At 72.2% G+C, this 57671-nt stretch carries 10 protein-coding genes and 1 pseudogene (1 of these 11 running past the window's edge); 5 read left to right on the top strand and 6 right to left on the bottom strand.

From position 1 onward, the window contains the following. The 5 genes and pseudogenes from ACFWAR_RS09960 to ACFWAR_RS09940 all read right to left on the bottom strand — a co-directional run. Positions 1-4827 carry the 5' portion of a type I polyketide synthase gene (locus ACFWAR_RS09960; RefSeq protein WP_385775006.1) on the bottom strand. Its footprint begins 96 nt before the window's first position, so only the first 4827 of its 4923 coding nucleotides appear in the window; the start codon lies at positions 4825-4827; its stop codon lies off the left edge, out of view. A 75-nt stretch (positions 4828-4902) separates the two neighbouring features. Beyond that, on the bottom strand, positions 4903-10662 hold the full coding sequence (locus ACFWAR_RS09955) for an SDR family NAD(P)-dependent oxidoreductase (RefSeq protein ID WP_385775003.1): 5760 nt from the start codon (positions 10660-10662) through the stop codon (positions 4903-4905). Next, positions 10659-27395: a type I polyketide synthase gene (locus ACFWAR_RS09950; protein WP_385775121.1), complete on the bottom strand. Its 16737-nt coding sequence runs from the start codon at positions 27393-27395 to the stop codon at positions 10659-10661. Before ACFWAR_RS09950 ends, ACFWAR_RS09955 begins: the two co-directional genes overlap by 4 nt. Before the next feature lie 49 nt (positions 27396-27444). Beyond that, the gene (locus tag ACFWAR_RS09945; protein ID WP_385775000.1) at positions 27445-37689 is read right to left on the bottom strand and encodes a type I polyketide synthase; all 10245 of its coding nucleotides are present in this window, start codon (positions 37687-37689) and stop codon (positions 27445-27447) included. Between the two features lie 77 nt (positions 37690-37766). After that, positions 37767-51176: pseudogene (locus ACFWAR_RS09940) on the bottom strand (type I polyketide synthase); the annotation flags it as partial. A 706-nt stretch (positions 51177-51882) separates the two neighbouring features. Here ACFWAR_RS09940 and ACFWAR_RS09935 point away from each other — a divergent pair. Genes ACFWAR_RS09935 through ACFWAR_RS09920 form a run of 4 tightly spaced genes read left to right on the top strand, consistent with a single transcriptional unit; the run spans position 51883 to position 55226 of the window. After that, positions 51883-52683 (top strand): 3-hydroxyacyl-CoA dehydrogenase family protein, encoded by an 801-nt coding sequence (locus ACFWAR_RS09935; protein WP_385775119.1) that lies wholly within the window; start codon positions 51883-51885, stop codon positions 52681-52683. Between the two features lie 11 nt (positions 52684-52694). After that, on the top strand, positions 52695-52991 hold the full coding sequence (locus tag ACFWAR_RS09930) for an acyl carrier protein (protein ID WP_385774997.1): 297 nt from the start codon (positions 52695-52697) through the stop codon (positions 52989-52991). Then, positions 52984-54093, top strand: a complete 1110-nt coding sequence (locus ACFWAR_RS09925; RefSeq protein ID WP_385774995.1) for an acyl-CoA dehydrogenase family protein — start codon at positions 52984-52986, stop codon at positions 54091-54093. The genes ACFWAR_RS09930 and ACFWAR_RS09925 overlap by 8 nt, the downstream gene beginning before the upstream one ends. 17 nt (positions 54094-54110) lie before the next feature. Next, positions 54111-55226, top strand: coding sequence for an HAD-IIIC family phosphatase (locus tag ACFWAR_RS09920; protein WP_385774994.1), 1116 nt, complete (start codon positions 54111-54113; stop codon positions 55224-55226). A gap of 4 nt (positions 55227-55230) precedes the next feature. Here ACFWAR_RS09920 and ACFWAR_RS09915 read toward each other — a convergent pair whose 3' ends face one another. After that, complete coding sequence (locus tag ACFWAR_RS09915; RefSeq protein ID WP_385774992.1) at positions 55231-55899, bottom strand: O-methyltransferase; 669 nt, start codon at positions 55897-55899, stop codon at positions 55231-55233. A 166-nt stretch (positions 55900-56065) separates the two neighbouring features. Between ACFWAR_RS09915 and ACFWAR_RS09910 the strand changes: the two genes are divergently transcribed. Beyond that, entirely contained in the window at positions 56066-57586 is a 1521-nt protein-coding gene (locus ACFWAR_RS09910; RefSeq protein WP_385774990.1) for a DUF4246 domain-containing protein, read from the top strand. Positions 57587-57671: the final 85 nt, after the last annotated feature.

Here is a 57671-nt window from a genome sequence, read left to right as displayed (position 1 = left end):
TCCGGAAAGGGCTTCATTGCTCTCGAACTCCGCCAGCCGCAGCAGGATGTCCATGAGTCCCGCGTCCCGGATCCGGGCGAGCGGAATGGACGCCAGGGCTGCGCGCACCCGGGAGTCGTTGGGCTGTTCCCCGGCGTCCCCTTCGGCCTCCGGGACCAGACGGGTGCGCAGGTTGTCCGCCAGCGCGGCCGGACTCGGGTAGTCGAAGACGAGCGTCGCGGGCAGCGACAGACCGGTGGCGGCCTTCAACCTGTTGCGCAGCTCGACCGCGGTGAGCGAGTCGAACCCCAGCTCCTTGAACGCCCGGTCGGGATCCACCGCGTCGGCGTTCGGGTGCGCCAACACCCGTGCCACGTGGGTCCGTACGAGCACGAGCAGCTCGTGCGCCCGATCGGCGGGGGACAGTCCCGCCAGTCGCTCGCCCAACGAAACGGAGGAGGACCCGCCCGCACCCGATCCGGTCGGATCGGACGCCTCGCCGGAAGTCTCCAGGAGGCGCACGACCTCGGGAAGGTCCGAGATCAGCGGCGAGCGGCGGACGGTGGTGAACGACGACGCGAACCGCGCCCAGTCCACGTCCGCGACCATGGCGAACTCGTCGCCCCGGTCGAGGACCTGGTCCAGTGCGGCGAGGGCGTCCTCGGGTGCCATCGCCTCGAACCCGCTGCGATGGGCCCACTTGCCCCGCGTCTCCCCCGCCGCGAGGCCGTCTCCTGCCCAGCCTCCCCAGGCGATGGAGGTGCCGGGAAGTCCGAGCCCGCGACGCTGTTCCACCAACGCGTCCAAGAACGCGTTCGCCGCCGCGTAGTTGCCCTGACCCGCGCCACCCACAGCCCCCGCCATCGACGAGAACATCACGAACAACGACAGATCCAGACCCCGCGTCAACTCATCCAGATACCGCGCAGCATCCGCCTTCGACCTCAAAACGAACGCCAAACGCTCCGGCGTCAACGACCCGATCACACCATCATCGAGAACACCCGCCGTATGCACCACACCGGTCAGGGACGGCAGTTCACCGGTCGCCGACCGCTCACCCAACGAGGCGAGCAACCCGGCCACCTCACCATGATCACCCACATCACACGCAACCACCGAGACCCCGACACCCAAATCCGTCAGCTCCGCCCCCAGGACATCAGCCCCCGGCGCCAACGGCCCACGACGCGAAGCCAACACCACATGCTCCACCCCACGAGCAGCAAGCCAACGCGCCACATGCCCACCCAACGCACCCGTACCACCCGTCACCAAGACCGTGCCACGCCCCGACCAACCAACCGACGCCCCCGACACCCGCCCCGCACGCACCACACGCCGCACACGCACACCAGACGCCCGCACCGCAACCTGATCCTCACCCTCCACACCCGACAACACCCCACACAAACGCTCCACCACACGCCCATCCACCACCGACGGCAGATCGACGAGGCCACCCCACAACTCCGGATGCTCCAACGCCACCACCCGACCCAAACCCCACACCTGCGCCTGCACCGGAGCCGAAACCACCTCACCCGCCCCCACAGCACCACGCGTCACACACCACAAACGCCCCTCAACACCCACACCCACCAACGCCTGCACCAAAGCCAACGAACCCGCCAACCCACCACCGGACGACGACTCCCCCAACGCCAACAACGACAACACACCGCTGACGGCGCCGGATTCGGCCTCCAGGGCGCCGGCCACCGCCCCGGCCAAAGCGGCCGGGTCCGCCGGAGCCACCAGCCGGACGGGACGTGCGCCCCTCGCCGCCAGCCCCTGGATCAGGTCAGCCGTCCACGCGTCCTCGGCGAGACCTTCCGGAACCACGTAGAGCCACGTTCCGCTCAGCACCGGATCCGAGGCCGTGGACACCGGCTTCCACGCCACGTCGTATCGGCGGCCATCCGTCTCGGCCCCCCGACGGCGCTCGGTCCGCCACGCCGACAGCGCCGGCAGGACCTCGCTGAACGGCACGTCTGCCGACACGTCCAGCGTCGTGAGGAGCGAGGTCAGGTCCTCGCCCTCGACCGCCTCCCAGAACGCGGCCTCCGCCGGGTCGATGACCACCTCAGCAGCTACCGGGGCGTCGAGCCAGTACCGGCGCCGCTGGAACGCGTACGTCGGCAACTCGACCCGCGCCGCACCCGTCCCCTCGAACACCCGCGACCAGTCCACCTCGACACCCTGGACCCATACCTCGGCCAGCGAGGCGTAGAACCGGTCCAGGCCACCGTCATTACGACGCAGCGTGCCCGCCACCACGGCGGAATCGGCCTGATCCTGGACGCTCATCGTCAGTACCGGGTGCGCGCTGACCTCGACGAACGCCTCGAAGCCCTGCTCCCCCAACGCCTCCACCGCGCCCTGGAAACCGACCGTCTGGCGCAGGTTCCGATACCAATACCCCGCATCCAGACCCGACGTGTCCAGCCAATCCCCCTCCACCGTGGAGAAGAACGGCACCCGCGCGGCCACCGGCCGCACCGCCGCCAACACCTCGGCCAGCTCACCCTCGATCCGCTCCACGTGCGAGGTGTGCGACGCGTAGTCCACCGCAACCCGGCGCGCCCGAACACCCTCCGCCTCGCACTCGGCCTGGAGCTCGTCCAACGCCTCCGGGTCACCGGCCACCACGACCGAGGTCGGACCGTTCAGCGCCGCAACCTCCAACCGACCAGCCCAACGCACCAGACGGGACTCCACCTCCGCCAGCGGCAACGCCACCGACATCATCCCGCCCAGACCAGCCAGACTGCCCGCAATGGCCTGCGACCGCAGCGCCACCACACGAGCACCATCCACCAGCGACAAACCACCCACGACACACGCAGCAGCGATCTCACCCTGCGAATGACCCACCACAGCAGACGGCTTCACACCGAACGACTGCCACAACGCGGCCAGCGAGACCATCACCGCCCACGAAACCGGCTGGACCACATCCACCCGATCCAACGACGGCGCACCCTCACGCCCGCGCACCACCGCCTCCAGGTCCCAATCCACGAACTCAGCCAGCGCACGGCCGCACTCGGCCATCCGCTCGGCAAAGACGGGCGAGGAATCCAGCAGATCCACCGCCATCCCCACCCACTGCGAACCCTGACCCGGGAACACGAACACCACCCGGTCACGGACCCCATGAGCGGTGCCGGTGACCACTCCGGCCGGGGCGTCCTCGCCGCGCGCCAGCGCGGCCGTCGCGGCGGTCAGGCCGTTCCGGTCGCCGGAGACGAGCACCGCGCGGTGGTCGAAGGCGGCGCGGCCCGTGGCGAGCGAGAGGCCCACGTCGACCGGTGACAGGTCCGCACCGCCGGACTCGACGAGCGACGACAGGCGCGCGGCCTGACCGCGCAGCGCCTCGACGCCCCGGCCCGACAGCACCCACGGCACGGCCGACGGCGCCACGGGCTCCGACCCTTCGGCCGACTCCTCGCGCTCCGGGGCCTGTTCGAGGATGACGTGGGCGTTCGTACCGCTCACGCCGAACGACGACACGCCCGCACGACGGACCTGGTCAGCGGCGCCGGGCACCCACTCGCGCGCCTGGGTCAGCAGCTCGACCGCACCCGCGGACCAGTCCACCTTCGACGACCGCTCACCCACGTGCAGGGTCTGCGGCAGCACCCCGTTCTGCATCGCCTGCACCATCTTGATCACGCCGCCCACACCGGCCGCGGCCTGCGTGTGACCGATGTTCGACTTCAACGAACCCAGGTACAGCGGCCGCTGCGCCGGACGGTCCTGACCGTAGGTCGCGATCAGCGCCTGCGCCTCGATCGGGTCGCCCAGCGTCGTACCGGTGCCGTGCGCCTCCACCGCGTCCACGTCCGCCGCGGAGACCTCCGCGTTGGCCAGCGCGGCCCGGATCACCCGCTGCTGCGAGGGTCCGTTCGGGGCCGTGAGCCCGCTGCTCGCGCCGTCCTGGTTGACGGCGGAGCCCCGTACGACGGCCAGTACGGGGTGTCCGTGGCGCCGCGCGTCCGAGAGGCGCTCCAGGAGCAGCATCCCGACGCCCTCGGCCCAGCCCGCACCGTCGGCCGCGTCCGAGAAGGACTTGCAGCGGCCGTCCGGTGACATGGCCCGCTGGCGGCTGAACTCCACGAAGATGGTGGGGGACGACATGATGGCCACGCCGCCGGCCAGGGCCATCGTGCACTCGCCGCTCCGCAGGGACTGCACCGCCAGGTGCAGCGCGACCAGCGACGACGAGCACGCCGTGTCCACGGTCACGGCGGGGCCTTCGAGGCCCAGCGTGTAGGAGATCCGTCCGGAGGCGACGCTGCCCGCGCTGCCGTTGCCTATGTGGCCCTCAAAGCCTTCGGGAGCCGACTGCATCCGGGCGGCGTAGTCGTTGTACATCACGCCGGCGAAGACGCCGGTCCGGCTGCCGCGCAGCGTCTTCGGTTCGATGCCCGCCCGCTCCAGCGCCTCCCAGGAGGTCTCCAGGAGCAGTCGCTGCTGGGGGTCGGTGGCCAGGGCCTCGCGGGGCGACATGCCGAAGAACTCGGGGTCGAACTCCGCCGCTCCGTAGAGGAAGCCGCCCTCGCGGGTGTAGCTCTTCCCCTGCTGGTCCGGATCCGGGTCGTAGAGGTTCTCCACGTCCCATCCCCGGTCGGTGGGGAAGACCGAGACGGCGTCGGAGCCGTTCGCGACCAGGTCCCACATCTCGTCGGGCGAGGTGACGCCGCCGGGGTAGCGGCAGCTCATCGCCACGATCGCGATGGGGTCGTGGTTCTTGGCCTCCAGCTCCTCGAGTCGACGGCGTGCCTGCCGGAGGTCCGTGGTCGCCAGTTTGAGATAGGTGCGGAGTTTGTCCTCATTGGACATTCGAATTCAGCTCCCCGTGCATGTCGCGAAAAGAAGACGCGAAAAGAAAAACGGCCAGGTCCTACGTGCCTCGTTTCAGGATTTCCCCAGCTCGTTCTCGAGGGCGCTGAACAGTTCGTCGTCCGAAGCCGAATCGATGTCGCTGTCCGCGTGGTCGTCGTGCTCCGACCGCGCTCCGGCGGCGTCGCCGAGCCTGGCGAGGAAGGACTTCATCCGCACCATGACCTCGAGCCGCTTGATCTCGTCCCCGGCGAGGGCTTCGAGCAGGCCCTCCATCCGGTCCAGGTCCGCGGCGATGGCGGCCGCCGCCGGGCCCGCGCTCCCGCTGCCGTCCTCGTCGAGCTCGATCTCCGCACGGAGGTAGGTCGCGAGCGCGGCGGGGGTGGGGTAGTCGAAGATGAGGGTGACGGGCAGTCGCAGCCCGGTGGCCGCGTTCAGGCGGTTGCGGAATTCGACGGCCATGAGCGAGTCGAAGCCGAGCTCCATGAATCCGCGGTCCGGTTCGACGGTGGACGTGGTGGGGTGGCCGAGGATGGCCGCCGCGTCCTTGCGCACGAGCGACAGGAGCGTGTGCCTGCGGCCGGGCTCGTCGAGGGCGGTCAGTCGCTGCTTCAGCTCGGCCTCCCCCTCCGGCGCCGACGTCGTGGCCGCCCCCGTGCCCGCCGCGGCGGTGCGCCGCGCGGGCAGGCGCACCAGGCCGCGCATGACCGGCGGAACCGCGTCCGGGTCGGCCGGGCGGTTCAGCGCGGCGCGGTCGAACTGGATCGGCAGGACCGCGCTCCCGCCCGACCGCTGGGCGGCGTCGAGGAGTTCCAACGCCCGATCGGTCGCCAGCGCGGTCATGCCGCCGCGCGACAGTCGGCGGACGTCGGTTTCGGTGAGGCTCTCGGTCAGACCGGTGGTCTGGGCCCAGAACCCCCAGCCGAGGGCCAGGGCCGGACGGCCCTGCGCGCGCCGCTGCTGGGCCAGCGCGTCGAGGAAGGCGTTGGCGGCGGCGTAGTTGGCCTGCCCGGGGCTGCCGAAGGTCGCGGAGGCGGAGGAGAACAGCACGAACGCCGAGAGGTCCAGGTCGCGGGTCAGCTCGTCCAGGTGGATCGCCGCGTCGAGCTTGGGACGCAGCACCGTGTCGAGGCGCTCCGGCGTGAGGGAGGAGACGACGCCGTCGTCGAGGGTGCCCGCGGCGTGCACGACCGCGGTCAGCGGGTGCTCGGTCGGAACTCCGGCCAGTACCCCGGCCAGGGCGTCCCGGTCGGCCGCGTCGCACGCGGCCACCGTCACCCGCGCGCCCAGCGCTTCCAGCTCCGCCACCAGTTCGGCGGCGCCCGGGGCGCCCGCGCCGCTGCGGCTCACCAGGAGCAGGCTCCGTACACCGTGCGCGACCACCAGGTGCCGGGAGACCACACCGCCCAGGGTCCCGGTCGCGCCGGTGACGAGGACGGTGCCGGTCCCGAAGGCGGGCGCGGCGTCCGCCGTGCCCGGGTCGGCCGCGCTCACGCGGGCCAGCCTCGGGACGCGCACGTCGCCCGCCCGCAGGGCGAGCTGCGGCTCGTTCTGGTCGGCCGACCAGGCGAGCGCGCCCGGCAGGGCGTCCCACGAGGCCTGCGCGCCGTCGGTGTCCACCAGGACGAAGCGGCCCGGGTTCTCGGTCTGCGCCGAGCGCAGCAGGCCCCAGACCGGGGCCGCCGCGAGGTCCGTCAGCTCCGCGTCCGCTCCGGTGGCCACCGCTCCGCGCGTGAGGAGCACCAGGCGCGATCCGGCCGCCGCGAACCGCTCGTCGGACAACCAGGCCCGGGTCAGTGCGAGCGCCCTGCGCAGCTCGGTGCGGACGGCCGCGGCCGTGTCGTCGTCGGTCCGGCCGGTGTCGGTGGAGCAGTCGACGAGCACGACGGGCGGGAGCGCGTCGCCGGTGGCGAACGCGCCGCCGAGCGAGTCGAGGTCCTCGAAGGGCTTGACGTCCGTACGGCCGTCGCCGAGCGCGGAGGCCGCGCCGAGCGCGTCGCCGCCCACGATGGCCCACGGGACGGTGCCCGAACCGGCCCGCTCGTGCGGGACGGGGCGGTCCTGCCACTCGATGCGGAAGAGCGCGTCGTGGAGCCGCCCCGGGTCACCGGCGTTCCCGAGCCGCTCGGTGTCCACCGGTCGCATGACCAGGGAGTCCACCGAGGCGACCGGACGGCCGGTGTCGTCCGTCAGGGTCAGGGACACGGCGTCCGTGCCCGGCGTGGGCTTCATGGCCACCCGCAGGGCCGTGGCCCCGGCCGCGTGCAGCGCTACGCCGCGCCAGGCGAAGGGCAGCCGCGCCTGCGGTGCGGGGGCGTCGCCTTCGGCGTGCGCGGTCACCGCGGTCAGTCCCGCGGCGTGCAGCGCGGCGTCGAGCAGGGCCGGGTGGATGCCGAAGCGCTGGGCCTCGGCCTGCCGTTCCTCGGGCACCGCGATCTCGGCGAAGGTCTCCTCGCCGCGCCGCCAGGCCGCGCGCAGCCCCTGGAAGAGGGGGCCGTAGTGGTAGCCGAGCCCGGCGAACTTCTCGTACACGTCGGCGCACTCGACCGGGGTCGCCCCGGTGGGCGGCCACACGGTGAGGTCCTGGGCGGACGCCCGGGGAGCGGGGGCCCCGGGGGCCAGCACGCCGGTGGCGTGGCAGGTCCAGGTCTCGTCGTACTCGGTGTCCTGCGGCTTCGAGTGGACGCTCACCTCGCGCCGACCGGAGTCGTCCGCGCCGGTGACGCCCACGCGCAGCTGGAGGCCGCCCGTGTCGGGCAGCAGCAGCGGGGCCTGGAGCGTGAGCTCCTCGACCAGGTCGCAGCCGACCTCGTCACCCGCGCGGAGCGCCAGCTCCACGAACCCGGTGCCCGGCAGCAGGGTCGTGCCCGCGACCGCGTGGTCCGCCAACCACGGGTGCGTGCGCAGCGACAGCAGACCCGTGAACACCACGCCCGCGGACTCGGGCAGTTCGACCGCCGCTCCGAGCAGCGGATGTCCCGCCACGGACAGGCCCAGGCCCGACAGCCCGCCCTCCGCGACGCCTCCGGCGTCCAGCCAGTAGCGGCGGCGCTGGAAGGCGTACGTCGGCAGCTCGACGCGAGCGGCGTACGTCCCCTCGAACAGGGCGGCCCAGTCCACGTCCACGCCCTGGACCCACACCTCGGCCAGCGAGGTGAGGAAGCGGTCCAGGCCGCCGTCGTCGCGGCGCAGCGTGCTGGTCACGACGGCGGACGCGGCCTGCTCGCGGCTCTCCAGGGTCTCCAGGACGCCCATCGTCAGGACGGGGTGCGGGCTGATCTCGACGAACACGTGGTGTCCGTCGTCCGCCAGCGCGCGCACGCTCTCCTCGAAGCGGACCGGCTCGCGCAGGTTGCGGTACCAGTAGCCGGCGTCCAGCTGCGCGGTGTCGAGGACCCCCGCCGTCACGGCCGAGTAGTAGGGCACCTCGGCGGCGCGCAGCTCGACGCCGCGCAGCAGCTGCGCCAACTCCTGTTCCAGTACCTCGACATGGGCCGAGTGGGCGGAGAAGTCCACGCCGGGGACGATCCACCGCATGACGCCGGCCTTGGCCAGGACGGTCCCGAAGCGGGTCAGCGCGTCGGCGTCGCCGGAGATCACCACGGCCTTCGGGCCGTTCACGGCGGCGATGGAGATCGCGTCGCCGAAGGGCTCGATCTGCTCGCGCACCCATTCCTCGGAGGCCACGATCGACAGCATTCCGCCGCGTCCCGCGATGGCCAGCAGAGCGCGGCTGCGCAGGGCGACGACGCGGAGCGCGTCCTCCAGGGACAGCACGCCGGCCACGTAGGCGGCGGCGACCTCGCCCTGCGAGTGGCCCACGACGGCGGAGGGCCGCACACCGGCGGCGCGCCACATCGCCGCCAGCGACACCATCATCGAGAAGAGCGCGGGCTGCACGACGTCGACGCGCGCCAACGCGGTCTGGTCTTCGAGCACTTCGCGCAGCGACCAGTCGACCAGACCGCCCAGCAGCCGCTCGCACTCGTCCATCTGCGCGGCGAAGGCCGGCGAGGACTCCCACAGTTCGCGGGCCATTCCGACCCATTGCGAGCCCTGCCCGGGGAAGACGAAGGCGACCCGGCGGCCGGGGCCGGAGGTGGCCGGACCGGCCACCACGCCCGGGGCGGTCGTCCCGCCCTCGGCCAGCGCGCCCAGCCCCGCGACGAGGTCGTCGCGCGAGCCCGCGATGACCACGGCGCGGTTCTCCAGGGCCGCCCGCCCGGACGCCAGCGACCAGCCGACGTCCAGGGCGGAGGGCTGCGCGCCGTCGCGCACCCGGTCCAGCAGGCGCGCCGCCTGGTCGCGCAGCGCGGCGGCGCCGCGGCCCGACAGCACCCACGGGAGCGCGGGCGGTGCGACCTGGCGGGCCGCGGGCGCGGCGCCGGACGCGCGGTCCGGGTCCGGCGCCGCGGCCGGGTCGGCCGGGGCCTCGTACGCCGGGGCCTCTTCCAGGATCACGTGCGCGTTCGTACCGCTCACGCCGAAGGAGGAGACACCGGCGAGCCGGGGGCGTCCTTCGGTCCGCGGCCAGGCGCGCCGCTCGGTCAGCAGCTCGACCGCGCCCGCCGACCAGTCCACCTTCGTCGAGCGCTCGGCGGCGTGGAGCGTCTGCGGCAGTACGCCGTGCCCCATCGCCAGCACCATCTTGATCACGCCGGCCACACCGGCGGCGGCCTGCGTGTGGCCGATGTTCGACTTCATCGAGCCCAGCCACAGGGGCCGGTCGGCCGGTCGGACCTGCCCGTAGGTGGCGAGCAGCGCGTCGGCTTCGATCGGGTCGCCCAGCGAGGTGCCCGTGCCGTGCGCCTCCACGACGTCGACGTCCGAGGCCGAGGCCCGCGCGTTGGCCAGTGCCGCCCGGATCACGCGCTGTTGGGAGGGGCCGTTCGGCGCCGTGAGGCCGTTGCTCGCGCCGTCCTGGTTGACCGCCGAGCCGCGCACCACGGCGAGCACCGGGTGCCCGTTGCGGCGCGCGTCGGAGAGCCGCTCCAGCAGCAGCACGCCCGCGCCCTCGCCCCAGCCCATGCCGTCGGCCGAGTCGGCGAACGCCTTGGAGCGCCCGTCCGCCGCCAGCCCGCGCTGGCGGGCGAACTCCACGAAGGCGACCGGGGTGGACATCACGGAGACGCCACCGGCCACGGCCAGGGAGCACTCCCGGCGGCGCAGCGAGTGCACCGCCTCGTGCAGGGCGACCAGGGAGGACGAGCAGGCCGTGTCCACGGTCACCGCGGGGCCCTCGAGGCCGAGGAAGTAGGAGAGGCGTCCCGAGAGCACCGCGCCGGAACCGCCGGTGACCACGTAGCCGGCGACGTCCTCGGTCACCGCTCCGGCGCCCGGGCCGTAGTGGGAGGGCGTGCCGCCCACGAAGACGCCCGTCTGGCTGCCCTTGAGCGATGTCGGGTCGATCCCGGCGCGCTCGATCAGCTCCCACGAGGCTTCGAGGAACAACCGCTGCTGCGGGTCCATCGCCAGCGCCTCGCGGGGGGCGATCGCGAAGAAGCCCGCGTCGAACTCGGCCGCGTCGCGCACGAAGCTGCCTTCGTTCACGTACGTGGTGCCCGTCCGCCCCGATGCCCCGTCGGGGTCGTAGAGCGCCTCGATGTCCCAGCCCCGGTCACGCGGGAGCGGGCCGGTGGCGTCGGTGCCCTGGGCGAGCAACTCCCACAGCTCTTCGGGGGAGTTCGCGCCTCCGGGGAACCGGCAGCTCACCGAGACGATCGCGATGGGCTCCTGCTCGCGCCCCTCCTGCTCCTGCAGTCGCGCCCTCGTCTTCTGCAGGTCGGTGGTGACCCACTTGAGGTACTCCCGGAGCTTGTCCTCGTTCTCCGTCATGACTTACCGAACTCCTGGTTGATGAAGTCGAATAGTTCGTTGTCCGTGACCGCGTCGAGCTGGTTCTCCGCGGGCCGGCCTTGCGCTGTGTCGGGGAGTCCCGCCGTCGATCCGTCGAGCCTCGACAGGAGGACGTGCAGGCGGGAGGAGAGCGTGGACCGCAGGTCCTCGTCCTCCGCGGGGATGGAGAAGAGCGCCGCTTCCAGCTTGTCCAGCTCGGCGATCGCGGAGCCGGGCGCACCGGCCGCGGTGCCCGCGAGCTGGGCCCGCAGGTGGGCGGCGAGGGCCTGCGGCGTCGGGTGGTCGAAGACCAGCGCCGTGGGCAGCCGCAGTCCGGTGGCGTTCTGCAGCCTGTTGCGGAGTTCGACGGCGGTCAGCGAGTCGAATCCGAGCTCCTTGAACGCCCGGTCCTCGCCCACCGCGTCGGGTCCCTCGTAGCGCAGTACGGCCGCGGCGGCCGAGCGCACCAGGTCGAGCAGCGTGCGGTCGAGCTCGGGTCCGCTCATCGCGGCGAACCGGTCGGCGGGCGAGGTCGACTCGCCGTCGGCCGGGTCCTGCGCGCCGGTCGATCCGGCCGCCTCGGACTGCTGGAGCGCCCGCTGGGCCTGCGGCAGGTCGTCGAGCAGCGGCCGCGGCCGGGCCGCGGTGAATCCGGGCGCGAAGCGCGACCAGTCCACGTCCGCCACCACGGCGCAGGTCTCGTCGTGGTCCAGGGCCTGCTGCAGCGCCGCGATCGCCAGGTCCGGGTCCATCGCGAGCACCCCGAGGCGGGCCATGTGCTCCTCCGCCCCGTTGTCGACCAGCATTCCCGCTCCGCGCCACGCACCCCACGCGACCGACGTCGCGGGCAGGCCGCGGGAGCGGCGCCGCTCGGCCAGTGCGTCGAGGTGGGCGTTGGCGGCGCCGTAGGCGCCCTGCCCACCGGCGCCCCACACACCGGCGTTCGAGGAGAAGAGGACGAAGGCGTCCAGCTCCTCGCCTTCCAGCAGCTCGTCCAGGTTGTCGGCGCCGGTCACCTTGCCCGACGCGGCGTCGGCGAGCGTCACCAGGTCGGTCGCGTCGAGCGTCGCGCTCGGCGCCACGCCCGCGGTGTGCACCACCGACCGGACGGGGGACCCGTCGGCCCGCAGTCCCTCCAACAGCGCGGCCAGCGCGGCACGGTCGGCGACGTCGCACGCGGCGATCGTCACCCGGGCGCCCGCCTCCGTCAGCTCCCGCGACAGTTCCTCGGCGCCCGTGGCCGCCCTGCCGTGACGGCTGGTCAGCACGAGGTGCTCCGCTCCGCCCCGGGCCAGCCAGCGGGCGACCTGCCCGCCCAGCGCGCCGGTTCCACCGGTGATGAGGACCGTGCCGCGCGGCTTCCACCCGCGTGCGGCCCGCGTCTCACCGAGCGGTGCGTGCACGAGCCGCCGTGCGAAGAGGCCCGCCGTGCGGAGTGCGAGCTGGTCCTCGGGACCCGCCGCGCCGCCCAGCACGCCGGAAAGCCGCGCCAGGACCCGCGGGTCGGGGTTCTCGGGAAGGTCGATCAAGCCGCCCCAACGCTGCGGGTGTTCCAGACCGGCGACCCGGCCCAGCCCCCAACTCCGGGCCTGCGCCGCGCTGACGGCGGCGCCGTCCGCGCGCCCCGTGGACACCGCGCTCCGCGTCGCCAGCCACAGCGGCGCCGCCAACTCGGCGTCGCCGAGGGCCTGCACGAGGTGCAGGGTGCCGGCCAGGCCCGACGGTACCGCCGGGTGCGCCGGGTGCGGGGCCTCGTCGAGGGCGAGCAGCGAGAGCACGCCGCCGATCGCGTCGGCGACGCCGTGCCCGGCCAGGGTCTCCCGTACGCGCCCGGCCAGCCGCGACCGGTCGCCTTCCGCGGGGTCCCAGAGGAGCGGGACGACGGACGCGCCGCCGTCGGTCAGCGCCCGGGCGGCCGCTGCGGCCCACGGCGAATCGGCGTCCCCGGAGGGGACGACGAGCAGCCACGTGCCGGTCGCGGACGTCGCGGCCGCCGCCGGGTTCTCCGGCACCTGCTTCCAGGTGACGCGGTAGCGCCAGCCGTCGAGCGTCGTGCGGGTACGTCCTTGGCGGCGCCAGGAGGAGAGCGCGGGGAGCAGGCTGCCGAGCGACGACTGCTGGTCCTCGTCCTCGACCGCGAGGGTCGTGGACAGCGACTGCAGGTCGCCGTTCTCGACCGCCTCCCAGAACTGGGCGTCCAGCCGTCCGGCCGCCGTGTCCGCCGACGCGCCCGCACCGGCGGCCGCCTCCGCGGCCGGTGCCTCCAGCCAGTACCGGCGCCGCTGGAAGGCGTACGTCGGCAGGTCCACCCGGCGCGCGCCGGAACCGGCGAACGCCTGCTCCCAGTCGACGTCGGTGCCCTGGACCCAGACCTCCGCCAGGGAGGTCAGGAAGCGGTCCAGGCCGCCGTCGTCGCGCCGGAGCGTGCCGCAGACCACGGGAGGAGCCGTCGGGCCCTGCCCGGAGACCTCCAGCGTGTCCTGCACGCTGACGGTGAGGACGGGGTGGGAACTCACCTCGACGAAGGTGGCGTGCCCCTGTTCGGCCAGCGTCTCGATCGCGCTGCGGAAGTGGACCGTCTCGCGCAGGTTCTGGTACCAGTACCCGGCGTCGAGGCCGGTGGTGTCCATCCATTCCCCCTTCACGGTCGAGAAGAACGGCACCCGCGAGGCCTTCGGCCGTACGGCCGCCAGCACCTGGGCGAGTTCGTCCTCGATCCGCTCCACGTGGGAGGTGTGCGAGGCGTAGTCGACGGGGATCCGTCGGACCCTGATCTCGTCCGCCGCGCAGGAATCCGTCAACTCGTCCAGCGCGGACGGGTCACCGGCCACCACGACCGAGGTGGGGCCGTTGACGGTGGCGATCGAGAGTCGGCCGTCCCACGCGGCTATGCGCTCGGTCGCTTGCTCAACAGACAACTGCACCGATGCCATCCCTCCGTGCCCGGCCAAACTCCCGGCAATGGCTTGCGACCGCAATGCCACCACCCGAGCACCGTCCTGCAAGGACAGCCCGCCCGCGACGCAGGCGGCGGCGATCTCGCCCTGCGAGTGTCCCACCACGGCAGCCGGCTCCACGGCGAACGACTGCCACAGCGCGGCCAGTGAAACCATCACCGCCCACGAGACCGGCTGGACCACGTCGACCCGCTCAAGTGACGGGGCGCCAGGCGCCGCACGGACAACGGCCTCCAGGTCCCAGTCCACGAACTCGGCCAGGGCCCGGCCGCACTCGGCCATCCGCTCGGCAAAGACCGGAGCGGAATCCATCAGATCCACCGCCATACCGGCCCACTGCGAACCCTGACCCGGGAACACGAACACCACCCGGCCACCGGACCCGGAAGCGGCGCCCTCCACGAGGCCGGAAACCGACTCCCCGCGGGCGAGTGCCGCGAGGCCCGTGTCCAGGCCCGCACCGCTGCCGACGACCACCGCGCGGTGCTCGAACACCGACCTGCTAGTGGCGAGCGACCAGCCGACGTCCACCGGCGACAGCTCTACGTCGCCCCGCACGAGCGAGCCCAGCCGCGCCGCCTGATCCCGCAGGGCCTGCGCGCTGCGGCCCGACACGATCCACGGCACGGTCACCGGACGGGCGGAAGCCTCCGCCCCTTCGGCCCGTTCGGCCACGTCGGCCGCCTCGGCCCCGTCGGCCGGACCCGCACCGAGCGCCCGGGGCGACTCGGCGGGCAGGTCCGCGGGCTGTTCGAGGATCACGTGCGCGTTGGTGCCGCTCACGCCGAAGGACGACACACCCGCACGACGGGGGCGGCCTTCCTCGCGCGCCCACTGCCGCGGCTTGCTCAGCAGCTCGACCGCGCCCGCCGACCAGTCCACCTTCGACGACGGCGCGTCCGCGTAGAGCGTCTCCGGCAGGACGCCGTGGTGCATCGCCTGCACCATCTTGATCACGCCGGCCACACCGGCGGCGGCCTGCGCGTGACCGATGTTGGACTTCAACGAGCCCAGCCACAGCGGCCGTTCGGCCGGACGGCCCTGGCCGTAGGTCGCCAGCAGGGCCTGCGCCTCGATCGGGTCGCCGAGCGTCGTACCCGTACCGTGGGCCTCCACCACGTCCACATCGGCGGCGGACACAGCCGCGTTCGCCAATGCGGCCCGGATCACCCGCTGCTGCGAAGGGCCGTTCGGCGCGGTCAGACCGTTGCTCGCACCGTCCTGGTTCACCGCGGAACCACGCACCACCGCCAACACGGGGTGACCGTTGCGCCGGGCGTCCGACAGCCGCTCCAGCAGCAACATGCCCGCGCCCTCGGCCCATCCGGTGCCGTCCGCGCCGTCCGAGAAGGACTTGCAGCGGCCGTCCGGGGACAGTGCCCGCTGCCGGCTGAACTCGACGAACGTCATCGGCGTGGACATCAACGTCACGCCGCCCGCCAGGGCGAGCGTGCACTCACCGTTGCGCAGTGCCTGGGCCGCCAGGTGCAGGGAGACCAGCGACGACGAGCACGCGGTGTCGACCGTGACGGCCGGGCCCTCCAGGCCGAAGGTGTACGAGAGGCGGCCGGAGGCCACGCTGCCCGCGCTGCCGTTGCCGAGGAAGCCCTCGAACCCCTCGGGCACGGTCCGCAGCCGCGAACCGTAGTCGTTGTACATCACACCGGCGAAGACACCGGTGCGGCTGCCGCGCAGCGACTTCGGGTCGACGCCCGCGCGTTCGAACGCCTCCCACGCGATCTCCAGGAGCAGTCGCTGCTGGGGGTCGGTGGCCAGTGCCTCGCGCGGCGACATCCCGAAGAACTGCGGGTCGAACTCCGCTGCCGCGTGCAGGAAGCCGCCCTCACGGGTGTACGTCTTGCCCTGCCGCTCCGGGTCCGGGTCGTAGAGGTCCGCGTCCCATGCCCGGTCCGTCGGGAACTCCGAGATCGCGTCCACGCCACCGTCGACCAGGTTCCACAGCGCCTCGGGAGAGTCGACGCCGCCGGGATAGCGGCAGCCCATTCCCACGATGACGATCGGGTCGTCGAGGTCGCCCGCCGGGGAAGGCACGAGGACGCCCACCGATGCGGTCGAGAGGTCTCCCGCTCCGAAGAGTTCGGTGTTCAGGTGGGTGACGAGAGCACCGGGCGAAGGGTGGTCGAAGACGAGCGTGGCGGGCAGGCGCAGCCCGGTCGCCGCATTGAGCCGGTTGCGCAGCTCCACCGCGGTCAGCGAGTCGAAGCCCAGCTCCTTGAAGGCCCGCCCGTCCTCGATCGCATCCCCCGAACCGTGCCCGAGAACGGTCGCGATCAGCCCGCGCACGAACTCCGACAGCGCACGCGTCCGGTCGCCCTCGAGCAGCCCGGACAGCCGCTGGACCAGCTCCTTCGCGGCTCCGCCCTGCTCCGCAGCGCGCGCCCGGCGCACCGGACCGCGGACCAGCCCGCGCAGTACGGCGGGCAGCTCGGCGCCCAGCTCGCGCAGCATCGCCTGGTCGAAGCGCACCGGCAGCAGCAGCGCCTCGTCCGCCGCGAGAGCGGCGTCGAAGAGCGCCAGACCGTCCTGCGAGTCCAACGCGACCAGACCCGAACGCGCCACGCGCGCCAGATCCGCCCGGCCCATCTCGCCCGTCATCCCGCTGCTCTGCCGCCACAGCCCCCATGCGAGCGAAGTGGCCGGCAGGCCCTCCGCACGCCGTACGGTCGCCAGCGCGTCCAGGAACACGTTCGCCGCGGCGTACCCGCCCTGGCCCGCGCTGCCCAGCACGCCCGACGCCGAGGAGAACAGCACGAACGCCGACAGGTCGAGGTCGCGCGTCAGCTCGTGCAGGTTCCACGCCGCGTCCACCTTCGGACGCAGGACCCGCTCCACGCTCTCGACGTCCAGGCCCGTGATCAGCCCGTCGTCCAGCACACCCGCGGCGTGCACGACCGCGGTCAGCGGGTGCTCGGCCGCGACCCCCGCCAGTGCGGCGGCCAGCGCGTCCCGGTCGGCCACGTCGCACGCGGCCACCGACACCCGTGCGCCCAGCGCCTCCAGCTCCGCCACCGACTCCGCCGCACCCGGGGCGTCCGCCCCGCTGCGACTCACCAGCAGCAGGTGCCGCACACCGTGCTCCAGCACCAGGTGCCGGGCCACCACACCGCCGAGCGTCCCGGTGGCACCGGTCAGCAGCACCGTGCCGGCCGGGTCCCATTCCCGCGCCTCCCGCGGTACGGGCGCAGTCGCCCGCAGCAGCTTCGGCACGCGCACGACACCGTCGCGCACGGCCAGCTGCGGCGCGTCGGAGGACAGCAGCCCGTCCGGCAGCCCGCTGGCTCCGTCGGTGTCGACGAGCACGAACCGGCCGGGGTTCTCCGTCTGCGCCGAGCGCAACAGCCCCCAGACCGGGGCCGCGCCCGGATCGGTCACCGTCTCCTCGGGTCCGGCCGCCACCGCACCGCGCGTCACCAGCACCAGACGCGATCCGGCCTCCTCGAACCGCTCGTCCGCGAGCCACGCCTGCGCAAGCGCCAGGGCGCGGTGCACGGCCTCGTGGGCGGCCCGAGCGGTCCCGCCGGTCCGTGAGACGAAGGGGACGAGTACGACGTCGGGAACAGCGGCGCCGTTCTCCACGGCCGCGCTCAGCTCCGCGAGATCGGCGTGCACCGCGGCCCCGGGAACTCCGAGTCCGGTCTCCGTACCCGGGGTCCCGATCACCGCCCACGGTCCGCGCCGGGCCGCCAGGGCGGCCTCGTGCGTGGTCACCTGCGGCGCCTGGGCCCACTCGACCCGGAACAGCGCTTCGTCCGTCCCGCTACGGGCCGCGTTCGCGATCTGGTCGGGGTCCATGGGCAGCAGGACGAGGGACTCGACCGCCGCGACCGGCTGCCCGGTGCTGTCGGCGACCGTCACCGACACCGAGTCGTCGGCATCGGCGGGCGCGAGGCGCACCCGCAGGGCCGCCGCGCCGCTCGTGTACAGGGACACACCGCGCCACGCGAAGGGCAGCCGCGGCCGACCGTCGGAGAAGATGCCGCTCAGCCGCAGACCGTGCAACGCCGCGTCCAGCAGCGCCGGGTGCAGCCCGAACTGGGCGGCGTCATCCTGCGCGTCCTCGGGCAGCACCGCTTCGGCGAACACCTCGTCGCCGCGGCGCCAGGCCGCCCGTACGTTCTGGAACATCGGGCCGTAGCCGTAGCCGTCGGCCTCGAAGTCCTCGTACATGCCGTCGGTGTCCAGCGCCACCGCGCCCTCCGGCGGCCAGACCGCCAGATCGGCCACGGGCTGCGCGGCACCGGTCGTCAGCGCACCCGTCGCGTGGCACGTCCATTCCGTGTCGGTGTACGCGTCGGCGGCTCGCGAGTACACGCTGAACGTACGCCGACCCTGCTCGTCCGACGCGGCGACGGTCATGCGCAGTTGGACGCCGCCCTTCTCGGGCAGCACCAACGGGGCCTGGAGCGTGAGCTCCTCGACCACGTCGCAGCCGACCTCGTCACCCACGCGGACCGCGAGTTCCACGAAGCCCGTCCCCGGCAGCAGCACCGTGCCCGCGACCGCGTGGTCCGCCAGCCACGGGTGCGTGCGCAGGGACAGCCGCCCCGTGAACACCACGCCCGCGGAATCCGGCAGCTCCACCGCCGCGTCGAGCAGCGGGTGTCCCGCCACCGCGAGGCCCAGACCCAGGCCCGAGAGCCCACCGTCCGCAGCGCCTCCGGCCTCGAGCCAGTAGCGGCGCCGCTGGAACGCGTACGTCGGCAGCTCGACCCGCGCCGCACCCGTCCCCTCGAACACGCCAGCCCAGTTCACGTCCACGCCCTGGACCCACACTTCGGCCAGCGAGGCGTAGAACCGGTCCAGGCCGCCGTCGTTACGACGCAAGGTGCCCGCCACGATCGCGGACTCGGCCTGGTCCTGAATGCTCATGGTCAGTACGGGGTGCGCGCTGACCTCGATGAAGGTGCCGTGACCCTGCGCGACCAGGTCCTCGATCGCGCCCTGGAAACGGACCGTCTGGCGCAGGTTCCGGTACCAGTACCCGGCGTCGAGACCCGACGTGTCCAGCCAGTCCCCCTCGACCGTGGAGAAGAACGGCACTCGTGCGGTCATCGGCCGCACCGCCGCCAACACCTCGGCCAGCTCGCCCTCGATCCGCTCCACGTGCGAGGTGTGCGACGCGTAGTCCACCGCCACCCGGCGGGCCCGAACACCCTCCGCCTCGCACTCGGCCTGGAGCTCGTCCAACGCCTCCGGGTCACCGGCGACGACGACCGAGGTCGGACCGTTCAGCGCCGCGACCTCCAACCGCCCCGCCCAACGCACCAGACGGGACTCCACCTCCGCCAGCGGCAACGCCACCGACATCATCCCACCCAGACCCGCCAGACTGCCCGCAATGGCCTGCGACCGCAGCGCCACCACACGAGCACCATCCACCAGCGACAAACCACCCGCGACACACGCAGCAGCGATCTCACCCTGCGAATGACCCACCACAGCAGACGGCTTCACACCGAACGACTGCCACAGCGCGGCGAGGGAAACCATCACCGCCCATGAGACCGGCTGGACCACATCCACCCGCTCCAGCGACGGCGCACCCTCACGTCCGCGCACCACATCCAGCAGATCCCAGTCCACGAACTCAGCCAACGCACGACCACACTCGGCCATCCGCTCGGCAAAGACCGGAGCGGAATCCAGCAGATCCACCGCCATACCAGCCCACTGCGAGCCCTGACCCGGGAACACGAAGACCACCCGGCCACCGGACCCCGAGACCACACCCTCCACCAGACCCGAAGCCGGGAGACCCTCACTCAACGCACTTACACCAGAGGCGAGTTCACCCAGCGCGCCGCCGATCACCACGGCGCGGTTCTCGAACTCCGCACGCCCGGCAGCCAACGACCACCCCACGTCCACCGGCGACAGACCCGCACCATCGGACTCGACGAGCGACGCCAAGCGCGCCGCCTGACCGCGCAGCGCCTCGACGCCCCGGCCGGAGACCATCCACGGCACCGCCACCGGCGCCACGGAGTCCTGCGCCACCGGCTCGGCCACCTCGGCCTCGGGGGCCTGCTCAAGGATCACGTGGGCGTTCGTACCGCTCACGCCGAACGAGGACACGCCCGCACGACGGACCTGGTCAGCAGCGCCGGGCACCCACTCGCGCGCCTCCGTCAGCAGCTCGACCGCACCCGCGGACCAGTCCACCTTCGACGACGGCTCGCCGACGTGCAGCGTCTCCGGCAGCAGGCCGTTGCGCATCGCCTGCACCATCTTGATCACGCCGCCCACACCGGCCGCGGCCTGCGCGTGTCCGATGTTCGACTTCAACGAGCCCAGGTACAGGGGCCGTTCGGCGGGGCGGTCCTGGCCGTAGGTCGCGATCAGTGCCTGTGCCTCGATGGGGTCGCCCAGCGTCGTACCGGTGCCGTGCGCCTCCACCGCGTCCACGTCCGCCGCGGAGACCCGGGCGTCTGCCAGGGCCGCGCGGATCACGCGCTGCTGCGAGGGGCCGTTGGGCGCGGTCAGGCCGTTGCTCGCGCCGTCCTGGTTCACCGCGGAACCACGCACGACCGCCAACACGGGGTGACCGTTGCGCTGTGCGTCCGACAGCCGCTCCAGCAGGAGCACGCCCGCGCCCTCGGCCCAGCCCGTACCGTCCGCCCCGTCCGAGAACGACTTGCAGCGGCCGTCGACGGCCAGTCCGCGCTGGCGGCTGAACTCCACGAAGACCATCGAGGTGGCGAGTACGTTCACGCCGCCCGCCAGGGCGAGCGTGCACTCGCCGTTGCGCAGCGACTGCACCGCCAGGTGCAGTGCCACCAGCGACGACGAGCACGCCGTGTCCACCGTGACCGCGGGACCTTCGAGGCCCAGCGTGTACGCGACACGGCCCGAGATCGCCGAGGTGGTGCTGCCGGTCAGGTAGTAGCCCTCGCTGCCTTCGCCGGACTGCTCCATGCCGAAGGCGTAGCCCTGTGCCGCGGCTCCGGTGAACACGCCCGCCCGGGATCCGCGCACGTCGGCGGGGTCGATGCCGGCCCGCTCGAAGGCCTCCCACGAGGTCTCCAGGAGCAGTCGCTGCTGCGGGTCCATGGCGAGGGCCTCGCGCGGCGAGATCCCGAAGAAGCCTGCGTCGAAGTCGGCGGCGGTGTGGAGGAAGCCGCCGCTGCGGACGTACGACTTGCCCGGACGGTCGGGGTCGGCGTCGTACAGCGCGTCCAGGTCCCAGCCCCGGTCGGTCGGGAAGTCGGTGATGCCGTCGCCGCCCGCGGCCAGCAGGTCCCACAGCGCCTCCGGGGACGCGACGTCGCCCGGGAAGCGGCAGCTCATGCTGACGATGGCGATCGGGTCGTCCGTCCCCGGGGCGGACGCGTGCGGCAGGACCGCCGTGGCGTCGGCCCGGGCGCCGAGGAGTTCCTCGCGCAGGTGTCGCGCGAGCGCGGCCGGAGTGGGGTGGTCGAAGACGAGCGTGGCGGGCAGGCGCAGCCCGGTCGCCGCGTTCAACCGGTTGCGCAGTTCCACCGAGGTCAGGGAGTCGAAGCCGAGCTCCTTGAACGCGCGGCTCTCCTCCACGGCCGTCGCTGATCCGTGGCCGAGGACCACCGCGACGTGACCGCGCACGAACTCCGTGAGCTCCACGAGCTGTTCGGCTTCGGGAAGGCCGGCCAGCTGTCGGGCGAGCCCGGTGGGCGCGGCCGAGGTGCCGGTGGACGCCGTGGCCCGGGCGCGCTGTACGGGGCCCCGGACGAGGCCGCGCAGCAGTGCGGGTACGGGCGTGCCGGAGGTCCGCAGCGCGGCGGGGTCGAGCCCCACCGGCAGCAGGAGCGGCTCGTCGGTGGCGACGGCGGCGTCGAAGAGCGCCAGGCCCTGGTCGTTCGAGAGCGCGGTCAGTCCGGAGCGTGCGATGCGGGTGCGGTCCGCCTCGCCCAGCTCGCCCGTCATCGTGCTGCTCTGCTCCCACAGGCCCCATGCAAGCGACGTGGCCGGCAGGCCCTCGGTGCGACGGACCGCCGCGAGGGCGTCGAGGAAGACGTTCGCCGCCGCGTAGCCGCCCTGTCCGGCATTGCCGAGGACGCCGGAGACGGAGGAGTAGAGGACGAAGGCCGACAGGTCCAGGTCACGCGTCAGTTCGTGGAGGTTCCACGCGGCGTCGACCTTCGGGCTGAGCACGCCGTCGATCCGCTCGGGGGTGAGCGCGTGGATCATTCCGTCGTCGAGGACGCCGGCCGTGTGGACGACCGTGGTCAGGGGGTGTTCGGCGGGGATGTCGGCGAGGAGCCCCTGCAGCGCGGACCGGTCGGCGACGTCGCAGGCCACGACGCGCGCCCGGGCGCCGAGCCCGGCGAGTTCCGCGACCAGTTCCGCCGCGCCGTCGGCTTCCGGCCCGCGGCGGCTGACGAGCAGCAGTTCCCGCACGTCGTGTCGCTCCACGAGGTGTCGGGCGACGAGCCTGCCGAGCGTTCCGGTCGCTCCGCTCACGAGGGCGGTGCCGTTGCCGGAGCCGGCCAGGGGGGCCGGTACGGTCAGCACGACCTTGCCGATGTGGCGGGCCTGGCTCACGTGGCGGAAGGCGTCGGGGGCCCGGCGGATGTCCCACGTGGCGACGGGCAGGGGTGTGATCACCCCTTGCTCGAAGAGGTCCAGGAGTTCCAGCAGGATCTCCTGGGTGCGGTCCAGGCCGGCCTCGTTGAGGTCGAACGCCTGGTAGGCGACGCCCGGGTGCGCCGCGGCGACCTCGGCGGGGTCGCGCTTGTCGGTCTTGCCCATCTCCAGGAACCGCCCGCCGCGCGGCAGCAGCCGCAGCGACGCGTCCACGAACTCCCCGGCGAGCGCGTCGAGCACCACGTCCATGCCCCGGGCGCCGGTGGCGTCGCGGAAGGCGTCCTCGAAGTCCAGGGTGCGGGAGGAGGCGATGTGCGCGTCGTCCAGCCCGGCGCCGCGCAGGGCGTGCCACTTGCCCTCGCTGGCCGTGCCGAAGACCTCGGCCCCCCAGAGCCGGGCGAGCTGTACGGCGGCCATGCCGACGCCACCCGCGGCGTTGTGCACGAGCACGGATTCCCCGGGCCGCACCGCGGCGAGGTCGCGCAGGCCGTAGTAGGCGGTCAGGAAGACGACGGGGACGGAGGCCGCCTGCACGTACGACCAGCCGTTGGGCATCGGGGCCAGCATCCGGCGGTCGGTGACGGCGAAGGGGCCGAACGAGCCGGAGAAGACGCCCATGACCTGGTCGCCGGGGGCCAGGTCGGTCACGCCCGAGCCGACTTCGGTGACGACGCCCGCGCCCTCGTTGCCCATGACCTGCTGGTCGGGAACGACGCCGAGGGCCAGCACCACGTCCCGGAAGTTCATGCCGGCCGCGCGGATCTGCACCCGCACCTGGCCGGCTTCGAGCGGCTGCTCGGCCGCCGGGCTCTCCAGCAGTTCGAGGTTGGCGAAGGATCCCCTCTGGGGGATCTCCAGGCTCCACGCCGACGCGCCCGCCGGGGGGACCAGCATTCCGTCGCCGTGCGCCAGGCGTGCCACGCGCGGGACCCGCACCTCGCCGACGCGCAGCGCCAGCTGCGGTTCGTCGTGGGTCGCCGCCCAGGCGAGTGCCGTCGCCAGTGCCTCGTCGGACTCCACGGTGCCGTCCGAGTCCATCAGCACGAAGGCGCCGGGGTTCTCGGTCTGCGCCGACCGCAGCAGTCCCCAGACGGGGGCCGCCGTCAGGTCCGTCACGTCGCCGTCGGTGCCGGCCGCCACCGCGCCCCGCGTCAGCACCACCAGACGGGAGCCGGTGAACCGCGCGTCGCCCAGCCACTCCTGGACCAGCGCCAGCGCGCGATGGCTCGCCGCGTGCGCGGCCGACGGCGTCGCCGGACCGTCGCTCTCCTGCGGCGGGTCCGCGGGATCCCGCACCGCGACCACGACGACGTCGGGCAGCTCGGCGCCGGCCGTCACCGCCTCGCCGAGGGCTGCCAGGTCCGGGTACGCGGCCGTGCCCGGGACCTCCACCGAGGCGCCGATCCGAACGATGCCGGGGGCGCGGGTGGCGTCGTGGGGCGCCGGGGTCCCGATGGCCGCCGTGGTCCAGTCGATGCGGAACAGCGTGTCGTGCTCGTGCTGCTTGCCCGCGGCCGCCGCCAGCTGTTCGCGGTCCACGGGCATGCAGACCAGCGACTCCACCGTCGCGACCGGTTGCCCCGTACCGTCGGCCACCGTCACCGAGACGGTGTCCGTTCCGGCCGGTGCCAGGCGGACGCGCAGCATCGACGCACCCGCCGCCCGCAGCGACACACCGCGCCACTCGAAGGGCAGCCGGGCCCGTCCGTCGGCGAAGAAGCTGCCCAGCTGCACTCCGTGCAGCGCCGAGTCCAGCAGGGCCGGGTGCATGCCGAAGCGACCGGCCGCCTCCTGGTGCTCCGCGTCGAGAGCCACCTCGACGAAGACCTCGTCGCCGCGCCGCCATGCCGCGCGCACGCCCTGGAACACCGGGCCGTAGCCGTAGCCGTCGGCCTCGAAGCGCTCGTACATGTCGTCGACGGGCACGTGCTCGGCGCCCGCCGGAGGCCATTCCACGAGGTCGGCCGCCGGCTGCGCACCACCGGCCGCGAGCACGCCCATGGCGTGGCAGGTCCACTCTCCGGCCGCCGACGTCTCCTCGTCGCGGGAGTGGACGGTCAGCGTGCGGCGCCCCGCTTCGTCGGGCTCGCCCACCATGATCTGGAGCTGTACGACGCGACCCTCGGCGAGGACGAGCGGCGTCTGGAGGGTGAGTTCCTCGACGGTGTCGCATCCGACCTGGTCACCGGCGCGTACGGCCAGCTCCACGAAGCCGGTCCCCGGGAAGAGCACGGTGCCCGCGACAGCGTGGTCCGCCAGCCAGGGGTGCGTGCGCAGCGACAGCTGTCCCGTCAGCAGCAGTCCGTCGGCTCCGGCCAGCTCGACGGCGGCGCCCAGCAGGGGGTGCTCCGCCGCCCCGAGTCCGAGGCCGGCCACGGAGCCGGCGCCCGCGAGGTCGTCGGTGGGCTCCAGCCAGTAGCGCTGGCGCTGGAAGGCGTAGGTCGGCAGGTCCACCCGGGACGCACCCGTCCCCTCGAACGCCTGCGTCCAGTCCACCGCGACGCCGTGCGTCCACGCACGCGCCACGCCGGCGACGAACGAACGCTCCTCGCCGCGACCCGCGCGCAGCACCGGGACGAACACGCCGTCCGATACGCACTGCGCGCCCATCGCGCTGAGCACGCCGTCCGGGCCCAACTCCAGGAACACGGAGACGCCTTCGGCCGCGAGGGCCTCGACACCGTCCGCGAACCGCACCGAGCCCCGCACGTGGCGCACCCAGTACTCCGGCGAGCACAGCTCCTCCGCCGACGCCACCGCGCCCGTCACGTTCGACACCACCGGAATCACCGGGGCGCCGTAGGTGAGACCCGCCGCGACCTCGCGGAACTCCTCCAACATGGCGTCCATGCGCGGCGAATGGAACGCGTGCGAGACCACGAGGCGCTTCGTCTTGCGGCCCTGGGCCTTGAGCGCCGCCGCCACCTCCAGCACCGCGTCCTCGTCACCGGACAGCACGACCGACGAGGGGCCGTTCACCGCGGCGATGGAGACCCGATCCGCGTAGTCGGCCAGCAGCTCGACGACGTCGGCTTCCGACGCCTGCACCGCCACCATCGCGCCACCCGCGGGCAACGCCTGCATCAGACGACCGCGCGCGGCCACCAGCCGGGCCGCGTCCTCCAACGACCACACACCCGCCACACACGCCGCGACCAACTCACCGATCGAGTGCCCGCCCACGAACTCCGGCCGCACGCCCCACGACTCGATCAGCCGGAAGAGCGCCCACTCGACGGCGAACAGACCCGCCTGGGTGAACACCGTCTCGTCCAGAGCACCTTCAACGCCGCCCTCGCCGAAGGCGACCTCACGTACTCCACCCCGCACATGACCGGACAGCTCCCGGTCCAGCACCCCACACACCTCGTCGAACGCCCCCGCGAACACCGGGAAACGCGCGTACAACTCCCGCCCCATCCCGACCCGCTGCGAACCCTGGCCCGAGAACAACACGGCCATCCGGCCGGCATCCGCGGCGCCGCCGCCCGCCGGGCCCTCGACGAGACCCGGGACGGCTTCGCCGCGCGCCAGGCCGTTCAGCGCGGCCATCAGCTCGTCGGACGATTCGCCCGTCACCACGGCGCGGTTCTCGAATCCCGTGCGGCCCGAGGCCAGCGACCAGCCCACGTCCACCGGCGACAGGTCCGCGTCACCCTCGACCCGGGAGACCAACCGCGCGGCCTGCGAGCGTAAGCCGTCGACCCCGCGCCCGGAGACCACCCACGGCGTCACCGCGGGGCCGCCCTGCCGGGCGGGGCGCTCCGCCGGCTGCTCGGCCTGCTGCTCCACCGGCTGCTCGATGATGACGTGGGCGTTCGTACCGCTCACGCCGAAGGAGGACACGCCCGCACGACGCGGACGCCCCTCGACCGCCGGCCACTCCCGCGCCTCGGCGAGGACCTCGACCGCACCCGCGGACCAGTCCACCTCGGAAGACGGCGCGTCCACGTACAGGGACTGCGGCAGTGTGGCGTGGTGCATCGCCTGCACCATCTTGATCACGCCCGCCACACCCGCGGCGGCCGCGGTGTGACCGATGTTCGCCTTCAAGGAGCCGATCAGCAGCGGCCGGTCCTCGGGCCTGCCCTGTCCGTAGGTGGCGAGCAGGGCGTCGGCCTCGATCGGGTCGCCGAGCGACGTGCCCGTACCGTGCGCCTCGACCGCGTCGACCTCGGCGGTGGTCAGTCCGGCGCTCGCCAGTGCGGCGCGGATGACGCGCTGCTGGGAGGGGCCGTTCGGCGCGGTCAGACCGTTGCTCGCACCGTCCTGGTTGACGGCCGAACCACGGACCACCGCGAGGACCGGGTGGCCGTTGCGGCGCGCGTCCGACAGGCGCTCCAGGAGCAGTACGCCCGACCCCTCGCCCCAGGCGGTCCCGTCGGCGCCGTCCGCGAACGGGCGGCACCGACCGGTGCGGGACAGTGCGCCCTGCTTGCTGAACTCGACGAAGATCTCCGGCGTGGCCATCACCGTGACGCCACCCGCGAGGGCGAGCGTGCACTCACCGTTGCGCAGCGCCTGGGCCGCCAGGTGCAGGGTCACCAGGGAGGACGAGCAGGCCGTGTCGACGCTGACCGCGGGCCCCTGGAGGCCGAGGGTGTAGGAGAGCCGACCCGAGACCACGCTGGCCGCGATACCGGTGGCCAGGTAGCCCTCGGACTGCTTGGGTGCCCGGCGCAGCAGGGCCGCGTAGTCCTGCCCGTTGGTGCCGGCGAAGACGCCGGTACGGCTGCCCTTCAGCGACGACGGGTCGATGCCCGCCCTCTCGATCGCCTCCCAGGACGTCTCCAGCAGGAGGCGCTGCTGCGGGTCGAGCGCCATGGCCTCGCGGGGCGAGATCCCGAAGAACGCCGGGTCGAACTCGCTGACGCCGTGCAGGAATCCACCCTCCCGGACGTACGAGGTGCCCGGCCGCGACAGCTCCGGGTCGTACAGGCCCTCGGTGTCCCAGCCACGGTCGGTGGGGAACTCCGAGAAGGCGTCGCCACCCGACGCCACGAGGTCCCACAGCTCCTCGGGCGAGGTCACTCCCCCGGCGTAGCGGCAGCCCATGCCGATGATCGCGATCGGCTCGTGCTCTCCCGACTGCACTTCCTGGAGGCGCTGTCGTGCCTCGTGGAGCTCACCGGTCACTCGCTTCAGGAAATACCGAAGCTTGTCCTCGCTGCTGTTCGTCACGCCGTACCACTCCAGAGGTTCAGGAAGTCTTCACGCAGTTCAAAGGGGGTGACCTCGATCGAGGTCAGGAGATGCCGAGCTCGTTGCTGATGAAGTCGAAGACGTCGTCGTCCGAGGCCGAGGCGAACTTCTCCGCCGCCGAGGTATCGGTGACGGCTTCGTCCGTCGCACCGCTGCACAGGTGGAGCAGTGCCTTCAACCGGAGCGAGATCTCGCCGCGGGCGGATTCTTCGGATTCCGGGACGAGCTCGGTCAGCTCGGAGGCGAGCCGATCGAGGTCCCCGAGCACGGTGTCGAAGCGCTTGGGGCCACCGCCGAGCTTGAGTTCGCTCAGCAGGTGGTCGGCAAGGGTTCGCGGGGTCGGATGGTCGAAGGCGATCGTGGCGGCCAGCCGCAGTCCCGTCACCCGGTTGAGGCGCTTGCGGAGTTCGACGGAGGCCAGGGAGTCGAAGCCGAGGTCCTTGAAGGCCCGATCGGCGGTGATGGCATCGGAGTTGGGATGGCTGAGTACATCGGCGACCTGCGTACGCACCAGGTTGAGGACCTTGCGGTCCTGCTCGGCGGACGTGAGACCGGCCAGTTCGGCGCGGAGCGCCCCGCTCGGACCCGCGTCGGTGACGGCGCCCTGGGCGTCCATCGCCTGCAGGGTGCCGCGGGCTTCGGGAATCCCGGCGATCAGCGGAGCCGGTCGGCCGGTCGCGAGCCTGGGAGCGAACCGCTTCCAGTCGACGTCCGCCACGACGAGGCAGGGCTCGTCCTGCTCCAGGGCCTCGCCCAGGAGGGTGACCGCGTCGTCCGGCGCCATCGGAAGGATGCCGCCGTGCTGGAGTCGCTCCTCGCCCACGCCTGCGGCCAGACCGCCGTCGGACCACGCGCCCCAGGCGATGGAGGTGCCGGGAAGTCCGAGCCCGCGACGCTGTTCCACCAACGCGTCCAAGAACGCGTTCGCCGCCGCGTAGTTGCCCTGACCCGCGCCCCCCACAGCCCCCGCCATCGACGAGAACATCACGAACAACGACAGATCCAGACCCCGCGTCAACTCATCCAGATACCGCGCGGCATCCGCCTTCGACCTCAAAACGAACGCCAAACGCTCCGGCGTCAACGACCCGATCACACCATCATCGAGAACACCCGCCGTATGCACCACACCGGTCAGGGGCGGCAGTTCACCGGTCGCCGACCGCTCACCCAACGAGGCGAGCAACCCGGCCACCTCACCATGATCACCCACATCACACGCAACCACCGAGACCCCGACACCCAAATCCGTCAGCTCCGCCCCCAGGACATCAGCCCCCGGCGCCAACGGCCCACGACGCGAAGCCAACACCACATGCTCCACCCCACGACCAGCAAGCCAACGCGCCACATGCCCGCCCAACGCACCCGTACCACCCGTCACCAAAACCGTGCCACGCCCCGACCAGCCAGCCGACGCCCCCGACACCCGCCCCGCACGCACCACACGCCGCACACGCACACCAGACGCCCGCACCGCAACCTGATCCTCACCCTCCACACCCGACAACACCCCACACAAACGCTCCACCACACGCCCATCCACCACCGACGGCAGATCAACGAGACCACCCCACAACTCCGGATGCTCCAACGCCACCACCCGACCCAGACCCCACACCTGCGCCTGCACCGGAGCCGAAACCACCTCACCCGCCCCCACAGCACCACGCGTCACACACCACAAACGACCCTCAACACCCACACCCACCAACGCCTGCACCAAAGCCAACGAACCCGCCAACCCACCACCGGACGACGACTCCCCCAACGCCAACAACGACAAGACGCCAGTGAGTTGGCCATCACAGGACCGCACGGCCTCGGAGAGCGCCCGGGTCATCTCCGCCCGGTCGACGCAGGCCGCGTCCACCCGCATCGTCGTCACCAGGGCGCCGCGCCGGGTCAGCTCCTCCGTCACGGGCGCCACCAGCTCGGCAGCCTCGTACCCGGTGGTGGGCACCACCAGCAGCCACTTCCCGGCGAGTCGCGACGGCAACTCCTTCGCCATCGGCTGCCAATCGACCCGGTACTGCCAGCCGTCCAGCCGGGACCGCTCGCGTCGCTGCTGTCGCCACGACGACAGCGCGGGCAACACGGCACTCAAGGGCTCCTCGGTGGACACGTCCAGCGCGGATGCCAACGCCTTCAGATCCCCGCCCTCGACCGCCTCCCAGAACGCGGCCTCCGCCGGATCGACGACCACCTCAGCAGCCGCCGGGGCATCGAGCCAGTACCGGCGCCGCTGGAACGCGTACGTCGGCAGCTCGACCCGCGCCGCACCCGTCCCCTCGAACACCCGCGCCCAGTCGACGTCCACGCCCTGGACCCACACCTCGGCCAGCGAGGCGTAGAACCGGTCCAAGCCACCGTCATTACGACGCAAGGTGCCCGCAACGATCGCGGACTCGGCCTGGTCCTGAATGCTCATCGTCAGGACGGGGTGCGCGCTGACCTCGACGAACGTGCCGTGACCCTGCGCGACCAGATCCTCGATCGCACCCTGGAAACGGACCGTCTGGCGCAGGTTCCGATACCAATACCCCGCATCGAGACCCGACGTGTCCAGCCAATCACCCTCGACCGTGGAGAAGAACGGCACCCGTGCGGTCATCGGCTGAACGGCCGCCAACACCTCGGCCAGCTCACCCTCGATCCGCTCCACGTGCGAAGTGTGCGACGCGTAGTCCACCGCCACGCGGCGGGCCCGAACACCCTCGGCTTCGCACTCGGCCTGGAGCTCGTCCAACGCCTCCGGGTCACCCGCGACGACGACCGAGGTCGGACCGTTCAGCGCCGCGACCTCCAACCGGCCAGCCCAACGCACCAGACGGGACTCCACCTCCGCCAGCGGCAACGCCACCGACATCATCCCGCCCAGACCCGCCAACGAACCGGCGATGGCCTGCGACCGCAGCGCCACCACCCGGGCGCCATCCACCAGCGACAGACCACCCGCGACGCAGGCCGCAGCGATCTCACCCTGCGAATGACCCACCACAGCAGACGGCTTCACACCGAAGGACTGCCACAACGCGGCGAGGGAAACCATCACGGCCCATGAGACCGGCTGGACCACATCCACCCGATCCAACGACGGCGCACCCTCACGCCCGCGCACCACATCCAGCAGATCCCAGTCCACGAACTCCGCCAACGCCCGACCACACTCGGCCATCCGCTCCGCGAACACCGGCGAGGAATCCAGCAGATCCACCGCCATACCGGCCCACTGCGAACCCTGACCCGGGAACACGAACACCACCCGGCCACCGGACCCCGAAACCACACCCTCCACCAGGCCCGTAGCGGGCAGTCCACGAGTCAACGCGCCTAGGTCAAAGGTGAGTTCGTCGATGGAACGGCCGATCACCACGGCACGGTTCTCGAACGCGTTCCGCCCGGATGCGAGCGACGAGCCCACGTCCACCGGCGACAGACCCGCACCACCGGCCTCGACGAGCGACACCAGCCGTCCGGCCTGATCCCGCACGGCCTCGGCGCCACGACCGGAGACCACCCACGGCACCGCCACCGGCGCCACGGACTCCTGCGCCACCGGCTCGGCCACCTCGACCTCGGGGGCCTGCTCAAGAATCACGTGGGCGTTCGTACCGCTCACACCGAACGACGACACACCCGCACGACGGACCTGGTCAACAGCACCCGGCACCCACTCACGGGATTCCGTCAGCAGCTCGACCGCGCCCGCCGACCAATCCACCTTCGACGACCGCTCACCCGCATGCAGGGTCTGCGGCAGCACCCCGTTGCGCATGGCCTGCACCATCTTGATCACACCGGCCACACCCGCGGCGGCCTGCGTGTGACCGATGTTCGACTTCAACGAACCCAGGTACAGCGGCCGCTGCGCCGGACGGTCCTGGCCGTACGTCGCCAGCAGCGCCTGCGCCTCGATCGGGTCGCCCAGCGTCGTACCCGTACCGTGCGCCTCCACCACGTCGACATCGGCCGCAGACACACCCGCACTCGCCAACGCGGCCCGGATCACCCGCTGCTGCGACGGACCGTTCGGCGCCGTCAGACCGTTGCTCGCACCGTCCTGGTTCACCGCGGAACCACGGACGACCGCCAACACGGGGTGACCGTTGCGCCGGGCGTCCGACAGCCGCTCCAGCAGGAGCATGCCCGCGCCCTCGGCCCACGCGGCACCGTCGGCCGCGTCCGAGAAGGACTTGCAGCGGCCGTCCGTGGCCAGTCCGCGCTGCCGGCTGAACTCCACGAAGACCGACGGCGTGGACATCACGGTCACGCCGCCCGCCAGGGCGAGCGTGCACTCACCGTTGCGCAGGGACTGCACCGCCAGGTGCATCGCCACCAGCGACGACGAGCACGCCGTGTCCACCGTCACCGCGGGACCCTCGAGGCCCAGCGTGTACGCGACACGGCCGGAGGCGACGCTGCCCGCGCTGCCCGCGCCGAGGGTGCCCTCGAACCCTTCGGGGGCGACCCGGATCCGCGAGCCGTAGTCGTTGTACATCACACCGGCGAAGACACCGGCCCGGCTGCCCCGCACGGAGCCCGGGGCGATCCCCGCCCGCTCGAAGGCCTCCCACGAGGTCTCCAGGAGCAGCCGCTGCTGCGGGTCCATGGCGAGGGCCTCGCGCGGCGAGATCCCGAAGAACTCCGGGTCGAACTCCGCCGCGGAGTGCAGGAAGCCGCCCTCACGGACGTAGCTCGTCCCCTGGTGGTCCGGGTCGGGGTCGTAGAGGTTCTCCAGGTCCCAGCCGCGGTCCATCGGGAACGGCGTGATCGCGTCCGTACGCGCCATGACCAGGTCCCACAGCTCGTCGGGCGTCGCGACGTCACCGGGGAACCGGCAGCTCATCGCGACGACGGCGATCGGGTCGTCGTCCGCCGCTACCCCCGAGGAGGTAACAGCGGTGACGTATGCGTGAGTTGACGTTGCGTCGGTCATCTCCGCCAGTTCGCCGAGCAGATGGCGCACCAGCACGGCCGACGTGGGGTGGTCGAAGACCAGCGTGGCCGGGAGTCGCAGCCCGGTCGCCGCGTTCAGCCGGTTGCGGAGTTCGACGGCCATCAGCGAGTCGAATCCGAGCTCCTTGAACGGGCGGTCCTGCGCCACCGCGTCCGACGGACCGCGTCCCAGCACGGTCGAGACGTGCCCGTCCACGAGTTCCGCGAGCACGCGCAACCGCTCGTCCTCCGGGAGCCCCGACAGGCGCTGGGCCAGACCGGTGGCGGCCTCGCCGGCCTCCGCGGCCCGGCGTCGGCGCACCGGCCCCCGGGCCAGATCGCGCAGCACCGGAGGCACGGGAGCGTCCGAAGCGCGCAGCGCGGCCACGTCGAAGCGCACGGGCAGGAGCAGCGGCTCGTCGGTCGCCACGGCGGCGTCGAAGAGCGCGAGTCCGTCCTCCGAGGACAGGGCGACCAGGCCGGAACGTGCGATGCGGGCGAGGTCCGTCTCGGCGAGCCGACCCGTCATCGCGCTGCGCTGTCCCCAGAAGCCCCACGCCAGCGACGTGGCCGCCAGCCCTTCGGCTTGCCGTACGGCGGCCAGCGCGTCCACGTAGGCATTGGCGGCGGCGTAGTTGGCCTGTCCAGCGGTTCCCAGCACACCGGACGCCGAGGAGAACAGGACGAACGCGGACAGCCCCATGTCGCGCGTCAGCTCGTGCAGGTTCCACGCCGCGTCGGCCTTCGGCTCCAGTACGCGGTCGAGCCGCTCGGGAGTCAGCGCGGGGACCAGTCCGTCGTCGAGCACACCCGCCGCGTGCACGACGGCGGTCAGCGGATGCGCGGACGGGATCCGGTCCAGCAGGTCGGCCAGGGCGACACGGTCCGCCACGTCGCACGCGGCCACGGAGACGTCCGCCCCCAGCCCGGACAGTTCGGCCACCAGGTTCGCCGCGCCCGGCGCGGCGTCGCCGCGGCGGCTGACGAGCAGCAGGTGCCGGACACCGTGTTCCGCGACGAGGTGCCGGGCGACCAGACCGCCGAGGGTTCCGGTGGCACCGGTGAGCAGGACCGTTCCGTCCGCCGCGCCCCATCGCGGGGCTTCGTCTTCGGAGGCTTCCCGCGCGGGCAGGGAGGCCGGTACGAGACGGGGCGCGTACCCCGCCCCGCGGCGCACGGCGACCTGCGGCTCGTCAGCGGCGAGCACCCGCTCCAGGACGTCGCCGAAGAGCTCCTCCCCGTCCGTGTCCACGTCCGCGTCCACGAGCACGAACCGGCCCGGGTTCTCCGTCTGCGCCACGCGCAGCAGACCCCACACGGCAGCCGCCGCAGGGTCGGGTGCGATGTCGTCGGGCCCGGTGGTGACCGCGCCGCGCATGACCAGGACCAGCCGGGAGGCCGCGAACCGCTCGTCCGCGAGCCACGCCTGCGTCAGCGCGAGCGCCTGGTGCAGGGCGGCGCGGGCCGAGCCGGTCGGAGCGTCGGGTTCGGTGGTGGGGGCTCCGAGGCGGGCCACGACGGTGTCGGGCACGGCAGTGCCCGCTCCCACCGCCTCGGCCAGCAGGGCGAAGTCGCCGTACGCCGCGCGCGTCCCGGCCGCGGCGTCACCGATGAAGACCCATCCCGCGCGGCTCCCGGCTCCGGCCGGAACCCCTTGCTGCGCCGGGGTCCACTGGACTCGGTACAGCGCGTCGCGCTGCGCGCTCTGCGCGGCGGCGAGCTGCTGGGGGTCGACGGACCGGGTGAGCAGCGAATCGACCGATGCCACCGGGTGACCGGCGCCGTCGGCCACCGCCACGGTCACGGCGCCCGTGTCCGCCCCGGCGCCCGCAGGTGCCAGACGGACGCGGAGGGCGGACGCCCCGGCCGCGTACAGCGAGACGCCGCGCCACTCGAACGGCAGCCGTGCCAGGCCGTCGGGGAAGAATCCGCCCAGTCGCAGACCGTGCAACGCCGCGTCCAGCAGGGCCGGATGCAGCCGGAACCGACCGGCGTCCCCTTGTGCCTCCTCCGGGAGCGCGACTTCGGCGAACACCTCGGCCCCGCGTCGCCACGCCGCCCGTACGCCCTGGAACACCGGGCCGTATCCGTGCCCGGCCTCGGCCAGGTCGTCGTACAGCGTCGTCGTGTCCACCGGCACGGCACCGGCCGGGGGCCAGGTCGCCAGGTCCACGGAGGGCTGCGAACCGCCCGCCGCGAGGACACCGGTGGCGTGGCAGGTCCACGTCTCCTCGAAGGACGCCGCATCGCCGCGCGAGTACACGCTCACCGCACGGCGACCGGTCCCGTCCGGCTCCGCCACGGTCACCCGCAGGTGGAGGCCACCGCTCTCCGGGAGGGTGAGCGGGGCTTCGAGCGTCAGCTCCTCCACGACCCCGCAACCGACCTCGTCGCCCGCCCGGACGGCGAGCTCCAGGAAGCCCGTCCCCGGCAGCAGCACGGTGGAACCGACCGCGTGATCGGCCAACCACGGATGCGTGCGCAGCGAGAGCCGACCGGTGAAGACGGCTCCCTCGGCGTGGGGAAGGTCCATCGCCGCTCCGAGCATGGGGTGCTCGGTCGACAGCAGGCCGACCGATCCCATGTCACCACGGGCTCCGGCCGGGGCGTCGAGCCAGTACCGGCGCCGCTGGAACGCGTACGTCGGCAGCTCGACCCGCGCCGCACCCGATCCCTCGAACACCCGCGACCAGTCCACCTCGACACCCTGGACCCACACCTCGGCCAGCGAGGCGTAGAACCGGTCCAGGCCACCGTCATTACGACGCAGCGTGCCCGCCACGACAGCGGACTCGGCCTGATCCTGCACGCTCATCGTCAGCACCGGGTGCGCGCTGACCTCGACGAACGCCTCGAAGCCCTGCTCCCCCAACGCCTCCACCGCGCCCTGGAAACGGACCGTCTGGCGCAGGTTCCGATACCAATACCCGGCATCGAGACCCGACGTGTCCAGCCAATCGCCCTCGACCGTGGAGAAGAACGGCACCCGTGCGGTCATCGGCTGAACGGCCGCCAACACCTCGGCCAGCTCACCCTCGATCCGCTCCACGTGCGAGGTGTGCGACGCGTAGTCCACCGCCACGCGGCGCGCCCGAACACCCTCGGCTTCGCACTCGGCCTGGAGTTCGTCCAACGCCTCCGGGTCACCGGCCACCACGACCGAGGTCGGACCGTTCAGCGCCGCAACCTCCAGCCGGTCCGCCCAACGCACCAGACGGGACTCCACCTCCGCCAGCGGCAACGCCACCGACATCATCCCGCCCAGACCCGCCAACGAACCGGCGATCGCCTGCGACCGCAGCGCCACCACCCGAGCACCATCCACCAGCGACAGACCACCCGCGACACACGCCGCGGCGATCTCACCCTGCGAATGACCCACCACAGCAGACGGCTTCACACCGAAGGACTGCCACAGCGCGGCGAGGGACACCATCACGGCCCATGAGACCGGCTGGACCACATCCACCCGCTCCAACGACGGCGCACCCTCACGCCCGCGCACCACATCCAGCAGATCCCAGTCCACGAACTCCGCCAACGCACGGCCGCACTCAGCCATCCGCTCCGCGAACACCGGCGAGGAATCCAGCAGATCCACCGCCATCCCCACCCACTGCGAGCCCTGCCCCGGGAACACGAACACCACCCGGTCACGACCCGCAGCGACGGAGCCCTCGACCAGGCCGGAGCTCGGCATGCCACCGGCCAGCGCGCCCAGGCCCTCGATCAGGCCCTCGCGGCCGGGGGCCACCACGACAGCGCGGTCCTCCAACGCGGCCCGGCCCGATATCAGCGTCCGGCCCACATCGACCGGCGACAGTCCGTCGTCGCCCTCGACGTGCGACAGCAGACGCGCCGCCTGCCCCCGCAGCGCGTCGACACCGCGCCCGGAAACCACCCACGGCACCGCCACCGGCGCCACCGGCTCGGCACCGTCGACGTCAGGGGCGACGTCCGGCGCCTGCTCGAGGATGACGTGGGCGTTCGTACCGCTCACGCCGAACGACGACACGCCCGCACGACGCGGACGCTCCTCGTCCCGCGACCACTCGCGCGCCTGCGTCAGCAGCTCGACCGCACCTGCGGACCAGTCCACCTTCGACGACGGCTCGCCCACGTGCAGGGTCTGCGGCAGCACCCCGTTCTGCATCGCCTGCACCATCTTGATCACACCGCCCACACCCGCGGCGGCCTGCGAGTGCCCGATGTTCGACTTCAACGAACCCAAGTACAGCGGCCGTTCGGCCGGACGGTCCTGGCCGTACGTCGCCAGCAGGGCCTGCGCCTCGATCGGGTCGCCCAGCGTCGTACCGGTGCCGTGCGCCTCCACCGCGTCCACGTCCGCCGCGGACACGCCCGCGTTCGCCAGGGCCGCGCGGATGACACGCTGCTGCGAGGGACCGTTCGGTGCGGTCAGGCCGTTGCTCGCACCGTCCTGGTTCACCGCGGAGCCGCGAATGACGGCCAGTACGGGGTGACCGTTGCGCCGGGCGTCCGACAGCCGCTCCAGCAGCAGCATGCCGACGCCTTCGCCCCAACCGGTGCCGTCCGCACCGTCGGAGAAGGACTTGCAGCGGCCGTCGACGGCCAGTCCGCGCTGGCGGCTGAACTCCACGAACACCGACGGCGTGGACAGCACCGTCACGCCACCCGCGAGGGCGAGCGTGCACTCACCGCTCCGCAGGGCCTGCACCGCCAGGTGCAGCGCGACCAGCGACGACGAGCACGCCGTGTCCACCGTCACGGCGGGGCCTTCGAGGCCCAATGTGTACGCGACCCGGCCCGAAGCGATGCTGCCGGCACTGCCGTTGATGAGGTAGCCCTCGAACTCGTCGGCGGTGCCGCCGTAGATGCGTGCCGCGCCGTAGTCGTCGTACATCACCCCCGCGAACACGCCCGCGCGGCTTCCGCGTACGGAAACGGGGTCGATCCCGGCCCGTTCGAGGACCTCCCAGGAGGTTTCGAGCAGCAGTCGCTGCTGCGGGTCGATGGTCATGGCTTCGCGGGGGCTGATGCCGAAGAACGCCGGGTCGAACTGGTCCGCGTCGCGGAGGAAGCCGCCCTCTCGGGTGTAGGACGTGCCCTTGTGCTCGGGGTCCGGGTCGTACAGGCCGTCGAGGTCCCAGCCGCGGTTGTCCGGGAATCCGGTCACGGCGTCGCCACCGGCGGCCACGAGGTCCCAGAGGTCGCCGGGCGACTCCACGCCACCCGGGTAGCGGCAGCTCATCGCGGTGATCGCGATGGGTTCGGTGCTCTCCTCCTCCAGCTGTTGCAGTCGCTGCCGGGCCTGGTGCAGATCCCCTGTGACGCGCTTCAGATAGGTCCGAAGCTTTTCCTCGTTCGACATCCCCGTCGTCCCTCTCAGTGTTTCAAGTTTTGATGCCGCGCCGGAAGGTGACCCGAGCGGCCCGGCAACGCCGGAGCTCACATCTGTTCGTCGATGAAGCTGAACAGGTCGTCGTCGCTCGCCGAGTCGAGTTGATCGGCCACGGACGCGGCGGAAGGCTCCGACGCCGCCGCGGTGGCGTGGCTTCCACCACCCGTCGTACCGGCGCCGCACCGCGCCAGCAGGTCCTGCAATCGGGACTGGATGCGTCCTCGGAACGGATCGTCTTCGGTCAGCGCCGTCAGTACGGATTCCAGCTCGTCGAGTTCTCGGAGTCCGAGTTCGGCCGGCGTCATCGCGTCGGGCGGGCTGAGCTCCGCCGTCAAGTAGGAGGCCAGGGCCCCCGGGTTCGGGTAGTCGAAGATCAGGGTCGCGGGCAACCGCAGCCCGGTGGCTCCGTTCAGCAGGTTGCGCAGTTCGACCGCCGTCAGCGAATCGAAGCCGAGGTCCTTGAAGTGCCGTCCCGCCTCGACCCCGGCCGGTGTGGCATGGCCGAGGGCCGTGGCCGCGTGGGTGCGTACCAGGTCGAGGAGTACGCGTCGCCGCTCGTCCTCACCCAGCTCCACGAGCCGCTGCTTCAAGCCGTCCGCGCCTCCTGCCGCCGCCCCGGCCCCCGTCCTCGCGACCGCGCCGAGGGCCGAACCGGCACCGGACGCGGAACGCCCTTCGCCCTTCGCCGCCCCGGACGCGACGGGCCGGCGCACCAGCCCCCGCAGCACCGCGGGAGCGAGCTGGCCCTGGGCACCCGCGCGCAGTGCGGCCATGTCCAGTCGCATCGGCAGGACCACCGGGTCGCTCGTCCCGGCGACCGCGTCGAACAGCGCCAAGCCCCGTTCGGAGTCGAGCGCGCCGATGCCCATGCGGGCCAGGCGCTGGACGGCGCCCTCGCCGAGCCGCTCCGTCATGCCGCTCCGCTCGGCCCACAGGCCCCAGGCGAGCGCCTGGGCGGGCTGGTCGAGCGTGTGGCGGTGGTGGGCCAGGGCGTCGAGGAACACGTTGGCCGCGGCGTAGACGCCTTGACCGGCCGTGCCCAGCGTGCCCGCCGCGCCGGAGAACAGGACGAACGCCGTCAGGTCCATGCCCTGCGTCAGTTCGTGCAGGTGGAGGGCCGCGTCGACCTTGGGCCGCAGCACCCGCTCGATCTGCGCCGGGGTGATGGTGGTGATGACCCCGTCGTCCAGCACTCCGGCCGCGTGCACGACCGCCGTGAGCGGATGCCCGGCGGGAATCGCGGCGAGCACGTCGGCGAGCGCCTCGCGGTCGGCGACGTCGCAGGCGGCGAACGTCACCTCCGCGCCCCGGGCGGTCAGGTCCGCCCGGAGTTCGGCGGCGCCGTCGGCCGCGAGGCCCCGGCGGCTGAGCAACAGGAGCTGGCGCACGCCGTGTTCGGACACCAGGTGCCGCGCGAACATCGCTCCGAGCGCACCGGTGGCTCCGGTGATCAGGACGGTGCCCAGCGGATCGAGGGCGAGGCCCTCGGTCCCGGCGCCCGGCGCCCCCTGGGTCGGGGTCATCCGGGCCACTCGCGGCAGCAGCACTTCGCCGTCACGCACGGCGAACTGCGGCTCGTCGGTCATCAGCGCACCGGGCAGGGCCAGGTAGGACGCTTCGGCGTCGTCGAGGTCGACGAGGACGAAGCGGCCGGGATTCTCCGCCTGTGCCGACCGGACCAGGCCCCACAGCGGGGCGTTCGTCAGGTCGGGACGCTCGCCCCGGCGCGTCACGACGGCGTGCCGGGTGAGGAGGACCAGTCGGGTCTCCGCGAAGCGGTCGTCCGCCAGGAGCTCCCGCATGGCCGTCAGGGCGTCCGTCACGGCCGTGCGCACGTCCGCTGCCGTCCGCGCGACGTCCGATGCGGTGCCGTGACCGGTGTCGTGACCGCCGACGCAGGCGAGCAGCACCACGTCCGGCACGGTCGCCGTACCCGCCTCGACCGCCTCGGCCAGCGAGGCGAGGTCGGCGTGGGCCTGGAGACCCGCGTACGGGCCATCCTCGTCCCCGAGCCCGACGCACAGCTTGAACTCGTCGGGGCCGACCAGGGCGACCGCCCCGCTCGCCCCGCTCCCGTTCGCCGTCGCCGGGGTCGGTCGCGTCGGCACCCATTCCATGCGGAACAGTTCGTCGCCGCGTCGACCGGCGTCGAGCCCGCCCGGCTCGACCGGTCGCAGGACCAGCGAGTCGATTCCCGCCACGGGCCGACCCGTGTGGTCGGCGACCGTCACCGAGACGGCGTCACCGCCCGCGGGGGCCAGTGCCACGCGCACCCTCGACGCGCCGACTGCGCGCACCGAGACTCCGCGCCACGCGAACGGCAGCCGAACCGTGGTCCGTTCGGGGTAGAAGTCGCCGAGCCGGAGCCCGTGGAGCGCCGCGTCCAGCAGGGCCGGGTGCAGCGCGGTCGCGGCCGCCTCGGCCTGCTGCTCGTCGGGCAGCGCGGCTTCGACGAAGACCTCGTCGCCGCGTCGCCATGCGGCCCGTACGCCCCGGAACACCGGGCCGTAGTCGTAGCCGGTGTCGGCGAAGTCCTCGTACAGGTCGTCCGTCGCGACGGCCACCGCGCCCTCCGGGGGCCACACCGTCAGGTCGTGCGCGGGAGGCGTCCGCCCCTCGGAGACGACGAGCACACCGGTCGCGTGACGCGTCCACTCCTCGCCGAATGCGGAGTCGTCCGGCCGCGAGTGCACGGTCACGTCGCGGCGGCCGGAGTCGTCCGGACCACCGACCTCGACCCGCACGCGGATGCCGCCCGTCTCCGGAAGGATCAGCGGCGTCTGGAGGGTCAGCTCTTCGACGGTGTCGCATCCGACCTGGTCACCGGCGGCCACGGCCAGCTCCACGAAACCGGTTCCCGGCAGCAGCACGGCGTCCGAGACGGCGTGGTCCGCCAGCCAGGGGTGCGTGCGCAGCGACAGCCGACCCGCGAATACGACCGCGCCCGAGTCGGGCAGCTCTACGGCCACACCCAGCAAGGGGTGCGCGGACGGCTCCATTCCCAGGACCGAGACGGCATCGGACGTGCCGGCTCCCGTCTCCAGCCAGTAGCGCTGGCGTTGGAAGGCGTACGTCGGCAGGTCCACCCGGGACGCACCCGTCCCCTCGAACGCCCGCGTCCAGTCCACCGCGACGCCGTGCGTCCACGCACGCGCCACACCGGCGACGAACGAAAGCTCCTCGCCGCGACCCGCGCGCAGCACCGGGACGAACACGCCGTCCGACACGCACTGCGCACCCATCGCGCTGAGCACGCCGTCCGGGCCCAGCTCCAGGAACACGGAGACGCCTTCGGCCGCGAGGGCCTCGACACCGTCCGCGAACCGCACCGAACCCCTCACGTGGCGCACCCAGTACTCCGGCGAGCACAGCTCCTCCGCCGACGCCACCGCACCCGTCACGTTCGACACCACCGGAATCACCGGGACGCCATACGTCAGACCCGCCGCGACCTCGCGGAACTCCTCCAACATCGCGTCCATCCGCGGCGAATGGAACGCGTGCGACACCACCAGGCGCTTCGTCTTGCGACCCTGCGCCTTGAGCGCCGCCGCCACCTCCAGCACCGCGTCCTCATCACCGGACAGCACCACCGACGAGGGGCCGTTCACCGCCGCGATCGAGACCCGCTCCGCGAAGTCGGCCAGCAGCTCGACGACGTCGGCCTCCGACGCCTGCACCGCCACCATCGCGCCACCCACAGGCAACGCCTGCATCAGACGACCGCGCGCGGCCACCAGCCGGGCCGCGTCCTCCAACGACCACACACCCGCCACACACGCAGCGACCAACTCACCGATCGAGTGACCACCCACGAACTCCGGCCGCACACCCCACGACTCGATCAGCCGGAACAGCGCCCACTCCACAGCGAACAGACCCGCCTGCGTGAACACCGTCTCGTCCAGAGCACCCTCAACGCCGCCCTCACCGAAGACGACCTGACGCACCCCACCCCGCACATGACCGGACAACTCCCGGTCCAACACCCCACACACCTCATCGAACGCCCCCGCGAACACCGGGAAACGCCCATACAACTCCCGCCCCATACCCACCCGCTGCGAACCCTGACCCGAGAACAACACGGCCAGTTGGCCCTCGCCGACGACGCCACCCGGGCCCTCGACGAGACCCGGTGCCGACTCGCCCCGTGCCAGGGCGCCGAGGGCATCCGTCAGCTCCTCGGACGAAGCGGCCGTCACCACGGCGCGGTTCTCGAACTCCGCCCGGCCCGAGGCCAGCGACCAGCCCACGTCGACCGGCGACAGGTCCAGGTCACCCTCGACCCGGGAGACCAACCGGTCCGCCTGCGCGCGCAGTCCGTCGATCCCGCGGCCGGAGACCACCCACGGCACCACTGCCGGAGCCATGGGCTGCGGCTCCTCGGCCGCCTCCTGGTCCTGCGGCGCCTGCTCGAGGATGACGTGGGCGTTCGTACCGCTCACGCCGAACGACGACACGCCCGCACGACGCGGACGCTCCTCGTCCCGCGACCACTCGCGCGCCTGCGTCAGCAGCTCGACCGCACCGGCCGACCAGTCCACCTTCGACGACGGCGCGTCCACGTGCAGCGTGCGCGGCATCACCCCGTTCCGCATCGAGACGAGCATCTTCATCACGCCGACCACGCCCGCGGCGGCCTGAGTGTGACCGACGTTGGACTTCAACGAGCCCAGCCACAGCGGCCGATCGGCCGGACGGTCCTGGCCGTAGGTGGCCAGCAGCGCCTCGGCCTCGATCGGGTCGCCGAGCGACGTGCCGGTACCGTGCGCCTCCACGACGTCCACATCGGCCGCCGACAGTCCCGCACTGGCCAGTGCCGCGCGGATCACCCGCTGCTGGGACAGTCCGTTGGGCGCGGTGAGACCGTTGCTCGCGCCGTCCTGGTTCACCGCCGAGCCGCGCAGCAGCCCGAGCACCGGGTGCCCGTTGCGCCGCGCGTCCGACAGCCGCTCCAGGAGGAGCAGGCCGGCGCCCTCGGCCCACGAGGTGCCGTCGGCCGCGTCGGAGAACGCCTTGGAGCGTCCGTCCGCCGCCAGTCCGCGCTGGCGGCTGAACTCGATGAACATGCCGGGTGCGGGCATGACCGTCACGCCGCCCGCGAGGGCCAGCGTGCACTCGCCCGAGCGCAGCGCCTGCGCCGCCAGGTGCATGGCCACCAGGGAGGAGGAGCAGGCCGTGTCCACGGTCACCGCGGGGCCCTGGAGCCCCAGGGTGTAGGAGATGCGGCCCGAGATGACGCTGGACGACTTGCCCGTGAGGAGGTAACCCTCCACCGATTCCGGGGCTTCGTGCAGGCGCGCGCCGTAGTCCTGGTAGGTCATGCCGGCGAAGACGCCGGTCATGCTGCCCTTGAGGCTGGCGGGGTCGATGCCGGCCCGCTCGAAGGTCTCCCAGGCCGTTTCGAGCAGCAGCCGCTGCTGGGGGTCCATGGCGAGGGCCTCGCGGGGCGAGATCCCGAAGAACGCCGGGTCGAATGCGGTGGCTTCGTGGAGGAAGCCGCCCTCCCGCGCGTAGCTGCGGCCCGGCCGGTCCGGGTCGGGGTCGTAGAGGTTGTCCAGGTCCCAGCCGCGGTCCGTCGGGAAGCCGGAGACGACGTCCCGTCCTTCGTCGAGGAGCTGCCAGAGCTGCTCCGGCGTGTGGACGTCCCCGGGCAGGCGGCACCCCATCGCGACGATCGCGATCGGGTCGTCGTCGTCGGCCGTGGTGGGCCGCGGTGCGGGGAGGGGCGCCGCGAGCGGCCCGGAGGCCGTGTCCTCGTGCGTGCCCACGAGTTCCGCGCGCAGGTGGCGGGCCATGAGCGTGACCGTGGGGTGGTCGAAGACCGACCCGGTGGCCAGCCGCAGCCCCGTGGCCGCGTTCAGGCGGTTGCGCAGTTCCATGATCCGCATGGAGTCGAAGCCGAGTTCCTTGAAGGCGCGTCCCGTCGCGATCGCGTCGACGCCGGAGTGGCCGAGCACCGCCGCCGCGTGCGTGCGCACCAGCTCGGTGAGCGTCCGCTCCTGTTCGCCGGGGGCGAGCCCGGCCAGCTGTCGGCCCAGGTCCTTGGCGGGCAGGTCGGCGCCCGGGGTGGCGTCGCCCGTGGTCGTACCGGTGGCCGTGCGGGCCACCTCGGGGATCTCGTCGAAGAGCCGATTGCGCCGGGTCGTGGAGAACTGCGCGGCGAAGCGGTCCCAATCGACGTCGGCGAAGGCGAGGAACGGCGTGTGGTGCCCGGCCGCGCCGGAGAGGGCCGCCACGGCGCTCTCCGGTGCCATGGCGACCAGTCCGCGCCGACTCATCCGCTCGTCGGTCTCGGCGTCGGCCATGCCGCCGCCGCTCCACGTGCCCCACGCGAGGGACAGTGCGGGCAGCCCGTCGACGTGCCGTTCGTGGGCGAGTGCGTCGAGGGTGGCGTTGGCCGCCGCGTAGGCGGCCTGGCCGGCGTTGCCCCAGACGCCGATGACGGAGGAGAAGAGGACGAAGGCGTCGAGGTCCAGGGACCGCGTCAGTTCGTCCAGGTGCCGGGCGCCGTCCACCTTCGAGCCGAGTACGTACGCCAGGTGCTCCGGCGTCAGCGTCTCGATCACGCCGTCGGCGAGGACTCCGGCGGTGTGCACGACACCGGTCAGGGGCGGCAGTTCACCGGTCGCCGACCGCTCGGCCAACGAGGCGAGCAGCTCGGCCACCGCGTCGCGGTCGGCCACGTCGCACGCGACCACCGAGACCCCGACACCCGCATCCGTCAGCTCGGCCCCGAGGACGTCGGCCCCCGGCGCCAGCGGCCCGCGCCGCGAGGCGAGCACCACGTGCTCGACCCCGTGAGCGGCGAGCCAGCGGGCGACGTGCCCGCCCAGCGCGCCCGTACCGCCGGTGACCAGGACCGTTCCCCGCGGCGACCAACCGTCCGCCGCCCCGGAGGGACGAGCGGCACGCACCACGCGGCGCACCCGGATCCCGGAGGCGCGCACCGCGACCTGGTCCTCGCCGTCCGTCGCGGCCAGCACGCCGCACAGGCGTTCCACCACGCGGGCGTCCAGGACCTGCGGCAGGTCGACGAGACCGCCCCACGACTGCGGGTGCTCCAGCGCCACGACCCGGCCCAGACCCCAGACCTGTGCCTGGGACGCACCGGTGAGCCGCTCCGTGCGCGTCACGGCCACCGCCGCGCGCGTCGCGCACCACAGCCGGGCCTCGACACCGGCGCCGACGAGGGCCTGTACGAGGGCCAGGGTCCCGGCCACGGCGGCCGACGCTCCCCCGTGGGTCGGGTGCGGCGACTCGTCCAGGGCCAGGAAGGACAACACACCGGTGACGGGCTCCACGGCGCCGTCCACGATCTCGGTCAGCGACCGGGTCAGACCGGCCCGGTCCGTGTCCGCGGGCACCGTGAGCCGCAGGGTGCGTACGCCCCGCGCCGCGAGCCCGCCCAGTACGGACGTCAGCCACGCGTCGTCGGCGAGTCCGGCCGGGACCACGAGGAGCCAGGTCCCGGTCAGCACCGGATTCGCCGCGGAGTTCGATGCGGGGTTCGATCCGCCGGACAGCGGCTTCCAGGCGACGTCGTAGCGTCGGCCGTCGAGCTCCGACTGCTGCCGCCGGCCCTTGCGCCAGGCGGAAAGGGCGGGCAGGACGGCGCTGAAGGGCTGCTCGCCGGACACATCGAGGGTGTCGAGGAGCGAGGTCAGGTCCTCGCTCTCCACGGCTTCCCAGAACCGCGCGTCGACCTCGTCGACCGACCCGGCGACGGCCGCCTCCGCACGGCGTGCGGTTGCCGCCGGGGCCTCCAGCCAGTAGCGACGCCGCTGGAACGCGTACGTGGGCAGGTCCACCCGGGACGCGCCCGTCCCCTCGAAGGCCCGCGCCCAGTCCACGTCCACGCCGTGGACCCAGACCTCGGCGAGCGAGGTGAGGAAGCGTTCGATGCCGCCCTCGTTGCGGCGCAACGAGCCCACCACACAGGCCTGTTCGGCGCCACGGGACTCCGCCGTGTCCTGGACCCCGACGGCCAGCACGGGGTGCGGCGACACCTCGACGAAGACGGTGTTCCCGGCTTCGACGAGAGCGCCGACCGTTTCTTCGAAGCGCACGGTCTGGCGCAGGTTGCGGTACCAGTACCCGGCGTCGGCTTCCGCGGTGTCCATCTCCGCGCCGGTCACGGTGGAGTGGAACGGCACGCGCGACGACACGGGAGAGGTCCCGGCCAGCACCTGGGCGAGCTCGTCCTCGATCAGTTCCACGTAGGAGGAGTGGGAGGCGTAGTCCACGGCGATGCGCCGGGCCCGCACGCCGTCCGCCTCGCAGTCGGCGAGCAGCTCGTCCAGCGCGTCGGGCTCGCCGGCCACGACGACCGAGGTCGGCCCGTTGACCGTGGCGATCGACAACCGCCCGTTCCACCCGGCTATGCGCTCGGCCGCCTGCCGCGCGGTCAGTGCCACGGACATCATCCCGCCGTGCCCGGCCAGGCTCCCGGCGATGACCTGCGAGCGCAGGGCCACCACCCGGGCGCCGTCCCGCAGGGACAGTCCGCCCGCGACGCAGGCCGCGGCGATCTCGCCCTGCGAGTGTCCGACCACCGCGGTCGGCTCCACACCGTACGAACGCCAGAGCGCCGCCAGTGACACCATCATCGCCCACAGCACCGGCTGGACCACGTCCACGCGCTCGAGCGTCGGCGCGCCGGGGGCCTGACGGACCACGTCCTCCAGGTCCCAGTCCACGAACTCGGCCAGGGCCAGGCCGCACTGCGCCATCGACTCGGCGAACACCGGTGCGGCGTCCAGCAGTTCCACCGCCATGCCCGCCCACTGCGAACCCTGGCCGGGGAACACGAACACCACGCGGCGACCGGAGGCGGCCGACGCGCCCTCCACCGGTCCGACCACCACGCCGGACGCCTCCTCGCCACGGGCCAACTGGCCCAGACGTGCGCAGAGTTTGTCGCGGTCGCGGCCGGTCACCACGGCGCGGTTCTCGAACTGCGCGCGTCCGGAGACGAGCGAGAGGCCCGCGTCGGCCAGGGACAGGTCGGGGTCGTTCACCATGCGCGACAGGAGCCGCGCCGCCTGTCCGCGCACGGCCTCGGCGCCGCGTCCGGAGAGGACCCACGGCGCCGCGGTCGGCGCCACGGCCGCCGTCGCGACCGGCTCGGCCTCCGGGGCCCGCTCCAGGATGAGGTGGGCGTTGGTGCCGCTGATGCCGAAGGACGACACGCCCGCCCGGGCCGGGCGGTCTTCGGCCACCGGCCAGTCGCGGGCCTCCGTGAGGAGTTCCACGGCGCCGGTCGACCAGTCCACCTTCGTGGACGGTTCGTCCGCGTGCAGCGTGCGGGGCAGGACCCCGTGGCGCAGGGCCTGCACCATCTTGATCACGCCCGCCACACCGGCGGCGGCCTGCGCGTGGCCGATGTTGGACTTCAACGAGCCGAGCCACAGCGGCCGCTGCGCCGGTCGGTCCTGGCCGTAGGTGGCGATCAGGGCCTGTGCCTCGATCGGGTCGCCCAGCGTCGTACCGGTGCCGTGCGCCTCCACCGCGTCCACGTCCGCGGCGGACACGCCCGCGTTCGCCAGGGCCGCGCGGATGACACGCTGCTGCGAGGGACCGTTCGGCGCCGTCAGGCCGTTGCTCGCACCGTCCTGGTTCACCGCGGAGCCGCGGATGACGGCCAGTACGGGGTGCCCGTTGCGCCGGGCGTCCGACAGCCGCTCCAGCAGCAGCATGCCCGCGCCCTCGGCCCACGAGGTGCCGTCGGCCGCGTCGGAGAACGCCTTGGAGCGCCCGTCCGTCGCCAGTCCGCGCTGGCGGCTGAATTCCACGAACATCCCGGGCGTGGCCATGACCGTCACGCCACCGGCCAGCGCCAGCGAGCACTCGCCCGAGCGCAGGGACTGGGTGGCTTGGTGCAGCGCCACGAGGGACGACGAGCAGGCCGTGTCCACGGTCACCGCCGGGCCTTCGAGGCCCAGGAAGTAGGCGAGCCGTCCGGAGATCACGCTCGCGGCCTTGCCCGTGAGCAGGTAGCCGTCGAGCCCGTCCGTGGCCTCGTGCAGCAGGGCGCCGTAGTCCTGGGACATCGCCCCGGCGAAGACGCCGGCCTGGCTCCCGCGTACGGAGGCGGGGTCGATGCCCGCCCGCTCGAAGGCCTCCCAGGCCGTCTCCAGCAGCAAGCGCTGCTGGGGGTCCATGGCGAGGGCCTCGCGCGGCGAGATCCCGAAGAACCCCGGGTCGAACTCGGCGGCTTCGTGGAGGAATCCACCCTCCCGGACGTACGAGGTACCGGAGCGGCTCGGGTCCGCGTCGTAGAGCGCGTCGAGGTCCCAGCCCCGGTCGACGGGGAAGTCGGTGATGCCGTCCCGGCCTTGCGAGACCAGGTCCCACAGCTCCTCGGGGGACGTCACGCCGCCCGGCAGCCGGCAGCCCATGCCGACGATGGCGATGGGCTCGGCCGACAGGTCGGTCGCCGGTCCGAGGTCCTGCGCGGACGGCGAATCCGTCAGCTCACCGTCCAGGTGACGCACCAGTGCGCCGGGCGTGGGGTAGTCGAAGATCAGCGAGGCGGGCAACCGCAGTCCGGTCGTCTCGATCAGCCGGTCCCGCAGCTCGACCGCGGTGAGGGAGTCGAAGCCCAGGTCCTTGAAGGTGCGCGTCACGTCGACGGCGTCGGCCGATCGGTACTCCAGGACGGTCGCGACCTGCGTCCGTACGATCTCTTCGAACGACTGGCTCCGCTCGGGCTGCCGGACCGTCTCCGGGAGCTGCCGCGGGGACGGCGACTCGCCGACCCCGGGCTCGGTCCCGGTCTCGGCCTCGTCGGCCGGCCGCTCGACTCCACCGAGCCAGTAGCGCTCGCGTTGGAAGGCGTAGGTCGGCAGGTCCACCCGGGACGCACCCGTCCCCTCGAACGCCCGCGTCCAGTCCACCGCGACACCGTGCGTCCACGCACGACCCACACCGGCCACGAACGAACGCTCCTCGCCACGACCCGCGCGCAGCACCGGGACGAACACGCCGTCCGACACGCACTGCGCACCCATCGCGCTCAGCACGCCATCCGGGCCCAACTCCAGGAACACGGAGACGCCTTCGGCCGCGAGGGCCTCGACACCGTCCGCGAACCGCACCGAACCCCGCACGTGGCGCACCCAGTACTCCGGCGAGCACAGCTCCTCCGCCGACGCCACCGCACCCGTCACGTTCGACACCACCGGAATCACCGGGACGCCATACGTCAGACCCGCCGCGACCTCGCGGAACTCCTCCAACATCGCGTCCATCCGCGGCGAATGGAACGCGTGCGACACCACCAGGCGCTTCGTCTTGCGGCCTTGTTCCTTGAGCGCCGCCGCCATCTCCAGCACCGCATCCTCGTCACCGGACAGCACGACCGACGACGGGCCGTTGACCGCGGCGATCGAGACCCGATCCGCGTAATCGGCCAGCAGCTCGACGACGTCGGCTTCCGACGCCTGCACCGCCACCATCGCGCCACCCACAGGCAACGCCTGCATCAGACGGCCGCGCGCGGCCACCAACCGGGCCGCGTCCTCCAACGACCACACACCCGCCACACACGCAGCGACCAACTCACCGATCGAGTGACCGCCCACGAACTCCGGCCGCACGCCCCACGACTCGATCAGCCGGAACAGCGCCCACTCCACAGCGAACAGACCCGCCTGCGTGAACACCGTCTCGTCCAGAGCGCCCTCAGCACCGCCCTCGCCGAAGACGACCTCACGCACCCCACCCCGCACATGACCGGACAACTCCCGGTCCAACACCCCACACACCTCATCGAACGCCCCCGCGAACACCGGGAAACGCCCATACAACTCCCGCCCCATACCCACCCGCTGCGAACCCTGACCCGAGAACAACACGGCCAGTTGGCCGCCACCCGCCACCGAGCCCGGACCCACCACCACACCCGGGACCGACACACCGCGCGCGAGACCGCTCAGCGCATCCGTCAGGTCCTCGCCGGAAGCCCCGATGACGACGGCGCGGTTCTCGAACTCCGCCCGTCCCGAAGCCAAGGACCAGCCCACATCCACCGGTGACAGATCAGGCTCTGCTTCAAACCGTGACAACAATCGCGCAGCCTGCCCGCGCAATCCGTCAACTCCGCGCCCGGAAATCGGCCACGGCACCGCCGCGGGGGCCACAATCGCCGGCGGCGCCGAAGTCTCGGTATCGATCTCCGGGGCCTGTTCGAGAATCACGTGCGCATTCGTTCCGCCCATGCCGAATGAGGAAACACCGGCCAAAAGTGGGGTGCTCTCGTCGGGCCAGGATTCCAGTTCCTTCTGCACGCGCAGACGGAGCGAATCGAGGGGAATACCGGCGGGCGCTTCAGTGAAATTGAGGCTGGCGGGTATGAGCCTGTTCTTGATCGAGAGAACGGTCTTGATCAGTCCGGCAATACCGGCCGCTCCTTCGAGGTGGCCGAGATTGGTCTTCACCGATCCGACCCGGAGGGCGTCGTGCTCCGCACGGCCCGCGCCCATTGCCGCGCCGAGTGCGGTCGCCTCGACCTGGTCGCCCAGTCGGGTTCCGGTGCCGTGGAGTTCGACGTACTGGATTTCGGCGGGGTTCACTTCGGCCCGGCGGCACGCCAGGGAAATGACTTCTTCCTGTGCTTCGCGGCTCGGGGCGGTAAGTCCTTCTCCCCCGCCGTCGTTGTTCACGGCGCTGCCGCGAATGACGCTGAGGATCCGGTCGCCGTCGGCGAGGGCGCGCGAGAGCTTCTTGAGGACGACCAGGCCGCCGCCCTCGCCCCGCACGTATCCGTTGGCCCGGGCGTCGAAGGTCCGGCATTCCCCGTCGGGAGAGAGGCCGCCGAAATTCTCGGAGCGCGCGAAGCTCTCCGGGGCGAGGATGAGGTTGACGCCGCCGGCCAGGGCCAGGGAGCACTCACCCGTCCGCAGGGCCTGCGCCGCCTGGTGCACGGCGACCAACGAGGAGGACTGCCCGCAGTCCACGGTCAGGCTGGGTCCGCGCAGGCCCAGTACGTAGGAGACCCGGTTGGCGATGACGCTCCGGGCCAGTCCGGTCATGGCGTGCCGGCCGAGCGCCGAGGCTCCGCGGCGGTGCGCGAGCATCGCGTAGTCGTCCCACATCGAGCCGACGAACACGCCCGCGGGCTCGCCCTTCAGCGCGACGGGGGAGATTCCCGAGTCCTCCAGGGCCTCCCAGGCCAGTTCCAGCACGAGGCGCTGCTGCGGATCCATCGCGGCGGCCTCGCGCGGAGAGATCCCGAAGACGGCGGGGTCGAATGCGTCAACATGGCTCAGGAACGCGCCACGGATCTCCTGCTCGCCGTTTTCGGAACCACCGCTGCGGGTCAATTCCGAGTCGGCGCGCCCGTCGGGCACACCGGTGACCGAAGCGTTTCCCGCACTGAGGAGCTGCCATAAAGCCGCCGGGTTGGACGCGCCCGGGAAACGACAGGACAATCCAATAATGGCGATGTAATCATCCTGGAAGTTAGGCACGCTCGACAACACCGGAAAACCCCCTGCTCGACACATGAACTGGACATTCGCGCCCATCGCATCTTCTCCAGCAGAGAAGATCCCGGCGCCTCAGTATCCGTCAGCGACCCCGTTAAGGCCTCGCCACTCTAACCCTGGCTCGCGACGCAACGTCAAGATCCTTTTACCTTTCGGACACGGCGTCAGACCGCTCCGGGGTGACCACCCTCGCAGCAATAGGGAGGCCACCTCGCGGCCTCCACTTTAAAAGAGCGGCGCCCGGCTCGGCCGCACGGCGACGACCTACCAACACCCCACGGCTCGTGCTACGTTACGAATGGATCAAGGAGATCCCCGGGGGTACGCGAGGCTTTGCGTCACTGGTGATGTGCGGCTGAACGTAAGTCGACCATATCGCCATCCGCTTAGCTGACCTGCGTAGATGTACTGCGAATGGGCACTTGTCGCACGAGAGTCCATCAGGTCGGCAAACCCCCTCGGCTTTGGACCACGTCCGCCGTCGCGGTCGCACGTGCACGACGGGTCCGAACGAGCCGATCAGGAAACGGCATGAGCAGGTCCGCACGGGTGCGAACCCGCGGGCGGCCTGCGGCCCGGGCCAAGGCGGCCCCATCCAGAGCGAGGGAGTGTGTCCGGCAACGTGAACCAACCGACCGACCATCAAGTGGCCATCGTGGGCGCGGGGGTGATGGGTTCCGGCATCGCCACTCTGATGCTGGGGCACGGGATCCCCGTCGTCCTGGTCGACGTCGACGAGGCGACGCTCGACGACGCGCGTGGCAGGATTCTTCAGCAGCTCCGGCACGCCCAGCTCATGGGGGCGGTGCCGGCGGGCCGGGAGGCCGGACGGCTGGTCACCACCGTCTCCCTGGCCGAGGTGGCAGACTCGACGGCAGTGATCGAGGCGATCACCGAATCACCCGCGGCGAAGGCCAAGGTGATCGGCGAGGTCTCGGCGGCCGTCCGTCCCGGTACGCCGCTGATCTCCAACACCTCGGGCATCCCGATCGGCGAGCTGGCCAACTGGGCGGCACGACCGGCCGAGCTGCTCGGCACCCACTTCATGAACCCGTCGTACCTGATCAAGATGGTCGAGGTCAGCCGCGGCCCGCAGACGAGCGACGAGACGGTCGAGGCCGTCGTCGCCCTCCTGTCCACCGTGTCGCGCCGGGCGGTCATCGTGCAGGACGCCCCGGGCTTCGTGACCAGCCGGCTGCTCCACCCGATGATCAACACCGCGGTGCGGATCGTCGGCCAGGGCACCGCCACGGTCGAAGCGGTCGACGAGCTCATGGAGGGGTGCCTGGGGCACCCGACCGGGCCGCTGCGCACCGCGGACCTGATCGGGCTGGACAACCTGACGGACTCCCTCGCCGAACTCTACGAACGCACCGGCGACGAGGCGTGCAAACCCTGTGACCTCTTGCTGGACAAGGTTCGCCGCGGCGAACTCGGCCGCAAGACGGGCCACGGCTTCTACTCCTACTGAAAGGCGACACCATGACGATCGACCAGGCAATCGACGGAGCTGCGGTTACCCCCGAAGCCATCCAGGAGGCGCTGCTCGGCTTCCTCGAGGGCCGGACCAAGTCCACGCTGTCCCCGACCGAGGACCTCTTCGCCTCCGGTCTGCTGTCCTCCATGTTCGCCATGGAGCTGGTGGTCCACCTCGAACAGAGCTACCGGATCGCCATCGTCGGCGCGGACCTCAAGCTGGACAACTTCCGTACGGTGCAGGGCATGACGGACCTGGTGCTCCGGCTCCAGGGGGGCTCCACCGCGGGCAGCGATGTCTGAGCGACTGACCGGGGCGTTCGCGTTCTTCGACGGACTCGTCGACGGCCGGGCCGACGCGTGGGACCTGGCCGGTCGGATACCGGTCGAGCTGCTGCGCACGGCCGGTGCCCGAGGACTGCTGTGCGCCGAGGTCGCCCCCGCGCACGGCGGCCTCGGCCTGAGCAGCCGTGACAACGGCGAGCTGACGGCGTACGTCGGCAGCCAGTGCAGCTCCCTGCGGAGCGTGATGACCTCGCAGGGCATGGCGGCCTGGACCATCCAGCGGCTGGCGAACGCGGATCAGTCCGCGGCCCTGCTGCCGCTGCTGGTCGGCGGCCAGCTGGCGGCGGTGGGGTTCTCCGAGCCGGGCGCCGGCTCCGACCTCTCCATGATGAGCACGCAGATCAAGCTCGACGGCGACTCGGTCGTCCTCGACGGTCGCAAGATGTGGGTCACCGGCGCGCGGTACGCCGACCTGCTGATCGTCTTCGGCCAGTGCGAGGGCGGTGCGGCGGCCGTCGTGGTGCCCGCCTCGACCCCGGGCGTCCACGTGGAGGCGGTCGCCGACCCGATGGGGTGCCGGGCGGCCGGGCACGCGAACATCCGCTTCGACTCGGTGCGGCTGCCGGCGTCGAGCGTGCTGGGCAGTCCCGGCCTGCCGCTGCCGCTGCTGGTCACCACGGCGCTCGCGTACGGGCGGATCTCGGTGGCCTGGGGCTGCGTCGGCATCCTGCGGGCCTGCCGCAACGCCGCGGCGCTGCACGCCAAGTCCCGTACGCAGTTCGGCAAACCGCTCAGCGAGCACCAGCTCGTGGCGCGTCACCTCGCCGAGCTGTTCATCGCCGAGCAGGTGGCGACGCAGGCGTGCGCGCACGCGAGTGCGTGCTGGGACGCCGGTTCTCCCGACATGGTCGTCGCCACGGTCCTCGCCAAGCACGTCAGCGCCGGCAACGCCGCCACCGCAGCGGCCACCGCGGTGCAGGTGATGGCATCGGCCGCGGCGCAGGACGGCCATGTGGTGGCCCGTGCGTACCGGGACGCGAAGTTGATGGAGATCATCGAGGGCACCAGCGAAATCTGTCAGTTGATTCTGGCGCAGCATGCCGTCGCAACGGCGCAGTGAGCACCCGGGGAGGGTCCGTGTCTGAACAGCCGACCATCGTGAAGTGCCTGGTCTGGGACCTGGACAACACGCTCTGGCAGGGCACCTTGCTGGAGGACGACGAGGTCCGGGTGCCCGACGCGGTGCGGGAGCTGATCGCCACTCTGGACTCCCGCGGCATCCTGCAGGCGGTGGCCAGCAAGAACGACCACGATCTCGCCTGGGCGAAGTTGGAGGCGTTGGGGCTCGCCGAGTTCTTCGTCGTGCCCAGGATCGGGTGGGGGCCGAAGTCGGACTCGGTGCGGCTGATCGCCGAGCGGCTCAAGTTCGCCGAGGGCACCATCGCGTTCGTCGACGACCAGCCGGCCGAGCGTGCGGAGGTGGCCTTCCACCTGCCGCAGGTCCGGTGCTACGACGCCGCGGACCTGCTGTCCTTCGCGGACCTGCCGGAGTTCAGTCCCGAGAACGTCACCGTCGACTCCCGGCGGCGGCGCGAGATGTACCGGGCCGGCTTCGAGCGGGAGGCCCAGCAGGCCGCCTTCAAGGGCCCGGACGAGGAGTTCCTGCGGTCGCTGGAGCTGGTGATGCGCATCGAGCGGGCGACCGGCGAGCAGCTGACCCGCGTCGAGGAACTCACGCTGCGCACCAGCCAGATGAACGCGACCGGGGTGCACTATTCGGACGCGGCGCTGCGCGAGCTGCTGGCGGATCCCGGGCACGAGGTCCTGGTGACCACCATGGCCGACCGCTTCGGGCCGCACGGCGCGGTCGGTGTGATGCTGCTGGCGACGCACCCGGGTGTCTGGCACCTCAAGTTGCTGGCCACGTCGTGCCGGGTCGTCTCGTTCGGTGCGGGTGCGGCGCTCCTGAACTGGCTGATCGACCAGGCCGCGCGGGCGGGTGCGCACCTGGTGGCGGACTTCCGTCCCACGGACCGCAACCGGATGATGGAGATCGCCTACCGGTTCGCCGGTTTCACCCGGTCCTCCGAGGAGCCGTGCGACTGCCTGGCCGCTCTGCCGGCGGTGGGCGACGAGGGGCTCCAGCAGCTGCACCTGGTCTCCGGGCCGCGTGCGGCCCACCCCACCATCGAGATCAGCGCGCCGGATCTGGCCGCGCACCACGGGGTGGCCGCGGCAGCACCGGCGCGCTGATCGCTCAGCTCGTCCGCTTGCGCACCAAGGTAATTCCGTCGGCCACCGGAAGAAGGGATATCTCGACCCGTTCGTCGTCGCGCAGGAAAAGGTTCAGTTCGCGTACAGCGACCGAATCGGCATCCTGGGCGGACGGGTCGATAACCCTTCCGAAGAAGAGGGTGTTGTCGATGACAATGAGCCCGCCGGGGCGGACCAATTCGATAGCCGCATCGTAATAGCTGCGGTAATTCGCCTTGTCCGCGTCGATGAAAACGAAATCGAAGGTACCCGCCGCGCCCGCGGTGACCAGCTCGGCCATGGTGTCGGTCGCGTTGCCTATGCGGACGTCGATGCGGTCGCTGATGCCCGCCTTGTCCCAGTATTCCTGGGCGATGCCGGGCCATTTGTCGCTGATGTCGCAGGTGATCAGCCGACCGTCCGACGGGAGCGCGCGCGCCATGCACAGCGTGCTGTAGCCGGTGAACGTCCCGATCTCCAGTACGTTCCGGGCCCCGACCAGGCCGACGAGGAGGGCCAGGAATTGACCCTCCTCCGCCATTACCTGCATCGCCTGCCCCATGGGCAGCTCGCTGGTGAGCTCCCGGAGGCCGCGCAGGATTTCGTCATCACGTAATGAGACATCGCGGACGTAGGACAGCAATTCCGCAGAAGAAGCCAATTGATTTGCCATGGACTCAAAGTAATACTGGACCGCACGACAGTGCAAGCCCGGAATGGAATACCGGGAAGTCCCGCCCACACGGTCTTCACGCGGTCGCGAACGGGCCACGGAGGGGGTGTCAGTGTGCTCACGTATCCTTCCGGGCACCGCACACCGACTCGAAGGACCAAGAGAATTGTCCGGTCTGACTGCCTTTCCGCTGCCCTTCCACACGTTCCGTTCCTTGCCGTACGCGACCCCCCGCACCCTGCGTGAGCTCCAGATGATGCGGCTCAGTTCGCACATCCGGGCGAAGTCGGGGTGGTTCGACAAGATGCGCGACGGCGACGTCGTCGCCAGGTGGACGCGAGAGGCGGTCGCCCAGGGCCTCACCGAGGCGCAGGTGCGGTACGTGATCGCCGAACTCGCGCACTACCGCGCGCTGCGCGACGAGCCGACCGGCGTCGAGGTGTCCGGGGTCGACGGGGTGTGGCAGTCGGACTCGCTGGTCGACGACGACCTGCGCGCGCGGCTGCGGGCGGCGGTCCGGGTCCTGGAAGAGGTCCCCGAGGCCGAGCGGGACTGGCACCCGGGATCCGACGGCCAGGTGCTGGACCTGGTCCATCCCTCGCTGTTCTGCCTGACGAGGGGGGTCAGCGGCGGGCCGGAGCAGGCGTGGGAGGACCCGACGGACCGGCACGCGAAGTACGAGTTCTCCGAGAAGTACCAGTGGTTGCCCACGGAGGTCGACGTCAGCGACGAGGGCGACGTGGCCTTCCGTTCCTACGTCAACAACGTCCATCCCGAGGAGCACCGCGAACTGGACGCCGTGCTGCCCGAGTTGTTCGCGCGCATGCGGCCGCTCCTGGAGAACGTGCTCACCGACCTGCGCCACCCCCGGCCGCTGCGGATCGAGGTCGATCCCTACGGGTGGTACGACGCGAGGCCGGAGTACCCGAAGAAGTCCGCCTTCGCCGAGGACGAGGAGGGGGCCGCGGCCTACGCGGCGGCCCGCGACGCGTACGACGTGGCCTCGGACGCGTGGTGGGAGAACCGGCGTCCGGTCGTGCCGGACGCCCCGGACTTCACCGCGCCCGAGCTGCCGGACGAGGCCGCCCGGGTCGATCTGCGCGGCCGCCGCCTCCAGGTCATCGTCAAGCTGGCGACCGTACACCTGACCCCGGAGAAGCCCGAGTACCCGGGCGGCTCCTGGCACGTCGAGGGGATGATCAACGAGCGGATCGTGTCGACCGGCATCTACTACTGGGACAGCGAGAACATCACCGAGAGCCGGCTGGGCTTCCGGGCGGCCCTCGACGACCCGGAGTACGAACAGAACGACGACGACGGCGTGCGCGAGGTCTACGGCCTGGAGAACGAGGACGCCCTGAGCCAGGCGCTGGGGTCGGCGTCGACTCCGGCGGGCCGCTGCCTGGCCTTCCCGAACGTCCTGCAGCACCGCGTCAGCCCGTTCGCACTCGTGGATCCCGACCGCCCGGGGCACCGCAAGATCCTCGCGTTCTTCCTGGTCGACCCGTCGCGCAGGATCGTCTCGACGGCCGACGTGCCGCCGCAGCAGCCGTGGTCCGCCACCTCGACCATGACGCTGGAGGAGGCCGAGGGCCACCGCGAACAGCTCATGCGGGAGCGGAAGTTCTTCGTCGACGAGCACAACGAGCAGATCTACGAACGCGAGTTCTCCCTCTGCGAGCACTGACCCCGGCGCCCGAGCGGGTGGCCGCCCTCGGCGGGGAACCGGACTTCGACCTGGCCACAACCGTCGCCCCGTACCGCCTCACCGG

The organism is Streptomyces sp. NPDC059917 (assembly GCF_042730635.1).
Lineage (GTDB): Bacteria > Actinomycetota > Actinomycetes > Streptomycetales > Streptomycetaceae > Streptomyces.
The sequence above is the reverse complement of the archived record's forward strand: the minus strand, read 5'-3'. Positions and strand labels throughout refer to the sequence as shown.

Bases quoted from the DNA above. Each gene is read 5' to 3' on its own strand.
- ACFWAR_RS09955 (WP_385775003.1), bottom strand. From the start codon at position 10,662: ATGACGGAGAACGAGGACAAGCTCCGGGAGTACCTCAAGTGGGTCACC.
- ACFWAR_RS09945 (WP_385775000.1), bottom strand. From the start codon at position 37,689: ATGTCGAACGAGGAAAAGCTTCGGACCTATCTGAAGCGCGTCACAGGG.
- ACFWAR_RS09935 (WP_385775119.1), top strand. From the start codon at position 51,883: ATGGGTTCCGGCATCGCCACTCTGATGCTGGGGCACGGGATCCCCGTC.
- ACFWAR_RS09930 (WP_385774997.1), top strand. From the start codon at position 52,695: ATGACGATCGACCAGGCAATCGACGGAGCTGCGGTTACCCCCGAAGCC.
- ACFWAR_RS09925 (WP_385774995.1), top strand. From the start codon at position 52,984: ATGTCTGAGCGACTGACCGGGGCGTTCGCGTTCTTCGACGGACTCGTC.
- ACFWAR_RS09915 (WP_385774992.1), bottom strand. From the start codon at position 55,899: ATGGCAAATCAATTGGCTTCTTCTGCGGAATTGCTGTCCTACGTCCGC.